Source organism: Actinomadura sp. NPDC000600, from assembly GCF_040492135.1.
Lineage (GTDB): Bacteria > Actinomycetota > Actinomycetes > Streptosporangiales > Streptosporangiaceae > Spirillospora.
The window spans coordinates 113,468-163,486 of record NZ_JBEUPD010000015.1; the positions used below are offsets into that span (position 1 = coordinate 113,468).

Annotated in this window: 44 protein-coding genes and 1 tRNA gene (1 of these 45 running past the window's edge); 23 read left to right on the top strand and 22 right to left on the bottom strand. The window is 74.2% G+C overall.

Annotation, left to right across the window (positions count from 1 at the left end):
- Nucleotides 1-540, bottom strand: partial view of a fused isobutyryl-CoA mutase/GTPase IcmF gene (icmF, locus tag ABWI07_RS22430; RefSeq protein ID WP_502912845.1) — the 5' end (the start) only. Its footprint begins 2,688 nt before the window's first position; only the first 540 of its 3,228 coding nucleotides appear in the window; the start codon lies at nt 538-540; the stop codon falls past the left edge of the window.
- Between the two features lie 89 nt (nt 541-629).
- Between icmF and ABWI07_RS22435 the strand changes: the two genes are divergently transcribed.
- Both ABWI07_RS22435 and ABWI07_RS22440 read left to right on the top strand, forming a co-directional pair.
- The gene (locus ABWI07_RS22435) at nt 630-1,115 is read left to right on the top strand and encodes a MarR family transcriptional regulator (RefSeq protein WP_149258806.1); all 486 of its coding nucleotides are present in this window, start codon (nt 630-632) and stop codon (nt 1,113-1,115) included.
- Between the two features lie 82 nt (nt 1,116-1,197).
- Complete coding sequence (locus ABWI07_RS22440; protein WP_353819706.1) at nt 1,198-2,469, top strand: hydroxyacid-oxoacid transhydrogenase; 1,272 nt, start codon at nt 1,198-1,200, stop codon at nt 2,467-2,469.
- A gap of 40 nt (nt 2,470-2,509) precedes the next feature.
- On the opposite strand, the gene ABWI07_RS22445 is transcribed toward ABWI07_RS22440, so the two are convergent.
- Entirely contained in the window at nt 2,510-3,616 is a 1,107-nt protein-coding gene (locus ABWI07_RS22445) for an alpha/beta hydrolase (RefSeq protein WP_149258226.1), read from the bottom strand.
- Nucleotides 3,617-3,753: 137 nt separating this feature from the next.
- On the opposite strand from ABWI07_RS22445, the gene ABWI07_RS22450 reads away from it, so the two are divergent.
- Nucleotides 3,754-4,554 carry a tryptophan 2,3-dioxygenase gene (locus ABWI07_RS22450; RefSeq protein WP_149258225.1) on the top strand — a complete coding sequence of 267 codons (801 nt, stop codon included), beginning with the start codon at nt 3,754-3,756 and terminating at the stop codon, nt 4,552-4,554.
- Nucleotides 4,544-5,854: an FAD-dependent oxidoreductase gene (locus ABWI07_RS22455; protein WP_353819707.1), complete on the top strand. Its 1,311-nt coding sequence runs from the start codon at nt 4,544-4,546 to the stop codon at nt 5,852-5,854. The genes ABWI07_RS22450 and ABWI07_RS22455 overlap by 11 nt, the downstream gene beginning before the upstream one ends.
- Here ABWI07_RS22455 and ABWI07_RS22460 read toward each other — a convergent pair.
- The gene (locus tag ABWI07_RS22460; RefSeq protein WP_149258223.1) at nt 5,783-7,228 is read right to left on the bottom strand and encodes an MFS transporter; all 1,446 of its coding nucleotides are present in this window, start codon (nt 7,226-7,228) and stop codon (nt 5,783-5,785) included. The genes ABWI07_RS22455 and ABWI07_RS22460 overlap by 72 nt on opposite strands.
- Nucleotides 7,229-7,430: 202 nt before the next feature.
- On the opposite strand from ABWI07_RS22460, the gene ABWI07_RS22465 reads away from it, so the two are divergent.
- Nucleotides 7,431-7,673 (top strand): hypothetical protein, encoded by a 243-nt coding sequence (locus ABWI07_RS22465; RefSeq protein ID WP_149258222.1) that lies wholly within the window; start codon nt 7,431-7,433, stop codon nt 7,671-7,673.
- Here ABWI07_RS22465 and ABWI07_RS22470 read toward each other — a convergent pair.
- The 3 genes from ABWI07_RS22470 to moaA are packed head-to-tail and all read right to left on the bottom strand — an operon-like array spanning nt 7,670 to nt 9,552.
- Nucleotides 7,670-7,942, bottom strand: a complete 273-nt coding sequence (locus ABWI07_RS22470) for a DUF6457 domain-containing protein (RefSeq protein ID WP_200841747.1) — start codon at nt 7,940-7,942, stop codon at nt 7,670-7,672. The genes ABWI07_RS22465 and ABWI07_RS22470 overlap by 4 nt on opposite strands.
- 49 nt (nt 7,943-7,991) lie before the next feature.
- On the bottom strand, nt 7,992-8,558 hold the full coding sequence (gene mobA, locus ABWI07_RS22475; protein ID WP_200841746.1) for a molybdenum cofactor guanylyltransferase: 567 nt from the start codon (nt 8,556-8,558) through the stop codon (nt 7,992-7,994).
- A gap of 4 nt (nt 8,559-8,562) precedes the next feature.
- Nucleotides 8,563-9,552: a GTP 3',8-cyclase MoaA gene (gene moaA / locus ABWI07_RS22480; RefSeq protein WP_200841827.1), complete on the bottom strand. Its 990-nt coding sequence runs from the start codon at nt 9,550-9,552 to the stop codon at nt 8,563-8,565.
- A 106-nt stretch (nt 9,553-9,658) separates the two neighbouring features.
- Here moaA and ABWI07_RS22485 point away from each other — a divergent pair, with 106 nt between their 5' ends.
- Together ABWI07_RS22485 and ABWI07_RS22490 are read left to right on the top strand one after the other, a co-directional pair.
- Nucleotides 9,659-10,471, top strand: a complete 813-nt coding sequence (locus tag ABWI07_RS22485) for an alpha/beta hydrolase (RefSeq protein WP_353819708.1) — start codon at nt 9,659-9,661, stop codon at nt 10,469-10,471.
- Between the two features lie 314 nt (nt 10,472-10,785).
- A complete protein-coding gene (locus ABWI07_RS22490; RefSeq protein WP_149258220.1) occupies nt 10,786-11,580 on the top strand; it encodes a hypothetical protein in 795 nt (264 codons plus the stop codon).
- 59 nt (nt 11,581-11,639) lie between these two features.
- On the opposite strand, the gene ABWI07_RS22495 is transcribed toward ABWI07_RS22490, so the two are convergent.
- The 4 genes from ABWI07_RS22495 to ABWI07_RS22510 all read right to left on the bottom strand — a co-directional run bounded on the left by ABWI07_RS22495 (nt 11,640) and on the right by ABWI07_RS22510 (nt 17,932).
- Nucleotides 11,640-12,833: an RtcB family protein gene (locus tag ABWI07_RS22495; protein WP_149258219.1), complete on the bottom strand. Its 1,194-nt coding sequence runs from the start codon at nt 12,831-12,833 to the stop codon at nt 11,640-11,642.
- A 48-nt stretch (nt 12,834-12,881) separates the two neighbouring features.
- Nucleotides 12,882-14,645 (bottom strand): SelB domain-containing protein, encoded by a 1,764-nt coding sequence (locus ABWI07_RS22500; protein ID WP_353819710.1) that lies wholly within the window; start codon nt 14,643-14,645, stop codon nt 12,882-12,884.
- A 195-nt stretch (nt 14,646-14,840) separates the two neighbouring features.
- The gene (locus ABWI07_RS22505) at nt 14,841-16,355 is read right to left on the bottom strand and encodes a hypothetical protein (RefSeq protein ID WP_353819712.1); all 1,515 of its coding nucleotides are present in this window, start codon (nt 16,353-16,355) and stop codon (nt 14,841-14,843) included.
- Entirely contained in the window at nt 16,355-17,932 is a 1,578-nt protein-coding gene (locus tag ABWI07_RS22510; RefSeq protein ID WP_353819713.1) for a YwqJ-related putative deaminase, read from the bottom strand. The genes ABWI07_RS22505 and ABWI07_RS22510 overlap by 1 nt, the downstream gene beginning before the upstream one ends.
- A gap of 154 nt (nt 17,933-18,086) precedes the next feature.
- On the opposite strand from ABWI07_RS22510, the gene ABWI07_RS22515 reads away from it, so the two are divergent.
- Together ABWI07_RS22515 and ABWI07_RS22520 are read left to right on the top strand one after the other, a co-directional pair.
- Complete coding sequence (locus ABWI07_RS22515) at nt 18,087-19,550, top strand: MFS transporter (RefSeq protein ID WP_149258215.1); 1,464 nt, start codon at nt 18,087-18,089, stop codon at nt 19,548-19,550.
- A 136-nt stretch (nt 19,551-19,686) separates the two neighbouring features.
- Nucleotides 19,687-21,567 (top strand): propionyl-CoA synthetase, encoded by a 1,881-nt coding sequence (locus ABWI07_RS22520; RefSeq protein WP_353819714.1) that lies wholly within the window; start codon nt 19,687-19,689, stop codon nt 21,565-21,567.
- On the opposite strand, the gene ABWI07_RS22525 is transcribed toward ABWI07_RS22520, so the two are convergent.
- Nucleotides 21,564-21,869, bottom strand: a complete 306-nt coding sequence (locus ABWI07_RS22525; protein WP_149258213.1) for a GlsB/YeaQ/YmgE family stress response membrane protein — start codon at nt 21,867-21,869, stop codon at nt 21,564-21,566. The two genes, ABWI07_RS22520 and ABWI07_RS22525, sit on opposite strands and share 4 nt — an antisense overlap.
- An 85-nt stretch (nt 21,870-21,954) precedes the next feature.
- Nucleotides 21,955-22,944 (bottom strand): selenide, water dikinase SelD, encoded by a 990-nt coding sequence (gene selD / locus ABWI07_RS22530; protein WP_353819715.1) that lies wholly within the window; start codon nt 22,942-22,944, stop codon nt 21,955-21,957.
- Nucleotides 22,945-23,138: 194 nt separating this feature from the next.
- Between selD and ABWI07_RS22535 the strand changes: the two genes are divergently transcribed.
- From ABWI07_RS22535 to ABWI07_RS22575, 9 genes are all read left to right on the top strand, one after another.
- The gene (locus ABWI07_RS22535) at nt 23,139-24,980 is read left to right on the top strand and encodes an AMP-dependent synthetase/ligase (protein WP_353819716.1); all 1,842 of its coding nucleotides are present in this window, start codon (nt 23,139-23,141) and stop codon (nt 24,978-24,980) included.
- Nucleotides 24,981-24,990: 10 nt separating this feature from the next.
- Nucleotides 24,991-25,086: transfer RNA gene (locus tag ABWI07_RS22540), tRNA-Sec, on the top strand.
- A gap of 49 nt (nt 25,087-25,135) precedes the next feature.
- A complete protein-coding gene (locus tag ABWI07_RS22545; RefSeq protein ID WP_149258210.1) occupies nt 25,136-25,327 on the top strand; it encodes a DUF3099 domain-containing protein in 192 nt (63 codons plus the stop codon).
- A complete protein-coding gene (locus ABWI07_RS22550; protein WP_149258209.1) occupies nt 25,324-25,950 on the top strand; it encodes a trimeric intracellular cation channel family protein in 627 nt (208 codons plus the stop codon). The genes ABWI07_RS22545 and ABWI07_RS22550 overlap by 4 nt, the downstream gene beginning before the upstream one ends.
- Nucleotides 25,951-26,010: 60 nt before the next feature.
- Nucleotides 26,011-26,823, top strand: coding sequence for a formate dehydrogenase accessory sulfurtransferase FdhD (fdhD, locus tag ABWI07_RS22555; RefSeq protein WP_149258208.1), 813 nt, complete (start codon nt 26,011-26,013; stop codon nt 26,821-26,823).
- A gap of 160 nt (nt 26,824-26,983) precedes the next feature.
- Nucleotides 26,984-27,916 (top strand): metal-dependent hydrolase, encoded by a 933-nt coding sequence (locus ABWI07_RS22560; RefSeq protein ID WP_149258207.1) that lies wholly within the window; start codon nt 26,984-26,986, stop codon nt 27,914-27,916.
- Between the two features lie 107 nt (nt 27,917-28,023).
- Nucleotides 28,024-28,872 (top strand): M24 family metallopeptidase, encoded by an 849-nt coding sequence (locus ABWI07_RS22565; protein ID WP_353819718.1) that lies wholly within the window; start codon nt 28,024-28,026, stop codon nt 28,870-28,872.
- On the top strand, nt 28,869-30,638 hold the full coding sequence (locus ABWI07_RS22570; protein ID WP_149258205.1) for an SDR family oxidoreductase: 1,770 nt from the start codon (nt 28,869-28,871) through the stop codon (nt 30,636-30,638). Before ABWI07_RS22565 ends, ABWI07_RS22570 begins: the two co-directional genes overlap by 4 nt.
- 53 nt (nt 30,639-30,691) lie before the next feature.
- Nucleotides 30,692-32,305, top strand: coding sequence for a phytoene desaturase family protein (locus tag ABWI07_RS22575; protein ID WP_149258204.1), 1,614 nt, complete (start codon nt 30,692-30,694; stop codon nt 32,303-32,305).
- A 30-nt stretch (nt 32,306-32,335) separates the two neighbouring features.
- Here the strand turns inward: ABWI07_RS22575 and ABWI07_RS22580 are convergent, their stop codons facing one another.
- Entirely contained in the window at nt 32,336-33,784 is a 1,449-nt protein-coding gene (locus ABWI07_RS22580; RefSeq protein ID WP_149258203.1) for an MFS transporter, read from the bottom strand.
- A gap of 197 nt (nt 33,785-33,981) precedes the next feature.
- Here ABWI07_RS22580 and ABWI07_RS22585 point away from each other — a divergent pair, with 197 nt between their 5' ends.
- Complete coding sequence (locus ABWI07_RS22585) at nt 33,982-34,416, top strand: CBS domain-containing protein (RefSeq protein ID WP_149258202.1); 435 nt, start codon at nt 33,982-33,984, stop codon at nt 34,414-34,416.
- A gap of 36 nt (nt 34,417-34,452) precedes the next feature.
- Here ABWI07_RS22585 and yczR read toward each other — a convergent pair whose 3' ends face one another.
- A complete protein-coding gene (gene yczR, locus ABWI07_RS22590; RefSeq protein WP_353819720.1) occupies nt 34,453-35,946 on the bottom strand; it encodes a MocR-like transcription factor YczR in 1,494 nt (497 codons plus the stop codon).
- A 94-nt stretch (nt 35,947-36,040) separates the two neighbouring features.
- Here yczR and yczE point away from each other — a divergent pair, with 94 nt between their 5' ends.
- Nucleotides 36,041-36,673 carry a membrane protein YczE gene (yczE, locus tag ABWI07_RS22595; RefSeq protein WP_149258200.1) on the top strand — a complete coding sequence of 211 codons (633 nt, stop codon included), beginning with the start codon at nt 36,041-36,043 and terminating at the stop codon, nt 36,671-36,673.
- Nucleotides 36,674-36,705: 32 nt separating this feature from the next.
- Here yczE and ABWI07_RS22600 read toward each other — a convergent pair whose 3' ends face one another.
- The 4 genes from ABWI07_RS22600 to ABWI07_RS22615 all read right to left on the bottom strand — a co-directional run bounded on the left by ABWI07_RS22600 (nt 36,706) and on the right by ABWI07_RS22615 (nt 40,691).
- Complete coding sequence (locus ABWI07_RS22600; RefSeq protein WP_149258199.1) at nt 36,706-37,836, bottom strand: glycerate kinase; 1,131 nt, start codon at nt 37,834-37,836, stop codon at nt 36,706-36,708.
- The gene (locus ABWI07_RS22605; RefSeq protein WP_149258198.1) at nt 37,833-38,723 is read right to left on the bottom strand and encodes a hypothetical protein; all 891 of its coding nucleotides are present in this window, start codon (nt 38,721-38,723) and stop codon (nt 37,833-37,835) included. The genes ABWI07_RS22600 and ABWI07_RS22605 overlap by 4 nt, the downstream gene beginning before the upstream one ends.
- Nucleotides 38,720-39,835, bottom strand: a complete 1,116-nt coding sequence (locus ABWI07_RS22610) for a S66 peptidase family protein (protein WP_235036647.1) — start codon at nt 39,833-39,835, stop codon at nt 38,720-38,722. Before ABWI07_RS22610 ends, ABWI07_RS22605 begins: the two co-directional genes overlap by 4 nt.
- An 88-nt stretch (nt 39,836-39,923) precedes the next feature.
- The gene (locus ABWI07_RS22615) at nt 39,924-40,691 is read right to left on the bottom strand and encodes an SIR2 family NAD-dependent protein deacylase (RefSeq protein WP_149258197.1); all 768 of its coding nucleotides are present in this window, start codon (nt 40,689-40,691) and stop codon (nt 39,924-39,926) included.
- Between the two features lie 139 nt (nt 40,692-40,830).
- Between ABWI07_RS22615 and ABWI07_RS22620 the strand changes: the two genes are divergently transcribed.
- A complete protein-coding gene (locus tag ABWI07_RS22620) occupies nt 40,831-41,796 on the top strand; it encodes a sulfotransferase family protein (protein WP_149258196.1) in 966 nt (321 codons plus the stop codon).
- Nucleotides 41,797-41,818: 22 nt separating this feature from the next.
- Here the strand turns inward: ABWI07_RS22620 and ABWI07_RS22625 are convergent, their stop codons facing one another.
- Entirely contained in the window at nt 41,819-43,795 is a 1,977-nt protein-coding gene (locus ABWI07_RS22625; protein WP_375708326.1) for an ABC transporter ATP-binding protein, read from the bottom strand.
- Nucleotides 43,796-43,992: 197 nt separating this feature from the next.
- Here ABWI07_RS22625 and ABWI07_RS22630 point away from each other — a divergent pair, with 197 nt between their 5' ends.
- The gene (locus ABWI07_RS22630; RefSeq protein WP_353819721.1) at nt 43,993-45,933 is read left to right on the top strand and encodes a Xaa-Pro dipeptidyl-peptidase; all 1,941 of its coding nucleotides are present in this window, start codon (nt 43,993-43,995) and stop codon (nt 45,931-45,933) included.
- A gap of 42 nt (nt 45,934-45,975) precedes the next feature.
- On the opposite strand, the gene ABWI07_RS22635 is transcribed toward ABWI07_RS22630, so the two are convergent.
- The 3 genes from ABWI07_RS22635 to ABWI07_RS22645 form a co-directional block, all read right to left on the bottom strand.
- Nucleotides 45,976-46,803 carry an enoyl-CoA hydratase/isomerase family protein gene (locus ABWI07_RS22635; protein ID WP_149258194.1) on the bottom strand — a complete coding sequence of 276 codons (828 nt, stop codon included), beginning with the start codon at nt 46,801-46,803 and terminating at the stop codon, nt 45,976-45,978.
- A gap of 147 nt (nt 46,804-46,950) precedes the next feature.
- The gene (locus ABWI07_RS22640) at nt 46,951-47,163 is read right to left on the bottom strand and encodes a helix-turn-helix domain-containing protein (protein WP_021596738.1); all 213 of its coding nucleotides are present in this window, start codon (nt 47,161-47,163) and stop codon (nt 46,951-46,953) included.
- 116 nt (nt 47,164-47,279) lie between these two features.
- Nucleotides 47,280-48,878: an ABC-F family ATP-binding cassette domain-containing protein gene (locus ABWI07_RS22645; protein WP_149258193.1), complete on the bottom strand. Its 1,599-nt coding sequence runs from the start codon at nt 48,876-48,878 to the stop codon at nt 47,280-47,282.
- A 271-nt stretch (nt 48,879-49,149) separates the two neighbouring features.
- Between ABWI07_RS22645 and ABWI07_RS22650 the strand changes: the two genes are divergently transcribed.
- The gene (locus ABWI07_RS22650; protein ID WP_149258192.1) at nt 49,150-49,947 is read left to right on the top strand and encodes a VOC family protein; all 798 of its coding nucleotides are present in this window, start codon (nt 49,150-49,152) and stop codon (nt 49,945-49,947) included.
- Nucleotides 49,948-50,019: the final 72 nt, after the last annotated feature.

Genomic DNA, 50,019 nt, shown 5'->3' on the forward strand with positions numbered 1-50,019 from the left:
CCCGGGCAGGCTCCCGGCCTGGAGGCACGTGATGGCCCGGGCGAGGGCGCGCCGCTCCCCCGCCAGCACGGCGTCGGCCGGCACGGGCTCCGCGGCCAGGTCGACGTCGCACTCGCGGACCAGCTCGTTGATCATGCCGGGGAGGCCGAGCCGCTGCCCGTCCTCCGGGGAGAAGATCCGCACGCCGGCGCCGGACAGCCGGGCGATCTCCTCGTGCACGATGACGCCGCCGCCCCCGCCGAACACCTTCACGTGCTCGGCGCCGGCCTCCTTCAGGCTGCGCGAGAGGTACTCGAAGTACTCGACGTGGCCGCCCTGGTAGGAGCTGACCGCCACGCCCTGCGTGTCCTCCTCCAGGACGGCGTCGACGACCTCCCGCACGGAGCGGTCGTGCCCGAGGTGCACCACCTCGGCACCCTGGGACTGCAGGATGCGGCGCATGATGTTGATGGCCGCGTCATGGCCGTCGAACAGCGCCGCCGCCGTCACGAAGCGCACCGGGTGCACCGGCGCGTGCAGCTCCCCCGTCACCGTCTCCACCTCAACCCTTGGACATCCAATATTTGGAAGTTAAAATAGTTTCCGTGCGCGACGCAGTCAAGACCGAATACGGTGGCCCGGTGCCCGACATGCCCGACCCCATCGCCGAGGCCCACCGCCAGTGGAGCGGCCGCTGGCCCGAGCACGCCGACCACATGGCGGCCGTGACGTCGGTGATGCGGGCCCAGCAGATCCTGCTCAGCCGGATCGAGGCCGTCCTCAAGCCGTACGGGCTGACGTTCGCCGCCTACGAGGCCCTGCGCCTGCTCGCCTTCGCCCGCACCGGGACCCTTCCCATGGGCAAGATGGGCACCCGCCTCATGGTGCACCCGGCGTCGGTCACCAACGTGATCGGCCGCCTGGAGCAGCGGGGCCTCGTCGGCCGCCGCCCCTCCCCCGACGACCGCCGCGTCGTCCTCGCCACCATCACCCCCGCGGGCCGCGACCTCGCCGAGGAGGCCACGCACGCCCTGAACGAGGCGGGCTTCGGCATCGCCGGCCTCCCGGCCGCCGAGGCCGCCGAGATCACCACCGCGCTCCGCCGGGTCCGCCTGGCGACCGGCGACCTCGACTGATCCCGCTCGCCCGATCCCGCTCGATCAGGTCCGGCGGGTCTCGCCGCTCTGGAACGGCCGGGGTCTGTGACACCTTGGGGGCATGACGAGCGAGACGGTCTTCACGTACGGGGCGCCGCAGCTGAAGTTCGGGAGCGGGGCGGCGGACGAGATCGGGTTCGATCTCGCGCAGTTCGGGGCGCGGAGGGTGCTGGTCGTCACCGACGCCGGGATCGCCGCGACGGGCGCGCCGCAGCGGATCGCGGAGGCGATGGCGGCCTACGGGATCGAGGCCGCGGTGTACGACGGCGTGCGCGTCGAGCCGACGGACGCGAGCATGCGGCAGGCGGTCGAGCACGCCCGGGAGACCGGGCCCTACGACGCGTACGTGGCGGTCGGCGGCGGGTCGAGCATCGACACCGCGAAGGCCGTCGACCTCCTCACGACCAACGAGGGCGATCTCGCCGAGTACCTGAACCCGCCGGTGGGGGCCGGACGGGCGCCGGAGCGGCCGCTGCTGCCGCTGGTGGCCGTCCCCACCACGACGGGCACGGGCGCCGAGAGCACCACGGTGTGCGTCCTGGACGTCCTGGACCTGCGGGTCAAGACCGGCATCAGCCATCCGCGGCTGCGGCCCGCGCTGGCCGTGGTGGACCCGGACCTGACGATGACGCAGCCGTCCGGGGTGACCGCGTCCGCGGGGATGGACATCCTCTGCCACGCCCTGGAGAGCTACACCGCGCGCCCCTACGACGCGTACGAGCGCAAGAGGCCCGAGCAGCGGGTCCCGTACTGCGGGGCCAACCCGGTGTCGGACATGTGGGCGGAGAAGTCGCTGAGCCTGCTGTCGCGGTCGTTCCGCAGGGCGGTCCAGGACGGGGAGGACCGGGAGGCGCGCACCGACATGGCGCTCGCCGCGACGTTCGCGGGGCTCGGGTTCGGCAACGCCGGCGTGCACATCCCGCATGCCAACGCCTACCCGATCGCCGGGCAGGTCAGGGACTTCAGGCCGGACGGCTACCCGGACGGGGAGGCGATCGTCCCGCACGGCATGTCGGTGGCGCTCACCGCGCCCGAGGCGTTCCGGTTCACCTTCGAGGCGTGCCCCGAGCGGCACGTCCGGGCCGCCGAGCTGCTCGACCCGCGGATGGACCGGCCCGACGACGCTGCTGAGCACCTGCCGCTGGCGGTGCTGCGGCTGATGCGCGACGTCGGCATCCCGGCGGGGATCGGCGGCGTCGGGTACGCGGAGGGCGACGTCCCCGGGCTGGTGGAGGGCGCGATGAAGCAGCAGCGGCTGCTCGCGACCTCGCCGCGCCCGGTGGACGAGGAGGCCGTCGCCGGGATCTTCACGCGGTCGCTGCGCCTGTGGTGAGACCGCCCGTGGTGATACCGCCCGTGTGAAGGTGAGGCCCTCAGCGGGCGCGGACCCAGGCGTCGATCAGGTCGGCGGCCTCGGGCCGGGAGTCCGGCAGGTAGTGCGTGTCCTTGATGCGGTGGAAGGTCTTGTCGGACGCGGCGAGCGCGTCGAGGACCGCGCGGGCGTCGCTGTCGTAGACGCCCTCGTCCGCGGTGGCGTGCACCACCAGGGACGGGGCGGTGATGCGCGCCAGGTGCGGGGCGGCGACGCACTGCGAGGTGCGCAGGCTCCACATCGACAGCCACGAGCGGAGCGTGCACAGCGAGCCGAGGCCGAACACGCCGTAGTTGGCCTTGGCGGGCTCGCCGAGGTAGCAGCGGTTCGGCGGGCGGTCGGACGGCTCGATCGCGGGGTCGATCATCCGCAGGTCGGCCCAGGTGCGGTGCACGGTGAACAGGGCGTCCCGGGCGCGGGTGCCCCGCAGGGCGTCCAGGCGGGCGAGGACCCGGTCGGTGATGTGCTCGTTGCGGGCGCGCTGGGCGGCGCGGTACCGGGCCTGGAACTCCGCGCCGTACGGGGGGCCGTTGCCGGGGTCGAAGGGGTCGAGGGACGGGTCGACCGACAGCGGGTCGGCCTCGTCGGTGACCGACGGGTCCATCCAGGCGGTGAGGACCTCCGGGCGGCCGGAGTGGGCCGCGAGCGCGACGAACAGGTCCCCGGCGGGCAGGTCCTCGATCGCCGGGACGGGGCGCATCCCCGCGACGGGCGTGACGTTGGGCTCGACGGCCTGGGACTGGTAGGCGGCCATCAGCGAGCCGCCGCCGGAGTTGCCGAGCAGGACGATCCGCTCGGCGCCCGCCTGCTCGCGGAGCCAGCGGACGCCGGCGCCGATCTCGGCGAGCGCGTGGTCGAGCAGGAAGTACGCCTCGTTGCCGCGGAAGCGGGTGTTCCAGCCGAGGAAGCCGTGGCCGCGGGCCGCGAGGTGCTCGGCGAGGTAGTGCTCGGAGAAGTCGACGTTGTAGTGGGTCGCGATGAACGCGGTCTTCGGCGCGGCCCCGGCGGGCCGGTGGTAGACGCCCTGGCACGGGTGGCCGCCCGCGCCCGCCCGGCCCCCCGCCACCGGCGACGGCAGCCCCACGAACTCCCTGGCGGTCCCGCCCATCCGGCGCCTCCCGGCTCGATACCGAATCAGGTTCTGATCGTAGGGGGTTATAGAGGCCGCACGACCACCCCCTGCCTGGTCGTACTGGTCCATCCCATATGCTGCGGATCACATCCGTTGTGTCGCAAGGAGGCGTGATGGCGGATTCGCCGACGATGACGTACGGCGGCTATCTGAGGCTCGACGACCTGCTGTCCTGCCAGGAGCCGAAGACCCGGGCGCACGACGAGCTGCTCTTCGTGATCATTCACCAGGTCTACGAACTGTGGTTCAAGCAGATCCTGCACGAGGCCGCGCTGCTCCAGGCACGCCTGGAGGAGGGCAACAGCGCCGGGTCGCTGCACACCGCCCGCCGCATCGCCAAGATCCTCAAGACCGTCGTCGGGCAGCTGGACGTGCTGGAGACGATGACGCCCCGGCAGTTCGCGGCGTTCCGCGACGCGCTCGGCAACTCCAGCGGCTTCCAGAGCGAGCAGTTCCGCGAGATCGAGGCCGTCCTCGGGCGGCGCTCCTTTCCCACCTCGGACCTGCGCGGCGACGAACGGCTCCAGGCGGCCGTGTCCCGCCCGTCGGTGTTCGACTCGCTGCTGCGCTACCTCGCCGGACGCGGCCATCCCGTCCCGCGGGAGGCCCTGGAGCGCGACTTCTCCCGGCAGTGGGAGCCGGACGCCGGCGTGCAGAAGGTCCTGCTCACCGTCTACGCGGACGAGTCGAGCCCGGCCGCCGAGGTCTGCGAGGCGCTCGTCGACGTGGACGAGGGCATCCAGGAGTGGCGGTACCGGCACCTGAAGATGGTCGAGCGGACGATCGGCGCGAAGATCGGCACGGGCGGGTCGGCCGGCGCGGACTACCTGCGCCGCACCCTGTTCGCCCCGGCGTTCCCCGACCTGTGGGAGGTCCGCTCCCAGACCGAGGAGGTCCCCGTCCATGGCGGCTGACGGCGGCGAGCGGGTCGCGATCGTCGGCGCGGGCCTGGCGGGCTGCCTGCTCGCGGTGCTGCTCGGCCGCCGCGGCATCCCGGTGACGGTGTACGAGCGGCGCCCCGACCCGCGCGTCGCGGGCGCCGAGCGGGGACGCTCGATCAACCTGGCGATCTCGGCCCGCGGCCTGGCGGCGCTGGAGCAGGTGGGGCTGCGCGACCAGTCCCTCAAGCAGGCGCTGCCCATGCACGGCCGCATGGTGCACCCCCTCTCGGGCGCGCAGAACTTCCAGCCCTACAGCGCCGACGGCAGGCGCGCCATCAACTCCATCAGCCGCGCCGAGCTGAACCGGTCGCTGCTGGACACCGCCGAGGGCACGCCGGGCGTCACGCTGCGGTTCTCCCAGCGCGTCACCGGCGTGGACGTCGAGGCCGGCGCCGTCCTGCTCGAGGACGCCGCCCCGGAGCCCGCCGACGTCGTCCTGGCCGGGGACGGCGCGTACAGCGCCGTCCGCCGGTCGCTGCGCCTGGACGAGGACGCCGACTTCCTGGAGCACGGCTACAAGGAGCTGACCGTCCCGCCCAAGGACGGCGAGTTCGCGCTCGACCCCGACGCGCTGCACATCTGGCCGCGCGGCACCTCGATGATGATCGCGCTGCCCAACCTGGACCGCTCGTTCACCTGCACGCTGTTCTGGCCGAAGGAGGACTTCGCCGCCCTCGACACCCCGGCGAAGGCCACCGCGTACTTCGAGCGGCACTACCCCGACGTGGCGGGGCTGATGCCGGACCTGGCCGACGACTACGAGCGCAACCCGGTCGGGTCGCTCGTGACCGTCCGGTGCTGGCCGTGGACGCGGTACGGCAGGGGCGCCCTCGTGGCGCTGCTGGGCGACGCCGCGCACGCGATCGTGCCGTTCTTCGGGCAGGGCGCGAACTGCGCGTTCGAGGACTGCATCGAGATCGACCGGTGCCTCACCGAGACCGGCGGCGACTGGGCCCGCGCGCTGTCGCTCTACCAGGAGCGGCGCAAGGCCAACACCGACGCGATCGCCGAGATGGCGCTGGACAACTTCATCGAGATGCGCGACCGGGTGTCGTCCCCGGTGTACCGGATGAAGCAGGCGGCGACGCACGCGCTGGAGCGGCGCCTGGCCGGGCGCTACGTCTCCCGCTACGAGCTGGTGTCGTTCTCGACGGTCCCGTACGCGCGGATCCCGGCGCGGATCAGGCGCCAGAACCGGGTGCTAGCCGCGGCCGCCGCGGGCTCCGCGGCCGTCCTCGGCCTGGGCCTGCGCGCCCTCGTCCGGAGGCGCTGACCCCCGGCGGCCGGCGGCCAGGTCGGCCACGGCCGCCGCCAGCGCCGCCAGCACGAACCCCAGGACGACGATCAGCCCGTGCCGGAACGCGGCCGCCCAGTCCCCGCGCGTCCCGGCGATCGTGGCGAAGAACACCGACCCGACGGCGGCGACTCCCATCGCGGTGCCGACCCGCTGGCCGGTCTGCAGAACGCCCGCCGCGCTGCCGCCCTCGGTGTAGTGCACCTGCGACAGCGTGATCGTCTGGTTCGGCGAGATCACCAGGCCGCTGCCGAGCCCGGCCAGCAGCAGCGGCGCCGCGGTCGCCCAGGCCACCCCGGCGCCGGGCCTCAGCTCGACGGCGAGCCACGCCGCGCCGAGCCCGGCCAGCACCAGGCACAGGCCCGCGGCGACGAGGTGGCGGCCGTAGCGGGCCACGGCCCGGCCGCCGAGCGCGGACCCGACGGCCGAGCCGACCGCGAACGGCGTGATCGCCAGGCCCGCCTCCAGCGCGCTGAGCCCCAGGCCGGCCTGGAGGTAGAGGGTGAAGATGAAGAAGACCGCGGTGAACCCGGCGAAGTACAGCAGGGCGATCGCCGTGCCCAGCGAGTAGGAGCGGAGCCGGAACAGCGCGAGGTCGACCATCGGCGCCCTGGCCCGGCGCTCCCAGGCGGCGAAGACCGCCAGCAGCACGGCGCCCGCGAGGATCAGCAGCCACTTGCGGCCGCCGTGCCACTGCTGCTCCTGGACGAGCGGCAGCAGCACGCAGAGGACGCCCGCGCCCAGCAGGAGCACCCCGAGCGGGTCCAGGCCCTGCCGCTCCCCGTAGACCGGGGCGGGCAGCAGCCGCCACGCCAGGAACAGCGCCGCGACGCCGACCGGGATGTTCACGTAGAACACCCACCGCCAGCCCTCCGCCGACCCGGCGATCGCGATCAGCCCCCCGCCGAGCAGCGGGCCGACGGCGGTGGCGATCCCGATGACGGCGCCGAGCGCCCCGAAGGCCCGCCCCCGCTCCGCGCCCCGGAACAGCTGCTGGATGAGCCCGGCGACCTGCGGGTTGAGGATGCCGCCCGCGACGCCCTGCACGAGCCGGGCGAAGACGAGGAACAGGATCGTCGGGGCGATGCCCGCCCCCGCGCTCGCCGCCGTGAACAGCGCGAGCCCGGACATGAACACCGCCCGCCGGCTGCGGGCGTCGCCGAGCCGCCCGGCCGGGACGAGGACGAGCCCGAACGTCAGCGCGTACCCCGACAGGATCCACTGCAACTGCGCGTCGGACGCGTGCAGCCCCGCCCGGATCGACGGCAGCGCCACGTTGACGATGCTGACGTCCAGCAGCGTCATGAACGCCGCGACCAAGCAGACCGAAAGAGCCTGCCAGCGGGTGTCCATTGCCTTTTTCTCCTCCTTCGGGCCTGGCGGCCCTCCATCGTCGATAAAGGCGGGCGATCGCTGGCATCGCTCCGACTCGCCCAAAGGCTCGCTGCGCGATCAGATTCTTGCTTCGCTCGAATCTGCCTTCGGACGCGATCGCAATCGTGAGGGTTGGTGCTTGGTCGCGGTGGTGGCTCGTGGAGGTGTCTAAGCTCGCCTCATGACCGACGCCGATCTGGGGAACGGGCCCGAGGAGTTGCAGTGCTCCGCCAAGGGGTGCCGCGCGGACGCCGTGTGGGCGCTGCGGTGGAACAACCCGAAGATCCACACGCCGGACCGGCGGAAGGTCTGGCTGGCCTGCGACGAGCACCGCGAGAGCCTCTCGGCGTTCCTGTCCCGCCGCGACTTCCTGAAGGACGTGGTGCCGGTCGCCGAGCGCGACGAGCCCGCCGGGCGGGGTTAGGCCTCGTCGAGGACCGGCTCGCCGGCCTGCTCGGGCACCTCGGCCCGCCAGCCCTCGGCCATCTCGGTGAGCCGCGCGGCGCCGTCCCGCGCGGGCACGCCGCGGCCGACCGCGAGGCCGAGCAGGTAGGCAGTCAGCGGCGCGCCGGGCCGCGCGACGTTGTGGGCGACGTCGCGGGCGAGGTCGAGCACCAGTCCCTGGTCGACGTCGCCGGGCTCCAGGCCCAGTTCGAGGCAGGCCGCGTTGATCCAGTCCTCGAGGACAGACATGGGTTCCCCCTTCGAGCATGGTGCCGGTGGTGTGCCCACTCTCGCACGATCAAAGCAGGCGCTCGGCGGCGGCCAGCTGTTCGGGGGTGTCGCAGTCGTACCAGGCGGGGCGCGTCCCGGCCGGGAGCGTGACCGGCACGGGATCCAGGGGGCCGAGGAGGCCGCGCAGGGACGCGCCGTCGTAGCCGGCCAGCGCCGTCCGCAGGGCGTCCGCCCGCCAGCAGCCGGCGAGCCACTGCTCGCGGCCGTCCTCGTCCACCAGGACGGCTCCGGCCCCCTCCGCCATCGCCGCCAGGAGCGCGGCGACGTGGGCGGGGCGCAGGAACGGCAGGTCGGCGGCCAGCAGCGCCAGGCGCGGCGCGCGGACCTCGGCGAGCCCGGCGCGCAGCGCGGGCACCGGTCCGGCGCCCGGCGGGTCCTCGCGGACGACGACGGCGCCCGCGAGGACGTCGCGGCGCGGCCCCACCACTATCAGCCGGGACGCTCCGGACGCGGCGGCCGCCGCCCACTCGATCAGCGGGCGTCCGCCCACGGGGGCGGCGGGCTTGTCGGCGCCGAACCGGCGTGCGCGTCCGCCCGCGAGCAGCACGGCGTCGAAGGCCGCGCCGGCGTCCACCGGCTCAGCCGCCGATCGCCGACATGGGCCGGGCGGGCTGCAGGAACGACGGGTCGTCGATGCCGTGCCCGGCGCGCTTGGTCCGCACCGCCGCGCGCCAGCGGTCGGCCAGCTCGGCGTCGGTGGCGCCGGCGCGCATCGCGTCCCGCAGGTTGGACTCCTCGGTGGCGAACAGGCAGTTGCGAACCTGTCCGTCGGCGGTGAGCCGCACCCGGTCGCAGGCGCCGCAGAACGGCCGGGTCACCGAGCCGATCACACCGACCGTCTCGGGGCCGCCGCCGACCAGGAACGACTCGGCGGGGGCGCTGCCGCGGTCGTGCCCGGTGTCGGGCACGAGGTCGAACTCGGCGGACAGCCGGTCCAGGATCTCGTCCGCGGTGATCATGTTCTCGCGGGTCCAGCCGTGCTGGGCGTCCAGCGGCATCTGCTCGATGAACCGCAGCCGGTAGCCGTGCTCCAGGCAGTAGCGCAGCAGCGGGACGGCCTCGTGGTCGTTGATCCCGCGCATCAGCACCGTGTTGATCTTGACCGGCGCGAGCCCGGCCCGGCGCGCCGCCGCCAGCCCCGCCAGCACGTCGTCCAGCCGGTCGCGGTGCGCGAGGCGCCGGAACGTCTCCCGGTCGAGGGTGTCGAGGGAGACGTTCACCCGGTCGAGCCCGGCCTCGGCCAGCGGCGCGGCCAGCCGGTCGAGCCCGATCCCGTTGGTGGTCAGCGAGATCTGCGGGCGCGGCGCCTGCTCCGCCGTCCGCCGCACGAGGTCCGGGAGCCCGCGCCGCAGCAGCGGCTCCCCGCCGGTGTAGCGGACCTCCGTGACGCCGAGGTCGCGCACGGCGAGGCCGACCAGCCGGACCACCTCGTCGTCGGTGAGCAGTTCCGGCTTGGGCAGCCAGTCCAGCCCCTCGGGCGGCATGCAGTACGAGCACCGGAGGTTGCACCGGTCGGTGAGGGAGACCCGCAGGTCCGTCGCGGTACGGCCGAAGGTGTCGACCAGCACGGGCACCCCTTCCTGTTGCGGTCTTGCACTCCAGCCTATTCCGGTGGTTGACGATTTGATCCACCGCGGGAGACGGTGGCGTCGGACGAAGATCAAGGAGGCCGGGGTGGCGACGTCGCGGGAGTGGGAGTTCGCGGGCACGCGGGGGGCGGTCACCGCCCGGATCTGGGCGGACGGCGAGCCGCGCTACGTCGCGGTGCTCGTGCACGGCTACGGCGAGCACCTCGGCCGGTACGACCACGTCGCGGACGTCCTGGTCCGGCACGGGGCCGTCGTCTGCGGCCCGGACCACCTGGGCCACGGCCGCTCGGCCGGCGAACGGGTGCTGGTCGAGGACTTCGAGGACGTCGTCGCCGACGTGCACACGGTCGTGGAGGCGGCCCGCGGCGACCACCCGGGACTGCCCGTCGTCATGATCGGCCACTCCATGGGCGGCCTGATCGCCACCCGCTACGCCCAGCTCCACGGCGGCGGCCTCGCCGCGCTGGTGCTGTCCGGCCCGGTCCTCGGCCGCTGGCACGTCGTCGAGGAGCTGCTCCCCCGCGACGAGATGCCGGACGAGCCGATCGACACCGCCACGCTCTCGCGCGACCCGGCCGTCGGGAAGGCCTACACCGAGGACCCCCTGATCTGGCACGGGCCGTTCAAGAAGCCCACCGTCCGGGCGCTCGACACCGCGCTCCGCCGCGTCAACGAGCACGGCTCGCTGGGCGCGCTGCCCACCTTCTACGTCCACGGCGACGCCGACGAGCTCGTCCGGCCGCGCGACACCCGCGTCGGCATCGACGCGGTCCGCGGGGACGACCTCACCGAGCGGCTCTACCCGGGCGCCCGCCACGAGGTCTTCAACGAGACCAACCGCGACGAGGTCCTCGCCGACGTCACCGCCTTCATCGACCGGGTGCTGCCGGAGGCGTAGGGGCCGGTCCGCGCCGCGCCGCGCGGCAGCGGATCCTCGGGGCCCCCTCCCCCGCCGTCTCATCGCCGCTCCCGCACGGCCTGCGGCGCCATCCCGGCGCGCCCCCGTGCTGGTGCGGCCACGAAGTCCTGACCAGGGCGGACACCCAAACAAGGCCACCGGAACCATGGCGACCCTCCGTGAAACATTCTTTACTTTAAGACACCATTTCCTGGTTCAAGGGGGGACGTACACATGAACCGGATCAGGATCGAGGACCGGGCGACCACGGCCGAGGACCGCGACCGCGCGGTCCCGCCCGAGGGGGGCGGGTCATGACCGACCTCTGGCCGCTCGTCGGCGCGGCCGTCAACCCGACGAGCGGCCAGACGTGGCAGCAGGCGATCAGCGCGTTCGAGACGCTCACCGGACGGCCGCTGCCGGTCCGCCGGTGCTACGACGGCGCCCCGCCGTCCACGGTGGCCACCTCGCAGCTGCGCCACGACCTGGGCGTGCGCAAGAGCGTCTACAGCATCAAGCCGACGATGACGACACCGCTGACGACGCTGCAGTCGCTCGCGAACGACATCATCGCCACGGGCGCCGTGGTCGACGTGATCATCTACCACCAGCCGGTCGACAACATGAGCGGCCCCGACTTCATCAACCTCTACAAGCGGTCGGCGCCGCCGTTCCGCTCGGCCGGGGTGAAGGTGGGGGTCTGCTACAGCAACTACTCGTGCAACCTCCCGTACTCCGATTCGCGGTCGGCGCTGCGCTACTACTGGCCGCCCACGGGCCTGGTCGACTTCATCGGGATCGACGAGTACCCGATCGGCGAGATCACCGCCACCGCGGACGCCCCTCCGATGGACGTGCGCACGCGGCGGGCGTGCCAGTTCGCCGACTCCCTGGGGGTGCCCCTGGGGCTCAGCGAATGGGGCGTCGACGCCTCCTGGCCGGTCACCAAGTCCGCCCAGTGGATGCGGTCGGTCACCGACTGGGGCCGCGAGCGCTCCCTGCTCGGCGTCCCGCTGCGGTGGTCGTGCTACTTCAACATCGCCCCCTACGCCATGACGCACGCCGAGTACGTGGACGCCTACGACAACCAGTCCGACCTGCTGATGTAGGGGACGGCGGTCCGGCGTCCCGCGTGGGGCGGGGCGCCGGACCGCCGGCTCGCGTGCCGTCAGCCCTTGACGCAGATGAGCTGGCGGAGGTGCGCCACGACCTCGACGAGGTCGGACTGGGCCTCGATCACCGTCTCCAGGTCCTTGTAGGCGCCGGGGATCTCGTCGATGACGCCGCTGTCCTTGCGGCACTCGACGCCCCGGGTCTGCTCGACGAGGTCGTCCACGGTGAAGCTCTTGCGCGCCTTGTTGCGGCTCATCCGGCGGCCCGCGCCGTGCGAGGCCGAGTTGTAGGCCGTCTCGTTGCCGAGGCCGCGGACGATGTAGGTGCCGGTCGCCATGGAGCCCGGGATGATCCCGAGGTCGCCGGCGCCCGCGCGGATCGCGCCCTTGCGGGTGACGAGCAGCTCGACACCTCCGTACTCCTCCTCCGCCACGTAGTTGTGGTGGCAGGAGATGACCTGGTCCCACCGGCAGCGCTTCTCCCCGAACCGCTTCGTCACGACGTTCTGCGCGAGGGCCAGCATGACGGCGCGGTTGCGGCGCGCGTACTCCTGCGCCCAGAACAGGTCGTGCCGGTAGGCGTCCATCTTGGCGGTGCCGGTGAGGAACACGGCGAGGTCGCCGTCCGGCAGGTCCTGGTTGTGCGGGAGCCTGCGGGCGGCCTCGATGTGGTGCTCGGCCAGCTCGTTGCCGATGTTGCGCGACCCCGAGTGCAGGACGAGCCAGATCGCGCCGTCGTCGTCCGCGCACAGCTCCAGGAAGTGGTTGCCGCCGCCGAGCGTGCCCATCTGCGAGCGGGCGCGGCCGAGGCGGGCCCGCACCGCCGGGTGCAGGTCGTCGAACGCCTTCCAGAAGTCGTACCAGCCGCGCTCCTTCAGGCCCGGCAGCGCGGACGGGTCGACGGCGGTCTTGTGCGAGCCGCGCCCGACGGGGATCGCCTTCTCCAGCCGCGAGCGCAGCCCGGACAGGTCGTCGGGCATGTCCTCGACGGTGAGCGACGACTTCGCGGCGGTCATCCCGCAGCCGATGTCGACGCCGACGGCGGCCGGGGACACCGCGTCCCTCATCGCGATCACCGAGCCGACGGTGGCGCCCTTGCCGTAGTGGACGTCGGGCATCACCGCGAGGCCCTCCACCCACGGCAGGGCGGAGACGTTGCGGAGCTGGTCGAGGGCGAGGTCCTCGACGGTGGCGGGGTCGGTCCACATCCGGATCGGGACGCGGCCGCCCTTCAGGGTCTGGTACGGCATTCCCTCTCCTTGATCGACGGAACCGGACCGCGATCTATGACGCCAGAGTCACCCGTCCCGGTTCAACCGGTTTTCGCCCTGGCGGCGCTCGGTCAGCCCGAGGCGGTCGAGGTGGCGCAGCAGGGCGACGGCGGCGTCGCGGCCGGTCCCGAGGGCCTCGCCGGCCTGGGCGGGGGTGAACGGCTGCGGCAGGGCGGACAGCACCCGCAGCGCCTCCCGGTCTGCGCCCGGGAGCAGCACGAGGCCGTCGCCGATCTTCAGGACGGCGCCCGCGTTCTGCGCGCCGGCGAGCACGTCGCCGGTGAGGCCCAGCTCTTCGAGGCGCTCGGCGCTGGGCGGCCGGAAGGGGGCGTCGGCGAGGTCGGCGCGGAGCCGCTCCACGGCGGCGGCCCAGGGCGGCGGCGGTTCCGCGGCGACGGCCGCGGGCGGCGGCTCGGCCACCCGCTCCGGTGCGGGGCCCGGGGCGGGCCCGTAGACGCGTCCGGCGTCCACGCGCAGCGGCGGCCGGACGAGCGCGGCGACGAGCTGCCGGGCGGGCAGTCCGAGGCGCAGCCGGACGGTCTCCAGCGGGATCCCGGGGGCGCGGGGGCTCGCGGCGGCGTGCCGGGACGTCTCCTCGGCGAGCCGCTCGAACAGCGACCGCCAGTGCGCCGGGTCGGCGACCCATTCGCCGTTCAGGGCGACTGCGTCCGCCGGCGGCGCGCAGCCCATGAGGGACAGCTCCGAGCGGCGGAGCACGCCGTGCCGCCGGAGCACGAGGGCGCCGTCCGGGCGGTCCGGCCAGGACGCCAGCTCCCGCGCGCGGGCGGCGCCCGCGCCGCGCCGCACGAGGGTCGGCGGCCGGACGTCCAGGACGCTCACCCCGGCGATCGAGCGGCGCTCGGGGTCGCGCAGGAGCCCGGTGTCGCCGAGGTGCAGGGCGAGCCGGGTGTTCAGGGTCAGGCGCGCGGTGTCGGGGCCGAGGGGCCGCAGCCGGACCGGGACGGCCGCCGACCCGATGTGCAGCGTCATCCGCCGCGCGAGCCTGCCGGACGCCTCGCCGAAGCGGGTGCGGACGTCGACGCTGGTGGTGTGCGTCCAGGCGCCGGGGGTGACCAGGGCCATGCCGGGGTCGACGCGCCCGGCGTCCCGCAGCGTCAGCACCACGCGGGAGACGCCGCCGACCGACTCGCGGGGCTCGCCGGCGCAACCGATCGTCCGGACGCGGACGCGCTCGCCGGCGGGCATGAGGAGCAGCTCGTCGCCCACGGCCACGGTCCCGGTGGTGAGGGTGCCCGCGATGACGGTCTGCCGCCCGGCGGTGAACGCCCGGTCCGCCCAGAGCCGCACCGGGGCGGCCGGGTCGGGCACGGGCAGCCGCCCGGTGAGGCGGTCGAGCGCGGCGGCCAGCTCGACCATCCCGGCGCCGGTGTCGGCGCTGACCGCGACGGCCTCCGCGCCCTTCAGCGCCGTCTCGGCGAGCCGCTCGCGGATCTGGCGCAGCGCGGGCTTCGGGTCGGCGGCGTCGGCCTTGGTGACCGCGACGACCCCGAACCGGGCGCCGAGCGCGCCGAGGGCCTCCAGGTGCTCCCGCGTCTGCGGCATCCACCCCTCGTCGGCGGCGACGGCGAGCAGGACGGCGGAGGCGGACGCCGCCCCGGCGAGCATCTCCGGGACGGACCGCTCGTCTCCCGGGGCGTCCACGAACGCGACGCGCCGCCCCGAGGGCAGCTCCGTCCAGGCGCCGGGCTCGCCGGGCTCGCTGCCGGTGAGGGCGCGCACGAGCGCCGACTTGCCGTGGCCACCGTGACCGGCGGTGGTGACGACCTGCATCAGCGTCCTTTCCGGGCCGGAACGCCGGTGGCCTCACAAGGACGGGCCGTGCGGGGGAAGGCGATGCGGGGGTTGCGCAGACGAAGGTCCACGAAAGGCAACCCTATGGACGCCGGGGCCCCGGGCAAACCGCGACGCGCGGGCGCGACCGGTTCGCCGGCGACACCGCCCCGGATGGCGGGCCCTCTCCCTGGCTCAGACGAACCGGTGGAAGGCGGGCAGGTCGCGGACGAGGGGCGCCAACGCGTCGAGCTCGCGGGTGCGGGCGGGTGGTGTGGTACCGAACAGTCCCGTCTCGGCCTGTCGCCGGGCCCACGCGTTGGCGAAGACCAGGGCGCGCAACGGCGCGGGGGCCGCGGCAAGGCGCTCGGCCCGTGCCGCGGCCTCGGGGGTGTCCGTTTCGGGCTCGGCGGGGCGGGCCGTCCTCGCCTGGGCGCCGGCCGGGGTCCGCCACAGCGGGGAGCCGTCGTCGACGAGCGTGTCGGCGGGGGCCGTGCCGCAGGCGGCCAGGAGGGCCGCGGTGAGCGGTTCCGGGTCGGCGCAGCCGGCGCCGGCCAGCAGCCCTACCGTGTGCCGGCCGGTCTGCCAGGCGCCGAGGAACTCGGGCCAGGCTTCTGTGGTCAGCACGCTCGCATAGCGTTCGGTGACCTCGCGCATGACGGGTCCGAGCGCGGTGTGCAGCGGCTCCGGCAGCAGTGTGGCGAGGTCGGCGGCGAGACCGTCCACGACCGCCGGCCGATCGCCCGGCCGCCACCCGGGCGGCAGCGGCGTAGCCCAGAGGCGGGACAGGTGGAGCCACCGCAACTCGACGGTCCGGACTTCACGGCTGACCCTGTCGACCAGCCAACCCGGCTCCGCGTACGGCCGGCGATATCCGGTGTCGCCCGGATAGTTGATCGGCGGTTCCACCGGGCGGATCGCGTCCGCCGGGACGTCCCAGCGCACGAGGTAGACGAGGCCGCGGGCTTCCGCGACGTACCCCAGGAGGCTCGGGTCGAGGCCGGGCACACGCATGTGGTAGTCGCCGAACCGCTCGGACGGACGGGCCCTGACGAGTTCGACGGCTTCGCGGGTGCTGCCCACCGGGGTCGGCAGGGGGGCGAGCGGCGGACCCGGCGCCCGGCCGTTCCGGAGCTCGGGCGGGAGACCCGGCTCCAGCGCCGAGATCTCCGTGTGGTCGAAGGGACGCTCCCGGCCGACGCCGGAGTACTCCGAGCTCTTCGGCAGCGCCGGTGCGACATCCCGCGCGACGACGGCGCCGGTGCGCAGCTCCGGCGGAAGCCCGCGAAGCCGATGCACGTTCAGGGTCCGGAGCCATGGCGGATCTCCGCGCGTCGGGCTGTACGGCCGCGCCATCGCCAGAGTCATGGCCAAGGGCCAGGTGAGCGGGGGGAGGTTGTTCAGATAGTAAGGCCGGGCCCCCAGACCGCTGTCGTACCAGGGAAGCGTGGCGGCCGCCGCGAGCACCTCGAGATCGGTCGTCCCCTGCCTGGCGAGCGTGGCGGCGGTCTCCACGCCGATCGCCAGACGGTCGGTGGGCTCCTCGCTGTCGATCTCACCCGTCGGCCTGTGCCGCCTCGCCGACGCGATCAGGTCCAGCGCGAGGGCCTCGAGGTGGTCGCGGTCCCCGCGCGGAACGCGTTTGAGGAGCTTCCGGCGCAGGTGCTTCCACGACCGCGCCAGTACCGGGTCGGGCTCGGACGCGTCCATCAGTCCGGCCACCTGTCCCCGAGGATGAGTCGCCCGCCCTCGATCGGAACTTCCTTGCGTGGCCAGATCTCCAAGGTGCGGGCCACGTCGTAGTCGATGAGGTCGGTGAGGTAGAGCATGCCGTAGCCGCCGCGGAGCAGGGCGTCGCCGTCCAGGGTCACGACGTCGAGTTGCCGCTCGGCGATGAACTGGAACAGATCCAACGTCAGGTCGGCGTACAGGAAGGCCACCTCCAGATCCGGCGTGAGTGCGGCGCACGCGTCCCGGAAGGCGCACACCAGCGGCATCCCGTCGCCCCGCACCCCGTCGCGGGCGGCCTCGTCGCGCTGGTCGAAGAAGTCGTACAGTCCGAAGACGAGGACGAGGGCGGTGTAGTAGTCGAGGTCGAGGACGTAAGCCTCGCAGTGCATTCCGCCCCAGTCGCCGACCTGCCACAGGCGGGAGGACACCGGGTTGGCCACGGGATCCGTCCCCAGGCGGCCCAGCATGTCCGGAAGCCACACGTAATGCAGGTTGAACGGCGTCCGCGGCATGAAGAACACCGCTCCGAGAGGGCGTTTCTGCGGTCCCAGCCCGACAAGGCCCGGGGGCTCCTCCGGCGACGGGGTCCAGGAGGGGCCACGGCCGTCGGCGGGGCGCACCGGCCGCGGCAGCCGACCGGTGACGAGCGTGTGGAGCGCCTCGTCGAAGGTGTCGCCGAGGTGCCATTCACCGATCGGGTCGATGGCCATCACCTTGCCCAGGTCGGTGAGGGCGAGCACCGACTCGCCCCGGCCTTCGACGCCGAGCGGGTAGAGGCTCACGCTCATGGCGCGTTCAACGTCGGTGAGCGTCTCGAAGCCATGCGCGGCCGAACCCGGGTCGATGGCGAACGGCCGAGGGGCGAGGCCCAGCCGGACCAGCAGCGCCCGGCATGAGGCGCACGGCGGTGCGGTCCGGCCGTCCTGCGGGTCGCCGGGCTCGCGGACCCGGTACGTCACCAGGTCCGCACCGCGCAGCAGCCGGCCTCGCGCCTCATCGACCGACAGCGCCGGCTCGCCGGCCGCGGCCCGCCGGGCGTCCTCGGCATGCATCACGTCGGACAGCACTGCCACCTCCGAGCAGCGGTCGTTGCCGCGCGTCCGGGACTCGACGGGCAACCGGTCGAGGATGCCGCGCACGAGCGGATGCAGGTTGGGCACACCGTCGCCCTTCATGCTGCGACCGGTGCGCAGGCGCCCGTCCCCGAGACGCAGGCGGGTGACGTTCTCCGGGAACGGCGCGCGCACCCGGTCGCGGCGGGCTTGCACGACGGGGTCCCAGGTCAGCGGCGCGGCCGGTGTGCGCTCGCGGAAGGCGCGGTACTGCTCGACCACGGCCTCCACGGGAACGAGGGGCCAGTGCGTCAGCTCCCCGTTCAGCCGGTCGACGACGACCCGGCCGGACCCGACGTCTCCGGAGCGGCCCGGCGGAGGAGTGCGCCAGTAGACGTAGCCGAGGTCGAACTCGTGCGTCCCGAACGCGCGGGGCACCCCGGCCGGACAGTCCTGGGCGAGCCGGGCGGCCGCGATCAACTGGGACTCCCATAAATCGACCACGCACGCCTCCCCGGCTCCGTGCTCACGAATATAGGGGCGCGTCGCGCCGTACCGCGGGCGTCGCGGGGCAAAGCCGCCGCTCTACACTTATTTAGGTTAAGTAAGTACATGCCGCGCGCCGGGCTCCGGTGGCCGGCCGATGCGGGAGGTTCGCATGACCGGCGCCCCGGCGGCACGTGGGACAGGCGCCCCGGCGGTGCGCGGGGCCCCCGCCCCGCCGCTGCGCGGAGCCGGCGCCCCGGCCGCCCGGAACACCGGCCCGACCCTCCTCGCGCTCTCCGTCGCCGGGATGGTCGTCTCGGTGCAGCAGACGCTCGTGCTGCCGCTGCTGCCGCAGCTCATGGTCCGCTTCGACGCCCCCATCACCGACGTGACGTGGGTGTTCACCGCGTCCCTGCTGGCCGGCGCCGTCGCCACCCCGCTGCTGACCCGGTTCGGCGACATGTACGGCAAGAAGCGCATGATCATGCTCGCGTTGGTGCTGCTGCTGGCGGGCTCGGTGGTGTGCGCGGTGTCCGGCACGCTGCCGGTGCTGATCGCCGGACGCGCCCTGCAGGGCGTCTCGGCGGCGATGATCCCCCTCGCCATCGGCATGATCCGCGACACGTTCCCGCCCGAACGGGTCACCACGGCGATCGGCATCGTCAGCGCGACCATGGGCGTCGGCGGCAGCGCGGGGATGATCGTGACCGGGCTGATCGCCGCCCGCACCGCGAGCCACCACCCGGTCTTCTGGATCGCCGCCGCGCTGGCGGCGGCGGGCCTGGCGCTGGTCGCCGCGACGGCGCGCGACGTCGGCGTCCGGGCCGGCGGCCGGCCGGACCTGCCGGGCGCGGCCGTGCTCGCCTGCTGGCTGGTCTGCCTGCTGCTCGCCATCAGCCAGGGCAACGCGTGGGGCTGGGCGTCCGGCGGCGTCCTCGGCCTGTTCGGCGCCGCGGTCGCGCTGTGCGCGGTGTGGGTCGCGATCGAACTGCGGGTCCGCGCGCCGCTGGTGCGGCTGAACCTGCTCGTCGGCGCCCGGTCGCTGTCGGCCAACGTCGTCTCGGCGCTGCTCGGCTTCTCGATGTTCGCCGCCTTCACCCTGATCGCCGGGTTCGTGCAGGCGCGGCCGGAGGAGGTCGGGTACGGCCTCGGCGGCTCGGTGCTGGACGTCGGGCTCTACATGCTGCCGAGCACCCTGACGATGCTGGTGTTCTCGGCGATGGCCGGGCGGATCGCGGCCCGGCTCGGCCCCGCGTACACGCTCGCGATCGGGTCGGCGTTCGCCGGGCTGTGCTACGCCTGGCTCGCGGTGTCGAACACGCACGTGTACGACATGCTGGCGTTCAGCGCCATCCAGGGCATCGGGTTCGGGATCGCCTACGCGGCGCTCGGCACCCTCGCCGTCCGGCACGTGCCGATGGACCAGAGCGGGATCGCCAGTGGGATCAACTCGCTCGTCCGCACCACGGGAGGCAGCGTCGCGGGCGCCGTCACCGCGTCGATCCTGGCCGGAGGGGCCGCGGGCGCCGGCGTGCCCTCCCTCGGCGCCTACGAGCTGTGCTTCTGGATCGTCTCGGCGGGCGCCGCGCTGGCCGCCCTCATCGCCGTCGCGCACGCCCTGCGCCACCCCCGGTAGACCCCGCCCGGCGGCGCGGGCCCTTGACGAACCGGCCCCGCGCCATGCCCTATAGGGGTGCGGCCCGAATCGCGGAGACGCCCGGTCCGGGCCTCCGCGCAGATCCGGGCCAGGGACCCGTCACCGGGAGGACGACATGGGCGCCTACGCGGCCGCGTACGAACGCAGCATCGCCGATCCGACCCGCTTCTGGGGGCTGGCGGCGCGGGACGTCCGGTGGCTCGTGCCGCCCGACCGGGTGCTGGACGACGGGGCGCCGCCCTTCTACCGGTGGTTCACCGGCGGCGAGCTCAACACCTGCGACAACGCGCTGGACCGGCATGTCGAGGAGGGCCGCGGCGAGCAGGCCGCGCTCATCTACGACAGCCCCGTCACCGGGACCGTGCGGACCTACACCTACCGGGAGCTGACCGAGCTCGTCGCGCGGTTCGCCGGAGCGCTGCGGGCGCAGGGCGTCGAACGCGGCGACCGCGTCGTCATCTACCTGCCGATGGTGCCGGAGGCGGTCATCGCGATGCTGGCGTGCGCGCGGCTCGGCGCGGTGCACTCGGTGGTCTTCGGCGGGTTCGCGGCGCGGGAGCTGGCGGTCCGCATCGACGACGCCCGCCCGAAGGCGGTCGTGTCGGCGTCCTGCGGCATCGAGGCGGGCCGGATCGTCCCCTACAAGCCGCTGCTGGACCGGGCGCTGGAGCTCGCCCGGCACAAGGTCGAGCGGTGCGTGATCCGGCAGCGCGAGCAGCTGCACGCCGACCTCGTCCGGCCGCGGGACGTGGAGTGGGACGAGGCGGTCGCGGCCGCCGAGCCCGCCGGGTGCGTGCCGGTCGCCGCCACCGACCCGCTCTACATCCTCTACACCTCGGGCACGACCGGGCGGCCGAAGGGCGTCGTCCGCGACAACGGCGGGCACGCGGTGGCGCTGCGCTGGTCGATGGAGAACGTCTTCGACGTGGGGCCGGGCGACGTGTTCTGGGCGGCGTCCGACGTCGGCTGGGTCGTCGGGCACTCCTACATCGTGTACGCGCCGCTGCTCACCGGGTGCGCGACCGTGCTGTACGAGGGCAAGCCGGTCGGGACGCCGGACGCGGGCGCGTTCTGGCGGGTCGCCGCGCAGCACCGGGTCAAGGCGCTGTTCACCGCGCCGACCGCGATCCGGGCGATCAAGAAGGAGGACCCCGAGGGCGCGCTGCTCGCCGGGCACGACCTGTCCGCCCTGGACACGCTGTTCCTCGCCGGCGAGCGCCTCGACCCCGACACCTACCGGTGGGCCTCGCGCATCCTGGACCGGCCGGTCGTCGACCACTGGTGGCAGACCGAGACCGGCTGGCCGATCGTGGCGAACCTGCGCGGGCTGGAGCCGATGCCGGTGAAGGCGGGGTCCCCGTCGGTGCCGGTCCCCGGGTACGACGTGCGGATCCTCGGTCCGGACGGCTCGCCCGTCCCGCCGGGCGCCGACGGCGACATCGCGATCCGGCTGCCGCTGCCGCCGGGCACGCTGCCCACGCTCTGGCAGGACGACGAGCGGTTCGTCGAGTCGTACCTGACGAAGTACCCCGGCCACTACCTGACCGGCGACGGCGGGCACATCGACGAGGACGGCTACGTCTGGGTGATGGGCCGCACCGACGACGTGATCAACGTCGCCGGGCACCGGCTGTCCACCGGGACGATGGAGGAGGTCATCTCCGCCCATCCGGCCGTCGCCGAGTGCGCGGTCATCGGCGTCCAGGACGCGCTGAAGGGGCAGGTGCCGCGCGGGCTCGTCGTGCTCAAGAGCGGCGTCCTGGCCGAACCCGAGGAGGTGTGCGCCGAACTGGTCGCGATGGTGCGCGAGCAGGTCGGGCCGGTGGCCGCGCTCAAGGAGATCTCCGTCGTGCCCGCGCTGCCGAAGACGCGGTCGGGCAAGATCCTGCGCGGCGTGATGCGGGGCATCGCGGACGGGCAGGAGGTGTCCGTCCCGTCCACGATCGAGGATCCCGAGGTCCTGGACGGCCTGCGCCCGGTCCTGCGCCGGCCCTAGGGCCCTTCCGGGGGGCGGCGGCCGGTGTCGCGGGGGGCGGCCCTGCGCTTGGGCCAGAACGCCGCCACCAGGAGGATGGCGGCCACCGGCAGGACGATCTGGAACAGCGCCTCCCACACGTTCCAGCCGCCGTTGCCGAGGTCGGACAGGTTCACCAGGCCCGTCCCGGCGAACGCCGCGACGACGCCGACCGTGGTCAGCAGCCATCCGGGCATGCGCCTGGGGCCCCGCAGCACGAGCCTGCTCAGGATTCCGATGGCCGCGCCCAGGACGACGGCGGCCACGAGTCCCCCGATGGTCATGCCTCGCCTCCCCCGTCCCCGTGGAGCCTGCCCGGAACCTACCCGCGTCCTTGATCGGTGACACGGGGCGGCGCGCGGCGGAGGGTCAGCGGATGACGAGGGTGTGCCGCCCCCGGCCGACGAGCTCCCCGATGACGGGCGCGCCGGGGATCTCCCCGGCGACCAGCAGCCCGCCGGAGGTCTGCGCGTCGGCGAGCAGGAGCCGCTCCTCCTCGGCGATCCGGCGGAAGTCGGTGTGCGGGGACACCCATCTGAGGTTGCGGCGGGTGCCGCCGGACACGAACCCGTCCCGCACCGCGGCGCGCGCGCCGTCCAGGTAGGGGACGGCGGAGGAGTCCACGACGGCGGTGACGCCGCTCGCCCGCGCCAGCTTGTACAGGTGGCCGAGCAGCCCGGAGCCGGCGACGCCGGTGGCGCAGGCGGCGCCGCCGTCGAGGGCGGCCCGGCCCGCCGCCGCGTTCAGCTCCGTCATGGCCGCGACCGCGTGCGCGAACACCTCGCCGGTCGCCCGGTGCCGGGCGTTGAGGACGCCGACGCCGAGCGGCTTGGTCAGCGTGAGGGGGACGCCGGGGCGGCCCGCGTCCAGCCGCAGCAGCCGGTCCGGGTCGGCGACGCCGGTGACCGCGAGGCCGTACTTCGGCTCGGGGTCGTCGATGGTGTGCCCGCCGGCGATCGCGACGCCGGCGCGGGCCGCCATGTCCCGGCCGCCGCGCAGCACCTCGCGGGCCAGTTCGGCGGGCAGCGCGTCGGCGGGCCAGCCGAGCAGGTTGAGGGCCATCAGCGGCTCGCCGCCGACGGCGTACACGTCCGAGAGCGCGTTGGCGGCCGCGATGCGGCCCCAGTCGTAGGCGTCGTCGACGACGGGGGTGAAGAAGTCGGCGGCCGACACCACGGCCCGGCCGCCCTCGATCCGCAGCACGGCGGCGTCGTCGCCGTCGGGGCCGCCGACGAGGAGCGCGTCGCCGCCGCCGGTGAGGCCGGCCACGACCCGCTCCAGCTCCCCCGGCGGGAGCTTGCACGAGCCGCCGCCGCGCGCGTACTGCGTCAGGCGGGCCACGGGGGCGAGTCGGGTCACCGCAGAATTTAACGCACAACTACCTCAAATGATCAACAAACGGACGGTACGCGCCCGGTCACCGATCGCCCACCGGACCCCGCGACCAGCGGGGAAAAGCCCCGAAACCCTTGTCCGAACCCGGTTCGGCATGATGCGATCTCCCCTCTGCAAGTCATCACTTACTAGACTCACCAACGACCACGAGGGGCGTCATGGGGATCCAGGAACAGCGGGCCGACCTCGACCGGGCCGTCGCGGGGCAGACGATCTGCACCGCCCTCGCCGCGACCGCCGCACGGCACGGCGGCAGGCCCGCCTACTCCGACCGGACCGGCGGCGAGTGGAGGACCCTCACCTGGGCGGACACGCGGACCCGCGCGCTGGAGACGGCCGCCGGGTTCGCCGCCCTCGGCCTGGAGGCGGGCGAGGTCGTCGCGCTGATGATGCCGAACCGCTCCGAGCACGTCCTGGCCGACCTCGGCGCGGTGCACGCCGGCGGGGTCCCCACCACCGTGTACGCGACGCTCGCGCCCGACCAGGTCGCGTTCGTGGCCGGCCACTGCTCGGCGAAGTACGCCGTGCTGGACGGGATCGACCAGCTCGGCCGCTGGCTGCCCGTCCTGGACCGCCTCCCCGACCTCCGCAAGATCATCGTGGTGGACGCCGAGGCCTGCCCGCCCGGCGACCGCTTCCTCACCTGGGACGCCTTCACCGAGCTCGGCCGCCGGGAGCTGGCCGCCGACACGCTCGCGATCGACCGGCGCTGGCAGGCGGTCAGGCCCGGGGACACCGTCACCCTGCTCTACACCTCCGGCACCACCGGCGACCCCAAGGGCGTGCTGATCACGCACTCGATGGTGCTGCACGAGGCGGAGATGGTCGAGCGCAGCTCCGTCCTGCCCGAGCACCCGGCCGGCATCTCCTACCTGCCGTTCGCGCACATCGCCGACCGCGTGCTCAGCTACTACCTGCCGGTCCGGCTGGCCTCCCACATCCACTTCTGCCCCGACCCGGCCCAGCTGACGACGATCCTCGGCGAGGTGCGGCCGCACTCCTTCTTCGGCGTCCCGCGCGTCTGGGAGAAGATCATGGCCGGCATCCAGGCCGTGCTGTCGGCCGAGCAGGACGAGGCCAGGAAGCGGGCGGTCGCCGCCGCCCTCGACGCCGGCCGCGCCTACGTGACGGCGCAGGAGCACGGCAACGCCCTCACCCCGGAGATCGCCGAAGCCTTCGAGCGCGCCGACCAGGCCGTCCTCACCCCGATGCGCGCCCTGCTCGGCCTGGACCGCGTCCGCCAGGCCTCCAGCGCCGCCGCGCCGCTGCCGGTCGAGGTGGCCCGGTTCTTCGCCGGCCTCGGCCTGAAGATCTTCGACGCCTACGGGATGACGGAGACGACCGGCGCCATCACCGCCAACCTGGCCGACTCCTTCAAGCTCGGCACCGTCGGCCGCCCCTTCCCCGGCGTCGAGCTGAAGCTCGCGGAGGACGGCGAGATCCTCGTCCGCGGCGCGACCTGCACCCCCGGCTACCTGAACCGTCCCGACGCCACCGCAGACCTCATCGACGCCGACGGCTGGGTGCACACAGGCGACGTCGGCCGCCTCGACGCCGACGGCTTCCTCTCCGTCGTCGACCGCAAGAAGGAACTGATCATCACCGCCGGAGGCGAGAACATCGCGCCGTCCCTGGTCGAGAACCGGCTCAAGGAGCACCCGCTCATCGGCCAGGCGCTCGCCTTCGGCGACCGCCGCCCCTACGTCGTCGCGCTCATCACCCTCGACGGCGAGGTGGCGCCCGTCTGGGCGGCGGCCCACGGCATCGACACCACCGACCTCGCCGCGCTCGCCGACCACCCCCTCGTCCTGGAGGAGGTCGCCCGGGCCGTCGAGGACGCCAACGCCCGGCTCGCCCGCGTCCAGCAGGTCAAGAGGTGGCGGCTGCTCACCGCCGAGTGGACCGCCGAGAGCGAGGAGCTCACCCCGACCCTCAAGCTGAAGCGGCGCGTCGTGCACACCAAGTACGCCGCCGACCTCGACTCCCTCTACCTCGGCTAAGATCGCCGCCGGAGGCGTGCGAGTGCCTGGTGGCCTCCCCGGCCTTCAAAGCCGACGGTCCCGAGGATCTCGGGACGGCGGGTTCGATTCCCGTACGCCTCCGCCACCCCGCCCTCGGGCGGGGCGCGGAGGGCGGGGCGTCGTAACGTGAGGGCATGAGGCGTCGCAAGCTGGCCTACGGGATCATGATGGGCACCTGCCTCACCCTGTTCGTGCTGGCCTGGGCGGTGGTCCGGCTGTACTCGCACCCGGCCGCGATCGCGATGTCGGTGGTCGCGCTGGTCATCCCGCCGTTCGCGGCGGTGGTGGCGAACTGGAACATCGACCGGAGGGACCGGGACGAGTGAGCGGCCACGGGGTCGCGTGGCTGCTGGACCTCGCAGGGATCTTCGTGTTCGCCGTGTCGGGCGCGCTCGCGGCCGTCCGGCAGCGGCTGGACGTCGTCGGGATGGTGGTGCTGGCCGAGATCACCGCGCTCGGCGGCGGGATCCTGCGCGACCTGCTCATCGGGGCCGTCCCGCCCGCGGCGTTCACCGACCTCGGGTACGTGCTGGTGCCGATGGCGGCGTCGGCGCTGGTGTTCTTCTGGCATCCGCAGGTGACCCGGCTGCTGCCCGCCGTGCTGCTGTTCGACGCCGCCGGGCTCGGGCTGTTCTGCGCGACCGGGACGGTCAAGGCGCTGGAGTACGGGCTCTCGCCGGTGCACGCGGTGCTGCTCGGGATCGTGACGGCGGTGGGCGGCGGCATCCTGCGCGACGTGCTGGCCGGGCGGATCCCGGCGGTGCTGTACGACCGGCAGCTCTACGCGGTGCCCGCGCTGCTCGGCGCCACGGCGACCGCCGCGGCGGACGCGGCGGGCCTGCACGGCGGCGCCGTCACCGCGGGCGCCGCCGTGATGGCGTTCGGGCTGCGCGTCCTCGCCATGCGCCAGGGGTGGCGGGCGCCCAGGCCCCGCGGAGTGCCCGACTAGCGCGCGCGGCCCGCCCCGGCCCCTCGTTTGGGACGGTTTCCCGGGGTACCGTCAACGGTCATGGGGCGGATCACCGTGCGCAGGCCCGTACTGCGGCTCAGCGCGTCCGGGACGCAGGTACGGCGGCCCGACACCCTGGCGGCGGAGGAGCCGCTGGAGATCCGCGTCGCCGGCAAGCCGCTCACGATCACGATGCGCACCCCCGGGCACGACTTCGACCTGGTCGCCGGGTTCCTGGCGGCCGAGGGCGTGGTCGGGCGGGCCGGCGACATCGCGACGATGCGGTACTGCGCGGACACCGAGGAGCAGAACACGCTGGACGTCGTGCTGTCCCCGGGCGTGCCGCCGCCGGACGACTCCATGACGCGGGCGTTCACCACGACGAGCGCCTGCGGGGTGTGCGGGAAGTCGAGCATCGAGGCGCTGCGCGCCGACCGGCCCTACGAGGTGGCCGAGGACGCGGTGCGGCTCACGCCGGACGTCCTCGCGGCCATGCCGGAGCGGCTGCGCGGGGGGCAGCGGGTGTTCGACCGGACGGGCGGCCTGCACGCCGCCGGGCTGTTCGACGCCGCCGGCGGGCTCCTCGCCCTGCGCGAGGACGTCGGCCGCCACAACGCCGTCGACAAGGTGATCGGATGGGCCCTGCGGCAGGAGAGGCTGCCGCTGACCGGGACGGTCCTCATGGTGAGCGGGCGGGCGTCGTTCGAGCTGACGCAGAAGGCGATGACGGCGGGCGTCCCCGTGCTGGCGGCGGTGTCGGCGCCGTCCTCGCTGGCGGTGGACCTCGCCGAGGACGCCGGGATGACGCTCGTGGGCTTCCTGCGCGGCGAGACCATGAACGTCTACACCGGGGCGCAGCGTATCGCCCTGTGAGCGGCGCCACTTGTCATAAAGGACCGAAAACCAAGCGGTAACTTGTTGGCTTCCCCTCAAGAAACCACGGGCCTCGCAGGAGTTGACTGCTCTGCCAATGACCACCGCGGCATCGGGGGCACGCCGCGCCCGGCCCGGACGCGTGGAAGGCGAGGACCGAATGACGAGGCCCCAGGTGAGCGGCGGAGCGGCGCCCATCGACGAGCGCCATCCGCCGATCAAGCCGCGGCGCGTCGCCTTCGACTGGTCGGAGACCCCGCTGCACTGGGTGCCGGGCGACCCGGTCGCCACCCACATCATCAACTCGTTCCACATCGTCCTGCCCGAGGGCGAGAAGTGGTTCATCCAGTGCGTCAAGGACGCCCGCCCGCACATCCGGGACGAGCGGCTGCTGGAGGAGATCAAGGGCTTCATCGGGCAGGAGATGGTGCACGCCCGCTCCCACCAGGGCGTCCTCGACCAGATCCTGGAGCGGGGCGGGATCGACGTCTCCAAGATCACCGACGCCGCGGGCCGGGGGAACGCCGAGCGCCCCGCGCAGATGGCGGCGCTGAAGGAGCGCAACCCGCGGGCCTGGCGGCGCCGGCTGCGCTTCGAACTGGCCGCGGTCGCCTCGATCGAGCACTACACCGCCGTCCTCGGCCAGTGGATCATGGACAACGACCGGCTCGACAAGGCCGGCGTGGACCCGACGATGCTGGACCTGCTGCGCTGGCACGGCGCCGAGGAGGTCGAGCACCGCTCGGTGGTGTTCGACGTGTACAAGGCCATGGGCGGCCGGTACCCGACCCGCGTCGCCGCGTGGGTGGTGTCGCTGTTCTTCCTCTACTGGGCGCTGATCGGCGGCTCGCTCTACCTGCTCAAGCAGGACCCGACGATCAAGAAGCGGGTGACCCCGCTGCGCGTCTACCGCTCCTACCGGCGGTCCGTCCGGCTCGGCCACGTGCCCGGCATCTTCAGGCTCCTGCTCGGCGAGGCGCCCGTCTACCTCAAGCCGAACCACCACCCGTCGAAGGTGTGCTCCACGCCCCGCGCGCTGGAGTACCTCCTCCAGTCGCCGGCCGCGAAGGCCGCGGGCTACGACCCCTACTAGACCTCCCCTCCCCTGGGCCGCGCCGCCGCGCCATCCGCTTCCGCGCGGTGGCGGGCATCACTCCGCGAGCCCTTGACCCGGACGCGGATCGGCGATTTATTAACGATGTGTCCAATAAAACCGCGCTCGCCCGCGTGCACGACGAGGCGGAGCTCGAGCGGTTCCGTGCCGTCCAGCGCCTGAGCTACCGGTGCGCCGAGGAGGTCGCCGGCACGCTCGAACCGGGGGTGACCGAGCGCGAGGCGTGCCGCCGCATGCGCCGGTGGCTGCGCGAGCGCGGCGTGGACGACTGGCTCCACACCCCGTTCGCCTGGTTCGGCGACCGGTCGGCGTTCCGCGGCTTCAAGGTGCCCACCCAGTTCCTGCCCGGCGGGACGCGCCTGGAGGAGGGCATGCCCTACATCCTGGACATGGCCCCGGTGAGGGACGGCTACTCCGCCGACATCGGGTACGGGGGCGTGCTCGGCGAGAACAGGATCTGGGAGAGGCTCGACGCCGACCTCGCCGGCTACCGGGACCTCATCCTCCGCCTCGTCCGCGAGCGCCGCACGTTCGCCGACGTCTACGCCGAGGTCGACGCCCTCATCGAGCGGCAGGGCCATGACAGCCGGCACCGCCGGTATCCGGGGCGCGTGATCGGCCACCAGGTCGGCGTCATCGGCGGGATCCTCCCGAAGCGCGTGGGATTCCCATTCGGTGTACGGTTCCTCCAGACCATCGGCCGCGAACTGGTCAAGGAGCGCCTCGAGGGGCGCTCCCCGCTCTGGAACGGGGCCGCGCAGTCCCAGCACCCCCCGACGCCCGGGCTGTGGGCGGTCGAGCCCCACATCGGGTTCCGCGGCGTCGGCGTGAAGTTCGAGGAGATCCTCGTGGTCACCGAGGACGACGCGTACTGGCTCGACGACGACCTGCCCCACGTGCACCGGTGGGCCCGACGGGAGACGACGACCGCATGACTCAGCCCGCCCCACCCGTCACCCGGCGGCGCGTCCGCGGCGACGGCGTCGACCTCGCCGTCTACGAGCAGGGCGACCGGTCCCGCCCGACCGTCCTGCTGGTCCACGGCTACCCCGACACCCACGCCGTGTGGGACGAGGTGGCCGCGCGGCTCGCCGACCGGTTCCACGTCGTCCGGTACGACGTGCGCGGCGCGGGCGCCTCGTCCCGGCCGTCCGGGCGCAGGCGCTACACGTTCGAGTACCTGATGGCCGACATGGAGGCCGTCCTGGACGCGACCGCGCCCGAGCGCAAGGTGCACCTGGTGGGGCACGACTGGGGCTCGATCCAGTCGTGGGAGGCGGCCTGCACGATGCCGGACCGCTTCGCCTCGTTCACCTCGATCTCCGGGCCTTGCCTCGACCACGTCGCGCACTGGACGCGCCGGAACCTGGCGCGCCCCACCCCCGCCAACCTGCGGCGGGCGGCCGGGCAGGCCGTCCGGTCCTGGTACATCTACTTCTTCCAGACGCCGGTGCTGCCGGAGCTGCTGTGGCGGGCCGGGATGGCGAAGCCGTTCGCCAAGGCGCTGGAACTGGGCGAGGGCGTCCCGCCCCGGCACGGCCACCCGGCCGGGACGATGGCGCGCGACGCCGCGGCCGGGGTCGGGCTGTACCGGGCCAACATGCTCCAGCGGCTCCGCCGCCCGCGCGACCGGCGCACGGACGTCCCGACGCAGGTCATCGTCCCGACGAAGGACCTGTTCGTCTCGCCGCACCTGGTGGGCGGGCTGGCCGGCCGGGTCCCGAACCTGTCGCTGCGGCCGGTCAGGGCCGGGCACTGGGTGCCGCGCAGCCACCCGGACGTCGTCGCGCGCTGGATCGGCGAGCACATCGCCGGCGTCCGGGGCGGCCCGCTCGGCGCGGCCGAGTCGCGGGCCCTCAGGCGGGCCAGGGTCGCCCGGAACCGCCGGCCCTTCGACGGGGCGCTCGTCGTCGTCACCGGCGCGGGCAGCGGGATCGGCCGCGCCACCGCGCTCGCCTTCGCCGAACGCGGCGCCGAGGTGGTCGCCGCCGACATCGACCGGGCCGCCGCCGAGCGCACCGCGGAACTCGCCGGCCTCCTCGGCCCCGCGGGCCACGCCGTCCAGGTGGACGTGTCCGACCGCGGCGCGATGGAGGACTTCGCCAAGTCGGTCATGCACGAGCACGGGGTGCCGGACGTCGTCGTCAACAACGCCGGGATCGGCGTGGCCGGGCCGTTCCTGGAGCACGGAGCCGACGACTGGCGCCGGGTCCTGGACGTCAACCTGTGGGGCGTCGTCCACGGCTCGCGGCTCTTCGCCAAGCAGATGGTGGAGCGGGGGCAGGGCGGCCACATCGTCAACACCTCGTCGGCCGCCGCGTTCACGCCGTCCCGCGCCCTGCCCGCCTACGCGACGAGCAAGGCGGCCGTGCTGATGCTGTCGGAGTGCCTGCGCGCCGAACTGAAGGGCAAGGGCATCGGGGTCAGCGCCGTCTGCCCGGGGGTCGTCAACACCAACATCACCCGCACGTCCCGCTTCGTCGGCCAGAGCAAGGAGGACGAGGCGCGCAAACGGGAACGGGTCGTGCGCGCCTACGCGCGCCGCAACTACGGCCCGGACCGCGTGGCCGAGCAGATCGTCGCGGCCGTCCGCGACGACCGCGCGGTCGTCCCGGTGACGCCGGAGGCGCGGCTGGGCTACCTCGGGTCGCGCGTGGCGCCGGGCGTGATGCGGCTGCTGGCCCGCCTCGACGTGGGCTGACCGCGGCGCCGCCGCGGGGTGCCCGTAGGGTGACCGGCGGGAGGGGATGCCGCATGGCTGACGCCGTGGTCGTCGGCGCGGGGCCCAACGGGCTCGTCGCCGCCAACATGCTCGCCGACGCCGGGTGGGACGTGGAGGTCCTCGAAGCGCAGCCCGAACCCGGCGGCGCGGTGCGCAGCGACGAGGGCGTCCGGCCCGGCTACGTGAGCGACCTGTGCAGCGCGTTCTACCCGCTCGGCGTCGCGTCGCCCGCGATGCGGGCGCTGGAGCTGGAGCGGCACGGGCTGCGCTGGCGGCACGCGCCCGCCGTCCTCGCCCACCCGCTCCCCGACGGGCGCTGCGCCGTCATCGAACGCGACGCGGACGCGACCGCCGCGGGCCTGGACGCGCTCGGCGCGGGCGACGGCGAGGCGTGGCTGCGGCTCTGGCGCCTGTGGGACGTGATGGGAGAGGACCTCCTGCGCGCCATGCTCGGCCCGATCCCGCCGGTGCGCGCCGCGCTCCCGCTGCTGGCGTCGACCCGCCGCGCGGGCGGCCTGCGGGCCCTGCGCACCCTGCTGGCCCCCGTCCGCACGCTCGGGGAGCAGGAGTTCGGGGGGCCCGGCGGCCCGCTGCTGCTCGCCGGGTCGGCGCTGCACACCGACGTGTTCCCCGAGTCGACCGCCGGGGCCATGTTCGGCTGGCTCCTCGCCATGGCCGGCCAGCGTTACGGGTGGCCGGTCCCCGAGGGCGGCGCGGGCGAGCTGACGGCGGCGCTCGTGCGGCGGCTGGAGTCGCGCGGCGGGCGCCTCCGCTGCGACACCCCGGTCGCGTCCGTCGTCGTGCGGGACGGGCGCGCGCTCGGCGTCCGCACCGCGGCGGGCGAACCGGTGCGCGCCGCGAAGGCCGTCCTCGCCGACGTCTCGGCACCCGCCCTCTACGGGGGCCTGGTCGGCTGGTCCGACCTGCCCGCCTCGCTCCGCGCGGACATGCGCCGCTTCGTCTGGGACCACGCCACCTTCAAGGTCGACTGGGCGCTGTCGGGGCCGATCCCCTGGGCGTCGGACGGCGCCCGGCGCGCCGGGACCGTCCACCTGTCCCCCGGCATGGACGCGATGACCGACTACAGCGCGCAGCTCGCCACCGGCCGCGTCCCGGCCGAGCCGTTCGCGCTCCTCGGCCAGATGACGACCGCCGACCCCACCCGCTCCCCCGCCGGGACCGACTCGGTGTGGGCGTACACGCACGTCCCGCACCGGGTGAAGGCCGACGCGGGACCGGACGGCATCACGGGCGCCTGGGACGAGCGCGAGCGCGACGCCATGGCGGCCCGCGTCGAGGACGTCGTGGAGCGCCTGGCCCCCGGCTTCCGCTCCCGCGTCCTCGACCGGCGCGTCACCGCCCCGCCCGCCTTCCAGGACCACAACGCCAACCTGCGCAACGGGGCGCTCAACGGCGGCACGGCGATGCTCCACCAGCAGCTGGTGTTCCGGCCCGTCCCCGGCCTCGGGCGCGCCGAGACGCCGGTCGCGGGCCTGTACCTGGCGTCGGCGTCCGCGCATCCGGGCGGCGGGGTGCACGGCGCGTGCGGCGCCAACGCGGCCCGGGCCGCCCTCGCCCACGCCGGACCGGCGGGACGCCTGCTCACCCCGGCCCTCGGCGCGCTGTCGCGCCTCCTCGCCCCCTGACCGGGGCGGGGAGGCGCGACCGGAACTCCGTCAGGCCGCCGCGGCCTGCTCCGCCGACAGGGGCTTGGCCACGTCCTCCAGGGACCGCTGCGCGGCCTCGACGCCGATGGCCAGCTCCACCAGCCCGGCGGCGATCATCAGCGCGGCGCCCAGGTAGTAGCCGTTCACGACGTTCGCCACCTTCTCGGTCTCCACCAGGCGGCCGAAAAGCGCGGGGCCGATCACGCCGCCGAGCCCCGTCCCGACCGCGTAGAACGCGGCGATCGCCATCGCCCGGGTCTCCATCGGGAAGATCTCGCTGACCGTGAGGTAGGCCGACGACGCCCCGGCCGAGGCGAAGAAGAAGACCGCGCACCAGCAGGCCGTCAGCGTCCAGGCGTCGAGCAGGTCCGCGCGGAACAGCAGCCCCGTGCCGATCAGCAGCACGCCGGAGAGGACGTAGGAGGCCGTGACCATCGTCCTGCGGCCGACCGTGTCGAACAGCTTGCCGAGGAAGAACGCGCCCAGGAAGTTCCCGATGCCGATCGGGATCAGGTAGTAGCCGACCTTGGCGTCGGGGACGTCGAAGAACGTGCTCAGCACGAGCGCGTAGGTGAAGTAGACGGCGTTGTAGAGGAACGCCTGCCCGATGAACAGCGAGAGGCCGAGGACGGTCCGGCGCGGGTAGCGGCGCACGGCCGTCGAGGCGATCTCCCGGAACGACACGACCTTGCGCTGGCGCACCCGGATGCTCTCGCGGGGCTCCTCCAGCGCCTCGCCGGTCTCCTTCGTGATCTCGCGCTCGATGCCGCCCACCACGCGCTCGGCCTGGTCCTCGCGCCCGTGGATGAACAGCCAGCGCGGGCTCTCCGGCACCGTCCGGCGCACGAACAGCACGCCGAGGCCGAGGACCGCGCCGAGCGCGAACAGGGCCCGCCAGCCGAGGTCCTCGGGGACGAGGTCGCCGTTCAGCACCGGGATCGACAGCGCCGCCGCGATGGACGTGCCGATCCAGAACGAGCCGTTCACCACCACGTCCACCCGGCCGCGCACCCGCGCCGGGATCAGCTCGTCGATCGCCGAGTTGATGGCGGCGTACTCGCCGCCGATGCCGGCCCCGGTGAGGAACCGGCAGGCGTAGAACCACATCGGGTTGAACGAGAACGCCGTCGCGACGGTCGCCGCCAGGTACAGCGCGAGCGTGGCGATGAAGAGCTTCTTGCGCCCGAACCGGTCGGTCAGGTGCCCGAAGAACAGCGCGCCGAGGCACGCTCCGATCACGTAGACGGACGCGGCCAGCCCGACCTGGCCGTCGGTCAGCCCGAGCCCGCCGGAGGCGTCGGTGAGCCGCGGGCCGATGACGCCGACGACGGTCACCTCCAGCCCGTCCAGGATCCAGACCGCGCCGAGACCGAGCAGGACCGTCCAGTGCCAGCGCGACCACGGCAGCCGGTCGAGCCGCCCGGGGATGTTCGTTTCGATGGTTCGCTGCGCCGTCATCGCCATGCATCCCTTGGTTCCCGATCTACGGCATTTATTCGGCCTTTATGCCGTCACCTGACCGGGGCGTTTCCCGGACCGGGGGTTTCGCTGGACGCCGGAACATGCGATTTTGGCAGGACCAAGGCCCGGCAAGCGGCCCCGCCCCCGGCGGCCGCCGCCCCGCGGGCCCGAAACCGGCACCGGGAGCGTGAGGCATGCGGATTCGCGACATCCTGCGGAGGAAGGGAGACGAGGTGGCCACGGTGCGGCCCGACGCCACCGTGCGGCAGCTCCTCGCCGTCCTGGCGGAGCACAACATCGGCGCCGCGGTGGTCTCGCCCGACGGCGCGTCGATCGCCGGCATCGTCTCCGAGCGGGACGTGGTGCGGCGGCTGCACGAGCACGGCGCGGCGCTGCTCGACCACCCCGTCTCGGAGATCATGACGGCCGAGGTCCGCAGCTGCGGACCCGGCGACCAGGTGGAGGACCTGCGCCGCGCCATGACCGAGCACCGGTTCCGGCACGTGCCCGTCGTCGAGGACGGCAGGCTCGCCGGCATCGTCAGCATCGGCGACGTCGTCAAGAGCGCCATCGACGAGCTGGAGAGCGAGCGCGAGCACCTCGTCGACTACATCCAGCGCGCTCCCTGACGCCGCTCGGGCGCGCCCCCGCCGGGCGGGGGCGCGTCAGACGTAGGCGGGCAGGGGCCGGGCCGCCGGCGCCGCCTCGGCCTCCCGGTGGGCGAGGGCCAGGCGCCGCACGGCCAGGCGGAGCGTGTCCGGCGGCAGCACGTACGGCAGCCGGACGTAGTCCTCCAGCACGCCGTCGGCCCCGAACACCGGGCCGGCGACGACCCGGACGCCGAGCCGCTCGGACGCCTCGGCGACCCGGGAGGCGATGGGGGCGCCGATCCTCGCCCACAGCGACATGCCCCCGTCGGGGAGCCGGAACTCCCAGCCGGGCAGGTGCTCGCGCAGCGCCCCGGCGAGCGCGTCGCGGCCGCGCAGCAGGCTCGCGGCGCGTTCGGCGCGGACCTCCTCCACGCGCAGCAGCAGCTCCTTGACGATCAGCTGGTCCAGGGTCGGGCTCGCCATGTCGAACGGCTCGCGGGCCAGCACGATCCGGCGGGCCAGCGGGGCGGTGGCGCGGATCCAGCCGATCCTCAGCCCGCCCCACAGCAGCTTGGAGGCCGACCCGATCGTGACCACCCGGCCGCCGGAGTCGAACGCCGCGAGCGGCGGCTCGCGCGGCGCCTCGGGGTCGTGGGCGAGCTCGGCGAAGGTCTCGTCGGTGACGAGGAACGCGTCCGCGCGGCGGGCGGCGTCGACGAGCGCGGCCCGGTCGCCCGGCCCCATCAGGTGCCCGGTCGGGTTCTGGAAGTCGGGGATCATGTAGGCCATCCGGACGGCGGCCTGCCGCATGGCCCCGGCGGCGAGCTCGACGTCCCAGCCCTCGTTGACCCCGACGGGGACGAGCCGGGCGCCGCGGCGGCGCAGCGCCCCGAGCGCGTGCGGGTAGGTGGGGCGCTCGACCAGCACGGCGTCGCCCGGCTCCACCAGCAGCTGGGTCAGCAGCGTGAACGCGTGCTGCGCGCCCGTGGTCACGACGATCTGGTCGGCGCGGGTCGGGACGCCGCGCGCGGTGTAGCCGTCCGCGATGACCTCCCGGAGCTCTGCGAGCCCCGCGGGCGCGTAGCCCGGACCCGAGCTGTAGCGGGGCAGCTCGTCGACGGCCGCGGCGACGGCCTCCTGGAAGATCTCGGGAGCGCCGGGAGCCGCACAGCCGAGGTCGATGAACGAGGGGTCGTCCGGCGCGGGGTGGGCCTTGCCGTACCGGTGGCCCGCTGGGACGGCGTCGCCCGAGGCTTCGCGGAGCCCCCCGTGCGGCTCGGCCGACGCCATCCGCACCGTGGGCAGCGCCGTCCAGCTTCCCGCGCCCTGCCTGCTCTGGACGTAGCCCTCGTCGCGGAGCCGGTCGTAGGCGGCCGTCACGGTGGTGCGGCTGACGCCGAGGGCGGCGGCCAGGTCGCGTTCGGCGGGCAGCCGCGTGCGCAGCGCGAGCCTGCCGTCCAGGACGAGGGCGCGCAGCGACCGGGCCACCGCCGCGTAGACGGGGCGCTCCTCCGAGACGTCCCCCAGCAGCCGGGCCAGATTCGGGCCGCTCACGTAGCGCGTGCTCATACAGGCCACTTTCGCACATTGGCTCTACTGACACCAGTCCACTTCCGCAAGAGTGGTGCGGGATGATGGTGACCAGTGGAGGGAAATCCCGATAATGGCCTTGATGGCACGTCGCTTGGTGCAGCTCTACGTTGGATTGGCCTTGTACGGGCTGGGCATCGCCCTCCAGGTGGCGTCCGGGCTCGGCAACGACCCCTGGGACGTCTTCCACCAGGGGCTCTCCCGGCGCTTCGGCCTGTCGATCGGCGCCTGGATCATCATCGCGGGCGCCCTCGTGATGCTCGCGTGGATCCCGCTGCGGCAGCGGCCCGGCATCGGGACGATCAGCAACGTCGTGCTCGTGGGCGTCTTCGCCGACCTGTTCCTGTGGCTGCTGCCCGCCCCGGACGCGCTCGCCGGGCGCTGGGCCTACCTGATCGCCGCCGTGCTGGTGGGCGGCTTCGCCACCGGCTGCTACATCGGCGCCGGCCTCGGCCCGGGACCCCGGGACGGGCTGATGACGGGGCTCGCGGCGCGCGGCCACTCGATCCGGGTGGTCCGGACGGCGATCGAGCTGACGGTGCTGGCCGCCGGATGGCTGCTCGGCGGCACCGTCGGCGTGGGAACGGTCCTCTACGCCGTGGCGATCGGGCCGCTGGCCCACGTCCTGCTGCCCCGGCTGACCGTCCGGGCCCCCGCGCCCGCGCCCGCGCCCGCGCCGGAACCCGAGCCCGCCTGCGTGCCCTAGCGGAGGACGGCCCCCTGGCGGAGGAAGCTCCCCTAGCGGAGGAAGAGGCGCACCGCCTGCTCGGCGACGGCCGCGAGCAGGGGCGCGGCGCCCGCCTTCAGCTCGTCCAGGGTGCGGGGCCCGTCGGCGAGGCTGAACGCGGCGGTCAGGCCGAGCGCGTGCAGCTCGTCGAGCGGCCCGGCGACGCCGCCGGCCAGGGCGACGCACGGGACGCCGCGGTCCCGGGCGAGCGCCGCGACCGCGGACACCACCTTGCCGCCGGCGCTCTGCCCGTCCACGCGGCCCTCCCCCGTGACGACCAGGTCGGCGCCGTCGAGTGCGGCGGGCAGGCCGACGGCCTCGGCGACGAGCCCCGCGCCGCCCGACGGCTCGGCGCCGAGCAGCCCGACGAGGCCGCCGCAGGTGCCGCCGGCCGCGCCCGCTCCCGGCAGGTCGTGCACGCGGGGGCCGCCGCGCGCGGCCAAGGCGTCGGCGAACACGGTGAGGGCGGCGTCCAGCTCCGCGACCTGGGCGGGCGAGGCGCCCTTCTGCGGGCCGAACACGGCGGCCGCGCCGGCGGGCCCGACGAGCGGGTTGGTCACGTCGCAGGCCACCCGGAACCGGGTCGCGCGGACCTCCTCCGGCACGCCGGAGTCGTCGATCGAGGCCAGCCGGGCGAGCGCGGCGCCGCCCGGCGGCAGCTCCGCGCCGGCGGCGTCCAGGAAGCGGACGCCGAGCGCGCTCAGCAGCCCGGCGCCGCCGTCGGTGCTGGCGCTGCCGCCGATGCAGACCAGGACGTCGCGGGCGCCGCGCCGCACGGCGTCGGCGATCAGCTCGCCGGTGCCGGTGGTGGCCGCGTCCATCGGGGCGGGCGGGACGTCCTCGACCAGCGGCAGCCCTGAGGCCGCGGCCAGTTCGACGACCGCGGAGCGCCCGTCGCCGGACAGCGCGTAGCGCGCCTTGACCGGACGCCCCACCGGGTCGGTGGCGGCGACCTCGACGGCGTCGCCGCCGCGGGCGCTGAGGAAGCAGTCGAGGGTGCCCTCGCCGCCGTCGGCCATCGGCACCGCGGCGACCTCCGCGTCCGGCGCGGCGCGCCGGGCACCGGCCGCGACGGCGGCGCAGACCTCCGCCGCGGAGAGGCTGCCTTTGAACGAGTCGGGCGCGACGACGATCCGCGTCATCGCTCCGCCGCCAGCGTCGCGAGCACGGAGGCGAACTCCTCCGGCAGGACCAGCGTGTCGCCCTCGTAGCGGGTCTCCAGGCAGGTCAGCTCACCGGCCCGCCACCAGTACAGGTACGGGCTGAGCGACCCGGGGCCCTCCTCGTAGGCGCGGTGCGCCTGCGCCTGGAGCTCGGTCGCCGCCGCCACGGCCTCGCGGTAGCGCGCCCTCGGGTGGCGGTCGGCGATCCGGAGCGGGTGGGCGACGATGAGGCTGCGGTTGGGCGCGATGACCAGCGCCCCGTACGGGCCGATAGGCAGGTACTCCTCCAGCCACGCCAGGTGCGTGACGGCGTAGAACGTCCACCCGTGCAGCACGGAGACGCGGACGCCGCCGAGGTCCTGCTCGTCGAGTTGGAGCGGGCCGTCGGCGCGGACGTTGGCGCGGCCGAGCATGAACAGCGCGTCGCCCGACACCGGCCAGCCGCCCATCTCCTCGGTGGTGACCGTCCGGACGGTGGTCGGCGTGTCGACCACCACCACCTCGATCAGTCCGGGCGCGAACGGCCGGGCCGCGAGCACCCCGTTGTCGGCCTCCGCCGGGTAGATGCGGGTGCGCAGCAGGTGCTGGGCGAGGTCGAAGTCGCTGAGGTCCAGCGGCTCCTCGATCGCGGTGACGATCGTGGTGACGTGGTCGGAGACCAGCGCGGGCCAGTCGTCGCGCGGCACGAGCCGGGCGAGCTGCCGCAGGTCGCGCAGGCTGACGTGCAGCCTGTTCGCGCCCTCCAGCAGCATGACCTCGCCGGGCACGCGGCTGCACCGGTAGCCGAGGCTCTCGGCCACGAGGACGAGCAGGGAGTCGAGGGTCCCCTCGTCCCATGAGTCGGGACGGGCGTGGCGGCCGCTCATCGCGCACCTCCCGGGGGCGCTTCGAGGGTGAGCGCGCCGGTGTCCGGCACGGCGGGGTGCGGATCTGCGGGGTCGTGGCCCGGCGGGGCCGGGGCGTGCAGCACGGCGGGGGCGCCGAGTTCCAGGGTGTGCTGGCGCGGCCCGTGCCCGGCGGGGAGGCCGGCGAGGACGGGGACGCCGAGCGGGCCGAGCCGGGCGGCGAACACCGCGTCGAGCTCGGCGGGGTCGCCGCAGTCCTTCCAGGAGCCGAGCGCCACCCCGGCCGCGCCGTCGAACCAGCCGGCCTGGAGCAGCTGGACGAGCATCCGGTCGATCCGGTAGGGCGCCTCGGTGACGTCCTCCAGGAAGACGATGCGGCCCGCGGCAGGCGGCGGCGCGTACGGGGTGCCGAGCAGCGCCGTCAGGAGCGAGAGGGTGCCGCCGGTCAGCGGGCCCTCCGCGCGTCCGGGCCGCAGCGTGCGGGTGCCGGGCAGGGTTGCGGCCCCGCCGAACAGGGCCGCGCGCAGGGCGTCCAGGGAGTCGTCGGGGGCCGCGGGGTCGAGGTCGGCGATCACTCCGGCGGGCATGGGGCCGAAGGACGTCGTGACGCCCAGGCGCGTTCCAAAGGCGGCGTGCAGCGCGGTGATGTCGCTGGAGCCGTGGAGGATCTTCGGCCCGCCGGAGGCCGGGGACGCCTGGGTCGCGGCGCGCAGGGCGTCCCAGTCGAGGAGGTCGAGCACGCGGGTGGCGCCGTAGCCGCCCCGCGCGCAGACCACCGCGCGGACGCTCGGGTCGCACCAGGCGGCCTGGAGGTCGGCGGCGCGGTCGGCGTCTGCTCCGGCCAGCCGGTGCCAGTCGCCGCGCACCGGCTCGGCGGAACCGAGGTTGACCTGGTCGAGGGCGTGCTTCCCCACCACGGTGTCAAGGCCGAGGTCGCGCAGGACCGCGCAGCCGGCCTCCAGCCGGGCGGGCTCGGCAGGACCGCTGGGCGCGACCACCGCGACGCGGTCGCCGGGCAGCAGACGCCGGTACCTGCGGGCCTTGCGCGCGCGCTCCGGACCGCCGGGCGTGCCGACGGCGGGCGCGTCAGGCGGCCCGCCGGCCGCCACCGCGCGGGCGCCCCCGCTGTTCAACCCGATCCCTCCTCGCACCGCGACGGATAGAGCTTGTCAGGATCCGGACGCCAGTGGAAGGGGCGACCGGTCACGACCCGCCAACAGATCATCGCCCCGTGCCGAGCGCGAGGCCGGCGAGGCGCGGCAGCGTCTCGCCGATCGGCCGGCGCAGCACCGCGTCGGCCAGCTCATCGTACGGCGTCTCCTCCGCGTTGATGATCACCAGGCGGGCGCCGTGGTCGACGGCCTCCAGGCACAGGCCCGCGGCGGGCTGCACGGTGAGCGAGGTGCCGACCGCCAGGAACAGGTCGCAGGACCGCGCGGCGGCGACCGCCGCGTCCAGCACGTCCCGGTCGAGGGCCTGGCCGAAGGAGATCGTCGCGGACTTCTGGATGCCGCCGCACTCGGCGCAGGGCGGGTCGTCCTCCCCCGCGTCGACGCGGGCGATGATCTCCGGCATCGGGGTGCGCAGCCCGCAGGCCAGGCAGACGGCCTCGCGCATGGTCCCGTGGATCTCGATGACCGTGCCGTCCGACGATCCGGCGCGCTGGTGCAGGCCGTCGATGTTCTGGGTGATCAGGGCGCGGATCCGGCCCGCCCGCTCCAGCTCGACCAGGGCGGCGTGCGCGGCGTTCGGCTCGGCCTCCCAGACGGGGTCGTCGCGCCGCGCCCGCCAGGCGCGGCGGCGGACCTCGGGATCGGCGAGGTAGGAGCCGATCGTGGACATCGCCTCCGCCGAGGGGTCGCGCGTCCAGACGCCGTTCGGGCCGCGGAAGTCGGGGATCCCGCTGTCGGTGGAGATGCCGGCGCCGGTGAGCACCGTGATCGCCTCGGCCTCCGGCAGAAGCCGGGCGAGGGTCAGGGGAGCGTCCACCTCACCATCGTAGGTCCGGGGCGGACCCGCGCGTCCCGGTGACGGTGCGGTCCGCGGCGGTTAACGGATGGGTATCGGGCGGGCCTCACGGAGGGTCACGGGCCGCCCCGCCCTCAAAAGGTGACAAACTTGGCCCGGTATGAGGTCGACGCCGCACATCCTGGTGATCAACGGCACCAAGGTCCGCCGCCCGGTGTTCATCCTGGGCGCTCCGCACTCGGGTGCGGAGCTGCTGGCGCGCGCGGTCAAGCGCTCCCCCGGCTTCCACCTGACCACCGGTCGGCCGGGCGTCCTGCGCGTCACCTACGCCTTCGCCCGGCAGCCCTCGATCGCCGAGCGCGGGGAGGGCGCCGCCCGCGTGCTGCGCGACGCCTTCGCGCAGGCGTGGCAGGTGTCGGCGCGGGCCTGCGCGGAGTGCCCGGACGAGTGCCGGGAGATGGGCGGGCTGCCGCCGCGCCCGCCCGGCCGCCCGGAGGGGCCCGCGCCCGGCTCCGAGCTGCCCGGCCCGTGCGTGCAGGCGCAGGGGCTCGCCCGGTTCGCCGACGCCTCCCCCGACCTGATCTACAGCGCCGACGTGCTGCTGGACGCCTTCCCCGACGCCCAGCTCGTCCAGGTGATCCGGGACGGCCGGGACGTGGTCGCCGACATGCTGGCCGACGAGCGCTGCCTGGCCTGGTTCAAGCCGGGGCTGGCCAACCTCGACACGGTGTTCCCCAACCCGTTCTTCGGCGTGGAGGACCACACGGACCGCAGCCGGTGGCCGCGCGCGGCGACCGCCGTGAAGTGCGCCCTGCGGTGGCGGGGCTCGGTGCGGCTCAGCGCCAGGCTCCGCCTCCAGGTGCCGGAGGAGCAGCTGGTCACGGTCCGGTTCGAGGAGCTCGTCGCCCGGCCGCGCCGGGTCGGGGCCGAGCTGGCGGAGTACCTCGACGCGCCGCTGTCGAAGTCGGCGCTGTCGGGACTGGTGCGGGCCGGCGCGCAGGACGCCGCGGAGCCGGGCGTCGGGGTGTGGCGCGAGCGCCTCACCCCGCGGCAGGCCGCCCAGGTCGAGAAGGTCGCGGGCACCGAGCTGCGGCGGCTCGGCTACCCGGTCGGCCCGGACGCCTGAGCGGCCGCCGCCCGGCCCTCGGCTACTCGGCCCCCAGCGGCTCGGCCCCCAGCGACTCGGCCCGCAACTCCTCCCCGGGACCGGAATCGCGCTGGTGCGAGAACTGCGTGCGGTAGAGCTCGGCGTACAGGCCGCCCTCCAGCAGCAGCTCCTCGTGCCGGCCGCGCTCGGCGACCCGGCCGCCGTCGATCACCAGGATCTGGTCGGCCTCCCGGATCGTGGACAGCCGGTGCGCGATCACCAGTGAGGTCCGGCCGGCCAGGGCGGTGCGCAGCGCCCGCTGGACGGCCGCCTCGGACTCGGAGTCCAGGTGCGCGGTCGCCTCGTCCAGCACGACCACCGAGGGCGCCTTGAGCAGCAGCCGGGCGATGGCCAGCCGCTGCTTCTCCCCGCCCGACAGCCGGTAGCCGCGGTCGCCGACGACGGTGTCCAGCCCCTCGGGCATCGCGGCGACGAGGTCGCCGATGTGCGCCGCCTCCAGCGCGGCGAGGATCTCCTCGTCGGAGGCGTCGGGGCGGGCGTAGCGCATGTTCTCGCGGATCGTGTCGTGGAACAGGTGCGCGTCCTGGCTGACGACGCCGATCTCGGCGCGCAGCGACTCCAGCGTGACGTCGCGGACGTCGACGCCGCCGATCCGGACCGCGCCGTCCGACACGTCGTACAGCCGCGACACCAGGTGCGTGATCGTCGACTTCCCCGCGCCGGACGGCCCGACGAGGGCGACGAGCTGCCCCGGCGCGGCGGTGAAGTCGACGTCGTGCAGCACCTCCCGGCCGGGCGCGGTGTCGGTGCGCGCGATCGACTCCAGCGAGGCGAGCGACACCTCCTCCGCCGACGGGTAGGCGAACCGGACGTGGTCGAACTCGATCGACGGGGCCTTCGAGAGCGCCGGGCCCGAGCCGTTGCCGGACGGCGCGCGGGCCCCGGCCAGCTCCCGGGCGTCCTCGCGGTCGCGGACCAGCGGCTTCAGGTCGAGCACCTCGAACACCCGGTCGAAGCTGACGAGCGCGGTCATCACGTCCACGTGGACGTTGGACAGCGCGGTCAGCGGGCCGTACATCCGCGTCAGCAGGGTGGCGAGCGCGACGAGCGTGCCGAGCTGGAAGGCGCCGTCCACCACCAGGTAGCCGCCGACGCCGTAGACCATGGCGGTGGCGAGCGCGGCGACCAGCGTCAGCGCGGTGAAGAAGACCCGCCCGTACATGGCGGCGACGACCCCGATGTCGCGGACGCGGGCGGCGCGGCCGGAGAAGTTCTCCTCCTCTTCGTCGGGGCGCCCGTAGAGCTTGGCGAGCATGGCGCCGGCGACGTTGAACCGCTCGGTCATCAGCGAGCCCATCTCGGCGTCCAGCACCATCTGCTCGCGACTGATCCGGCTCAGCCGCTTGCCGACCCACTTGGCCGGCAGGATGAAGATCGGGAGCAGCAGCAGCGCGATCACCGTGACCTGCCAGGACAGCACGAGCATCGTCACCAGCACCAGGACCAGGCTGATCACGTTGGACACCACCGACGACAGGGTGGTGGTGAGGGCCCGCTGCGCGCCGATGACGTCGTTGTTGAGGCGGCTGACGAGCGAGCCCGTCTGCGCCCGCATGAAGAACGCGACGGGCTGCCGCTGGACGTGCGCGAACACCTGGCTGCGCAGGTCGTAGATCAGCCCCTCCCCGATGCGCGCCGAGTACCAGCGCTGCGCGAGGCCGAGCACGGCCTCCACCAGCGCGAGCCCGGCGACGGCGCCGGCGAGCCACAGGACGATGCCCGACCGGCCCGGCACGATGCCGCGGTCGATGATCGATTTGAGCAGCAGGGGGTTGGCGACGACGATCAGTGCGGCCAGCGCGTTCAGCCCCAGGAAGATCGACAGCTCGCGGACATAGGGGCGGGCGTAGCCCGCGATCCGCCCCACGGTGCCGGGCGCCAGCTTCTGGTGGGTGACGGAGCTGTCCTTGCGGAACGAGGCCATCACCTGCCAGCCGTTGCCCGGCATTCCCGGCATTCCCACGAGCGCCTCCCGGAGAGCCTCGACGTGACCAAGTACGTAATCAAGTAAGCATCTCAGTATCCGGCGGACACAACGCGGACGCGCGCACCGCTCTTCCCGGCTCCGCTCACGGCGTAACGCGGCTCTGGACAAGCCGCTCCCGGGGTGTAAGCGTGATCTCCGTTCCAGGCTCACATCCCCCAGGAGCCCCTATGAGACGACGCCTCACCGGCGGCGCCGGCGTGATCACCCTCACCGCCGCGCTCGCCGCCACCACCGCGCTGCCCGCGGCGGCGGCCGGGCCCACGAGGTCCGCGCCCCGGCCTTCCCACGCCGACGCGGGCGCCCACCAGGTCACGGTGCGGAACGGGGAGACGCAGCCGGTCTTCTCCCGGGCCGACGCCGTCACCCAGACCGTGAACATCGAGACCACGGCCGACAGCGACCGCGACGGCGTGCGGGACCGCGTGCAGTTGCGGATCATGCGCCCCAAGGAGACCGACACGGCCGGCCTCAGGGTCCCGACGATCCTGGAGCCGAGCCCGTACTGGGCCGGGATCAACGACGTCCCGAACCACCCGGTCGACATCGGCGACGCCAGGGCCCGCGCGCTGACCACGACGCAGCGCAATCTCGCCGAGATCTTCCCCGGCTACTACGACAACTACTTCCTGCCGCGCGGCTACGCCGTGGCCGACCTCGACAGCATCGGGACGGGCGGCTCGACCGGCTGCCCGACCTCCGGGGACCGCAGCGAGCAGGCGGGCGCCAAGGCCGCCGTCGACTGGCTGAACGGGCGGGCCCGGGGCTGGGCGCCGGACGGCACGCCGGTGGCGGCGACCTGGTCCACCGGGAACGTCGGCATGATCGGCCAGTCCTACAACGGGACGCTGCCGAACATGGCCGCCGCCACCGGGGTCGAGGGCCTGAAGGCCATCGTCCCGATCGCGGGCATCTCCAGCTGGTACGACTACTACCGAGCGGGCGGCGGCGTGGTCGCACCCGGCGGCTACCAGGGCGAGGACCTGGACGTCCTGGCCAAGGCGGTGCTGACCCGCAAGGACCCCGAGGTCTGCGCGAAGGTCATCGACGACATCGAGGCGACCCAGGACCGCGAGACCGGCGACTACTCCAAGGTGTGGGCGGAGCGCGACTACGTCGGGCAGGCGCGCAGGGTGCGCGCCGCCGTCATGGTCGTGCACGGGCTCAACGACTGGAACGTCAAGACCAAGAACTCCGTGCAGTGGTGGAACGCCCTGAAGGAGGCGGGCGTGCCGCGCAAGCTCTGGCTGCACCAGGGCAACCACTCCACGCCGTTCCGCTGGCGGGTCGAGGAGTGGCTGCGCCAGACGCTGCACTGGTTCGACCGCTACCTGTACGGCATCCGCAACGGCATCGAGCGCGAGCCGCGGGTCGACGTCCAGCACGCGGACGGGACGTGGGAGACGGCGAAGGACTGGCCCGTCCCCGGCACCCGCACCGTGCCGCTGAGCCTCAACGCCGGCCCCTCCGGGCAGCCGGGCGCCCTCGGCCTCACGCCTCGCCCCGGCGCGGCGCAGTCGTTCGCGGACGCGGGCAAGACCCGCACCGCCGAGCAGCTCCTCGTGAACGAGGACCGGGCCGACCCGAACCGGCTCGCCTACCTGACCGGCCCGCTGGCGGCGCCCGCCCGGGTGGACGGGATCCCGTCGGTGTCGCTGCGGGCCTCGCTGGACGGCCGGTCGCCGTACCTGACGGCGCTGCTGGTCGACTACGGCACCGACACCCGTCCCACGGGCGCGCGGGTCGCCACGGGCGAGCAGGTCTGCTACGGCGAGAGCGTGCCGGGCGACCCCGGCTGCACGACCCGGCAGGTGCTGCAGACCGAGACCGCCCCCTACAAGATCATCACGCGGGGGTGGCTGGACGCGCGGAACCGGCACGACTTCGCCAGGACCGAGCCGATCGAGGCGGGCAGGACCTACACCTTCACGTGGGACCTCGAACCGACCGACTACACGGTGAAGGCCGGCCACCGGCTCGGCGTGGTGCTGCTGTCGACCGACTACGACTACACGCTCCGCTACCCGGCGGGGACCGAGGTCGCCGTGCGGCCGGGCGTCAGCAAGGTGCTGCTGCCGCTGGCGCGGGGCGGCCGCGAGTCGCTCCGCTAGAGCGGCGCGGCGGGCCGGGGGAGGCCCCCGGCCCGCCGGCCGTCACTTTCCGAAGACCTCGCGGAGGCGGCCGATCTGCTCGCGGCGCTCGGCGGCGCACTGCTCGTCAAGGGTGTTCTCGGCGGCCTGCCACAGCAGCCGCTTGGTCGCGACGGCCGCACCCGGGTTCACCGCCAGCAGGGCGCCGGCGAGGTCGCGGACGGCGCCGTCCAGGCCGTCGCGCGGGACCACCGTCTCGGCCAGCCCGATCCGGGCAGCCTCGTCGGCGAGGACCGTCCGGGCGGTGAGGCACAGCTCCAGGGCGCGCCCGATCCCCACGATCTCGACCAGCGGCTTGGTGCCGGTCAGGTCGGGGACGAGCCCGAGCGCGGGCTCCTTCATGCAGAACTTGGCGTCGTCGGCGACCACGCGGATGTCGCAGGCCAGCGCGAGCTGGAAGCCGGCGCCGATGGCGTGGCCGTGCACCGCCGCGACGGAGACGATGTCGGGGCGCCGCAGCCAGGTGTAGCCCTCCTGGAGCTCGGCGATGAAGCGGTCGGTGCCCTCGGCGTCGGAGCCGTCGGTGAACCCCTCGCCGCCTCCGCCGCCGGAGAACATGCCGAGGTCGATGCCGGCCGAGAACGAGGGGCCCGCGCCCTTCAGGACGACGACGCGCACGTCCGAGGGCAGGGAGCGCCCGATCGCGGCGAGGCCGCGCCAGGTCGCGAAGGTCATGGCGTTGCGCCGCTCGGGCCGGTTCAGGGTGACGGTCGCGACCGCGCCGTCCACGTCGAGCCGGAGGCCCGCCTCGTCGAGGCCGGGCGGGACGTGCCGAGCCGCCTCCGCCGCCGTGGCCGTTTCCGGCCTGCCGGCCGTGGTCGCGTCCCCCATGGGTCTTCCTTCCGATGAGCGTTTCGGGTCCCGTCCCGCCGTCCACGGGGCGGGACCCGAGATCCTGTCCGCCGCCGCGACCGAACCTTACTCGGTCGGTCGCGGCGCCGGGTCAGGCGGTGCGCTCATCCGGGGGCCGGTGTCCGGTCAGGACTTCTTGCCCCGGGTCGCGCCACCGCGACCGCGCAGGTTGACGCCGGACTCGGTCAGAATCCGGTGGATGAAACCGTACGAGCGGCCGGTGGCGGCTGCCAGGGCGCGGATGCTCTCGCCGGAGTCGTACCTCTTCTTCAGGTCCGCCGCCAGCTTGTCGCGCTCGGCACCGGTCACGCGGGTGCCCTTCTTCAGGGTCTCGGCCACGAGTACCTCCCGTAGTGATGTGGTGACCGCTGCGTTATCCCCCGCCATGATCAGTCATTCCCGCCGGTTCGGCTACCCACTCGGCCAGAAAAGATCTGCGGAAGTCATCCCGCAGGTCACGCGAGCGCCACCAGATCGGCAAACTCGTCACTCCAGATGTCTTCCACACCATCTGGGAGCAAAATCACTCTTTCCGGTGCCAGCGCCTCGACCGCGCCCTCGTCGTGGGTCACCAGGACGATCGCCCCGGCGAACGTCCGCAGCGCGGCGAGGATCTCCTCGCGGCTCGCCGGGTCGAGGTTGTTGGTGGGCTCGTCCAGCAGCAGCACGTTCGCGCTGGACACCACGAGCATCGCCAGCGCCAGCCGGGTCTTCTCGCCGCCGGACAGCACCCCTGCGGGCTTGTCGACGTCGTCGCCGGAGAACAGGAACGAGCCCAGGATCTTGCGGACCTCGACCGGCGCCAGCCCGGGGGCGGCCGACTGCATGTTCTCCAGGACGGACCGCTCGACCTCCAGGGTCTCGTGCTCCTGGGCGTAGTAGCCGATCCGCAGCCCGTGGCCGGCCACGACCGTCCCGGTGTCGGGCTTGTCGACCCCCGCCAGCATCCGCAGCAGGGTCGTCTTGCCCGCGCCGTTCAGGCCGAGCACGACCACGCGGCTGCCGCGGTCGATGGCCAGGTCCACGTCGGTGAATATCTCCAAAGATCCGTACGATTTCGACAAACCCTCCGCGGTGAGGGGGGTTTTGCCACAGGGTGCCGGGTCCGGGAAGCGAATTTTGGCCACCTTGTCGGCCTGCCGCTCGCCCTCGACGCCCGCCAGCAGCTGCCGGGCCCGCCGGTCCATCTGCTGGGCCGCCTTGGCCTTGGTGGCCTTGGCGCGCATCTTGTCGGCCTGCGACAGCAGCGCGGACGCCTGCCGCTGGGCGTTCGCCGTCTCGCGCTTGCGCCGCCGCTCGTCGGTCTCCCGCTGGTCGAGGTACTTCTTCCAGCCGACGTTGTAGATGTCGATCACGCAGCGGTTGGCGTCCAGGTGGAACACCCGGTTGACCACCGCGTCCAGCAGCTCCACGTCGTGGCTGATGACGACGAGGCCGCCCTGGTGGCCCTTCAGGAAGTCGCGCAGCCAGACGATCGAGTCGGCGTCCAGGTGGTTGGTGGGCTCGTCCAGCAGCAGGGTGTCGGCGCCGGAGAACAGGATGCGGGCCAGCTCGACGCGCCGCCGCTGGCCGCCCGACAGCGTGCCGAGCGGCTGGCTCATCACCCGGTCGGGCAGGCCGAGGCTGGAGGCGATCGAGGCGGCCTCGGCCTCGGCGCTGTAGCCGCCGAGGACGTGCAGCCGCTCCTCCAGCCGCCCATACCGGCGGACGGCCTTGTCGCGGCCGGCGTCCGTGGCGGTCGCCATCGCCTCCTCGGCGGCGCGCAGGTCGCGGATCACCTCGTCCAGCCCCCGGGCCGAGAGGATCCGGTCGCGGGCCAGCTCGTCCAGGTCGACGCCACGGGGGTCCTGCGGGAGGTAGCCGATCGTCCCGGAGGACGTCACGGCGCCCTGCGCGGGCTGCGCCTCGCCCGCCAGGACCTTGGTGAGCGTGGTCTTGCCGGCGCCGTTGCGGCCGACGAAGCCGACCCGGTCGCCGGGGTTGACCCGGAAGGTGGCGGCCTCGATCAGCAGCCGGGACCCGGCGCGCAGCTCGATGTCTTTCGCAATGATCACAGTGACAGGGCTCCCCTGACGGACGGCTCGGTGGACAGGCACGAAGAAGCGCGCCGCGCGGTCCTGTGACCGGGGCGCGCTGGGCGGCCTGTCAGTTCGGGAGCGGAACCATCCGCCCAGTGTACGTGAAGCCGGGCCGGTCCCGGCCATCCCGGAGCCCGCCGGGAGCCGATGTGTAGACGCGGGAGGGCGGGGCCAGGATGGAAGTGGCGGCGCGTGCGACGGGACGGCATCGGGGCCGTGGTCCCCGGCACGAAGGAGTGTGAGGCAGATGACCCACGTCACGAGCAACGCGCCTGACGGGACGCCCACCTGGCTGGACATCGGCATCCCCGACCTCGACCGCGCCAAGACGTTCTACGGGACCCTCATGGGCTGGCAGTTCGAGGACGCGGGGGCGGAGGCGGGCCACTACAACCTGTGCAACCTGCGCGGGGAGCCCGTCGCGGGGATGATGCGGAACCCCGAGGGCGAGCCGGACGTGTACTGGTGGGAGGTCTACTTCGCCGCGGGCGACTGCGACGGGTTCGTCAAGCGGGTCACCGACGCGGGCGGCGAGGTCGTCGTCCCGGCCATGGACGTCATGGACCGCGGGCGCATGGCGATCGTCCGCGACCCGCAGGGCGCGCAGTTCGGCCTGTGGCAGGGCCGCGCCCACCCGGGCTCGCGGATCGTCAACGAGCCGGGCTCGTTCGTGTGGAACGAACTGGTCACGAGCGATTCGGCCGCGGCCGGGGAGTTCTACGGGGCGGTGTTCGGATACGAGCTGGAGCCGATGCCGGGTGACATGGACTACACCGTGCTGAAGCGGGCGGGCGACGGCCGCTACGTCGGCGGCATCCTCGGCGGATCCGAGATCCGCCTCGGCGGCGGCGAGCACCCCGCCTCGTCCTGGGTGACGTACTTCGCGGTCGACGACGCCGACGAGGCGGTCCGCAAGGTCCGCGCGGGAGGCGGCGCCGCCGACTCCGAGCCGCAGGACACCCCGTACGGGCGGACGGCGGCCGTCCGCGATCCCTTCGGGGTCCCGTTCAACGTGATGAAGCCCGCGCAGGAGCCGCAGTCCTGACCCGGCGGCCCCGGGGGCCGGCCGCCACCCGGCGGCCCCCCGAGGGGCGCACCCAGGGCTCGCCGGCGGCGC

Excerpts from the sequence above, each read along its gene's own strand:
- ABWI07_RS22435 (WP_149258806.1), top strand. The coding sequence starts at position 630 with ATGCCCGACCCCATCGCCGAGGCCCACCGCCAGTGGAGCGGCCGCTGG.
- ABWI07_RS22440 (WP_353819706.1), top strand. The coding sequence starts at position 1,198 with ATGACGAGCGAGACGGTCTTCACGTACGGGGCGCCGCAGCTGAAGTTC.
- ABWI07_RS22445 (WP_149258226.1), bottom strand. The coding sequence starts at position 3,616 with ATGGGCGGGACCGCCAGGGAGTTCGTGGGGCTGCCGTCGCCGGTGGCG.
- ABWI07_RS22450 (WP_149258225.1), top strand. The coding sequence starts at position 3,754 with ATGGCGGATTCGCCGACGATGACGTACGGCGGCTATCTGAGGCTCGAC.
- ABWI07_RS22455 (WP_353819707.1), top strand. The coding sequence starts at position 4,544 with ATGGCGGCTGACGGCGGCGAGCGGGTCGCGATCGTCGGCGCGGGCCTG.
- ABWI07_RS22460 (WP_149258223.1), bottom strand. The coding sequence starts at position 7,228 with ATGGACACCCGCTGGCAGGCTCTTTCGGTCTGCTTGGTCGCGGCGTTC.
- ABWI07_RS22465 (WP_149258222.1), top strand. The coding sequence starts at position 7,431 with ATGACCGACGCCGATCTGGGGAACGGGCCCGAGGAGTTGCAGTGCTCC.
- ABWI07_RS22470 (WP_200841747.1), bottom strand. The coding sequence starts at position 7,942 with ATGTCTGTCCTCGAGGACTGGATCAACGCGGCCTGCCTCGAACTGGGC.
- ABWI07_RS22490 (WP_149258220.1), top strand. The coding sequence starts at position 10,786 with ATGACCGACCTCTGGCCGCTCGTCGGCGCGGCCGTCAACCCGACGAGC.
- ABWI07_RS22495 (WP_149258219.1), bottom strand. The coding sequence starts at position 12,833 with ATGCCGTACCAGACCCTGAAGGGCGGCCGCGTCCCGATCCGGATGTGG.
- ABWI07_RS22500 (WP_353819710.1), bottom strand. The coding sequence starts at position 14,645 with ATGCAGGTCGTCACCACCGCCGGTCACGGTGGCCACGGCAAGTCGGCG.
- ABWI07_RS22505 (WP_353819712.1), bottom strand. The coding sequence starts at position 16,355 with ATGGACGCGTCCGAGCCCGACCCGGTACTGGCGCGGTCGTGGAAGCAC.
- ABWI07_RS22515 (WP_149258215.1), top strand. The coding sequence starts at position 18,087 with ATGACCGGCGCCCCGGCGGCACGTGGGACAGGCGCCCCGGCGGTGCGC.
- ABWI07_RS22520 (WP_353819714.1), top strand. The coding sequence starts at position 19,687 with ATGGGCGCCTACGCGGCCGCGTACGAACGCAGCATCGCCGATCCGACC.
- ABWI07_RS22525 (WP_149258213.1), bottom strand. The coding sequence starts at position 21,869 with ATGACCATCGGGGGACTCGTGGCCGCCGTCGTCCTGGGCGCGGCCATC.
- ABWI07_RS22535 (WP_353819716.1), top strand. The coding sequence starts at position 23,139 with ATGGGGATCCAGGAACAGCGGGCCGACCTCGACCGGGCCGTCGCGGGG.
- ABWI07_RS22545 (WP_149258210.1), top strand. The coding sequence starts at position 25,136 with ATGAGGCGTCGCAAGCTGGCCTACGGGATCATGATGGGCACCTGCCTC.
- fdhD (WP_149258208.1), top strand. The coding sequence starts at position 26,011 with ATGGGGCGGATCACCGTGCGCAGGCCCGTACTGCGGCTCAGCGCGTCC.
- ABWI07_RS22560 (WP_149258207.1), top strand. The coding sequence starts at position 26,984 with ATGACGAGGCCCCAGGTGAGCGGCGGAGCGGCGCCCATCGACGAGCGC.
- ABWI07_RS22570 (WP_149258205.1), top strand. The coding sequence starts at position 28,869 with ATGACTCAGCCCGCCCCACCCGTCACCCGGCGGCGCGTCCGCGGCGAC.
- ABWI07_RS22575 (WP_149258204.1), top strand. The coding sequence starts at position 30,692 with ATGGCTGACGCCGTGGTCGTCGGCGCGGGGCCCAACGGGCTCGTCGCC.
- ABWI07_RS22580 (WP_149258203.1), bottom strand. The coding sequence starts at position 33,784 with ATGACGGCGCAGCGAACCATCGAAACGAACATCCCCGGGCGGCTCGAC.
- ABWI07_RS22585 (WP_149258202.1), top strand. The coding sequence starts at position 33,982 with ATGCGGATTCGCGACATCCTGCGGAGGAAGGGAGACGAGGTGGCCACG.
- yczR (WP_353819720.1), bottom strand. The coding sequence starts at position 35,946 with ATGAGCACGCGCTACGTGAGCGGCCCGAATCTGGCCCGGCTGCTGGGG.
- yczE (WP_149258200.1), top strand. The coding sequence starts at position 36,041 with ATGGCCTTGATGGCACGTCGCTTGGTGCAGCTCTACGTTGGATTGGCC.
- ABWI07_RS22600 (WP_149258199.1), bottom strand. The coding sequence starts at position 37,836 with ATGACGCGGATCGTCGTCGCGCCCGACTCGTTCAAAGGCAGCCTCTCC.
- ABWI07_RS22605 (WP_149258198.1), bottom strand. The coding sequence starts at position 38,723 with ATGAGCGGCCGCCACGCCCGTCCCGACTCATGGGACGAGGGGACCCTC.
- ABWI07_RS22620 (WP_149258196.1), top strand. The coding sequence starts at position 40,831 with ATGAGGTCGACGCCGCACATCCTGGTGATCAACGGCACCAAGGTCCGC.
- ABWI07_RS22625 (WP_375708326.1), bottom strand. The coding sequence starts at position 43,795 with ATGCCGGGAATGCCGGGCAACGGCTGGCAGGTGATGGCCTCGTTCCGC.
- ABWI07_RS22630 (WP_353819721.1), top strand. The coding sequence starts at position 43,993 with ATGAGACGACGCCTCACCGGCGGCGCCGGCGTGATCACCCTCACCGCC.
- ABWI07_RS22635 (WP_149258194.1), bottom strand. The coding sequence starts at position 46,803 with ATGGGGGACGCGACCACGGCCGGCAGGCCGGAAACGGCCACGGCGGCG.
- ABWI07_RS22650 (WP_149258192.1), top strand. The coding sequence starts at position 49,150 with ATGACCCACGTCACGAGCAACGCGCCTGACGGGACGCCCACCTGGCTG.